This window comes from [Flexibacter] sp. ATCC 35208, assembly GCF_001975825.1.
Lineage (GTDB): Bacteria > Bacteroidota > Bacteroidia > Chitinophagales > Chitinophagaceae > Chitinophaga.
Map to the genome: position 1 here is coordinate 128,783 of NZ_MTKN01000008.1, position 54,746 is coordinate 183,528.

General features: G+C 45.3%; 52 protein-coding genes, 1 tRNA gene and 1 riboswitch (1 of these 54 cut by a window edge). Of the genes, 25 read left to right on the plus strand and 28 right to left on the minus strand.

Going from position 1 to position 54,746, the window contains the following annotated elements; all coding sequences use genetic code 11:
* The 3 genes from infB to rimP form a co-directional block, all read right to left on the minus strand.
* Positions 1-2,733 carry the 5' portion of a translation initiation factor IF-2 gene (gene infB, locus BW716_RS07800; RefSeq protein ID WP_083722022.1) on the minus strand. The gene continues 906 nt to the left of window position 1, outside the view, so 2,733 of the gene's 3,639 nt are visible here — the first part of the coding sequence; it begins with the start codon at positions 2,731-2,733; the stop codon falls past the left edge of the window.
* Positions 2,734-2,856: 123 nt separating this feature from the next.
* Positions 2,857-4,104 carry a transcription termination factor NusA gene (gene nusA, locus BW716_RS07805; RefSeq protein ID WP_083721968.1) on the minus strand — a complete coding sequence of 416 codons (1,248 nt, stop codon included), beginning with the start codon at positions 4,102-4,104 and terminating at the stop codon, positions 2,857-2,859.
* 21 nt (positions 4,105-4,125) lie between these two features.
* Positions 4,126-4,590, minus strand: coding sequence for a ribosome maturation factor RimP (gene rimP, locus BW716_RS07810; RefSeq protein ID WP_235643549.1), 465 nt, complete (start codon positions 4,588-4,590; stop codon positions 4,126-4,128).
* 259 nt (positions 4,591-4,849) lie between these two features.
* Between rimP and BW716_RS38950 the strand changes: the two genes are divergently transcribed.
* The 3 genes from BW716_RS38950 to BW716_RS07825 all read left to right on the plus strand — a co-directional run bounded on the left by BW716_RS38950 (position 4,850) and on the right by BW716_RS07825 (position 5,850).
* Positions 4,850-5,077, plus strand: a complete 228-nt coding sequence (locus BW716_RS38950) for a DUF2752 domain-containing protein (RefSeq protein WP_179091035.1) — start codon at positions 4,850-4,852, stop codon at positions 5,075-5,077.
* Positions 5,074-5,427: a TM2 domain-containing protein gene (locus tag BW716_RS07820; protein WP_179091036.1), complete on the plus strand. Its 354-nt coding sequence runs from the start codon at positions 5,074-5,076 to the stop codon at positions 5,425-5,427. The genes BW716_RS38950 and BW716_RS07820 overlap by 4 nt, the downstream gene beginning before the upstream one ends.
* A gap of 150 nt (positions 5,428-5,577) precedes the next feature.
* Positions 5,578-5,850, plus strand: coding sequence for a DUF4834 family protein (locus BW716_RS07825; RefSeq protein WP_083721970.1), 273 nt, complete (start codon positions 5,578-5,580; stop codon positions 5,848-5,850).
* A gap of 3 nt (positions 5,851-5,853) precedes the next feature.
* Here BW716_RS07825 and BW716_RS07830 read toward each other — a convergent pair whose 3' ends face one another.
* Positions 5,854-6,468 (minus strand): HAD family phosphatase, encoded by a 615-nt coding sequence (locus BW716_RS07830; RefSeq protein ID WP_083721971.1) that lies wholly within the window; start codon positions 6,466-6,468, stop codon positions 5,854-5,856.
* An 87-nt stretch (positions 6,469-6,555) separates the two neighbouring features.
* Here BW716_RS07830 and BW716_RS07835 point away from each other — a divergent pair, with 87 nt between their 5' ends.
* From BW716_RS07835 to BW716_RS07865, 7 genes are all read left to right on the plus strand, one after another.
* Positions 6,556-7,659, plus strand: a complete 1,104-nt coding sequence (locus BW716_RS07835) for an AraC family transcriptional regulator (RefSeq protein WP_083721972.1) — start codon at positions 6,556-6,558, stop codon at positions 7,657-7,659.
* The gene (locus tag BW716_RS07840; RefSeq protein ID WP_143708777.1) at positions 7,656-10,100 is read left to right on the plus strand and encodes a M1 family metallopeptidase; all 2,445 of its coding nucleotides are present in this window, start codon (positions 7,656-7,658) and stop codon (positions 10,098-10,100) included. The genes BW716_RS07835 and BW716_RS07840 overlap by 4 nt, the downstream gene beginning before the upstream one ends.
* Before the next feature lie 108 nt (positions 10,101-10,208).
* Positions 10,209-10,282, plus strand: a tRNA-Ile gene (locus BW716_RS07845).
* A 160-nt stretch (positions 10,283-10,442) separates the two neighbouring features.
* Positions 10,443-10,697 carry a type II toxin-antitoxin system Phd/YefM family antitoxin gene (locus BW716_RS07850; RefSeq protein ID WP_083721974.1) on the plus strand — a complete coding sequence of 85 codons (255 nt, stop codon included), beginning with the start codon at positions 10,443-10,445 and terminating at the stop codon, positions 10,695-10,697.
* A complete protein-coding gene (locus tag BW716_RS07855; RefSeq protein ID WP_083721975.1) occupies positions 10,697-10,951 on the plus strand; it encodes a Txe/YoeB family addiction module toxin in 255 nt (84 codons plus the stop codon). Before BW716_RS07850 ends, BW716_RS07855 begins: the two co-directional genes overlap by 1 nt.
* Before the next feature lie 262 nt (positions 10,952-11,213).
* Positions 11,214-11,531, plus strand: a complete 318-nt coding sequence (locus BW716_RS07860; protein WP_220388724.1) for a hypothetical protein — start codon at positions 11,214-11,216, stop codon at positions 11,529-11,531.
* A gap of 271 nt (positions 11,532-11,802) precedes the next feature.
* Complete coding sequence (locus BW716_RS07865) at positions 11,803-12,237, plus strand: HD domain-containing protein (RefSeq protein ID WP_083721976.1); 435 nt, start codon at positions 11,803-11,805, stop codon at positions 12,235-12,237.
* Positions 12,238-12,367: 130 nt separating this feature from the next.
* Here the strand turns inward: BW716_RS07865 and BW716_RS07870 are convergent, their stop codons facing one another.
* Complete coding sequence (locus BW716_RS07870) at positions 12,368-13,576, minus strand: hypothetical protein (RefSeq protein ID WP_083721977.1); 1,209 nt, start codon at positions 13,574-13,576, stop codon at positions 12,368-12,370.
* Between the two features lie 331 nt (positions 13,577-13,907).
* Here BW716_RS07870 and tmk point away from each other — a divergent pair, with 331 nt between their 5' ends.
* Both tmk and map read left to right on the plus strand, forming a co-directional pair.
* On the plus strand, positions 13,908-14,600 hold the full coding sequence (tmk, locus tag BW716_RS07875) for a dTMP kinase (protein ID WP_083721978.1): 693 nt from the start codon (positions 13,908-13,910) through the stop codon (positions 14,598-14,600).
* 143 nt (positions 14,601-14,743) lie between these two features.
* Complete coding sequence (gene map, locus BW716_RS07880) at positions 14,744-15,502, plus strand: type I methionyl aminopeptidase (protein WP_083721979.1); 759 nt, start codon at positions 14,744-14,746, stop codon at positions 15,500-15,502.
* 134 nt (positions 15,503-15,636) lie between these two features.
* Here the strand turns inward: map and BW716_RS07885 are convergent, their stop codons facing one another.
* The 4 genes from BW716_RS07885 to BW716_RS36070 all read right to left on the minus strand — a co-directional run bounded on the left by BW716_RS07885 (position 15,637) and on the right by BW716_RS36070 (position 18,796).
* Positions 15,637-16,746, minus strand: coding sequence for an esterase-like activity of phytase family protein (locus BW716_RS07885; protein ID WP_143708778.1), 1,110 nt, complete (start codon positions 16,744-16,746; stop codon positions 15,637-15,639).
* Between the two features lie 94 nt (positions 16,747-16,840).
* A complete protein-coding gene (locus tag BW716_RS07890; RefSeq protein WP_083721981.1) occupies positions 16,841-17,653 on the minus strand; it encodes a ferritin-like domain-containing protein in 813 nt (270 codons plus the stop codon).
* A gap of 17 nt (positions 17,654-17,670) precedes the next feature.
* Positions 17,671-18,375 (minus strand): ferritin-like domain-containing protein, encoded by a 705-nt coding sequence (locus BW716_RS07895; protein WP_083721982.1) that lies wholly within the window; start codon positions 18,373-18,375, stop codon positions 17,671-17,673.
* A 268-nt stretch (positions 18,376-18,643) separates the two neighbouring features.
* Positions 18,644-18,796 carry a lmo0937 family membrane protein gene (locus tag BW716_RS36070; protein ID WP_143708779.1) on the minus strand — a complete coding sequence of 51 codons (153 nt, stop codon included), beginning with the start codon at positions 18,794-18,796 and terminating at the stop codon, positions 18,644-18,646.
* Between the two features lie 316 nt (positions 18,797-19,112).
* Between BW716_RS36070 and BW716_RS07900 the strand changes: the two genes are divergently transcribed.
* A complete protein-coding gene (locus BW716_RS07900; RefSeq protein ID WP_083721983.1) occupies positions 19,113-19,574 on the plus strand; it encodes a PA2169 family four-helix-bundle protein in 462 nt (153 codons plus the stop codon).
* Positions 19,575-19,851: 277 nt separating this feature from the next.
* On the opposite strand, the gene thiH is transcribed toward BW716_RS07900, so the two are convergent.
* The 6 genes from thiH to thiS all read right to left on the minus strand — a co-directional run bounded on the left by thiH (position 19,852) and on the right by thiS (position 24,958).
* Positions 19,852-20,961: a 2-iminoacetate synthase ThiH gene (gene thiH / locus BW716_RS07905; protein WP_083721984.1), complete on the minus strand. Its 1,110-nt coding sequence runs from the start codon at positions 20,959-20,961 to the stop codon at positions 19,852-19,854.
* A gap of 2 nt (positions 20,962-20,963) precedes the next feature.
* Positions 20,964-21,731 carry a thiazole synthase gene (locus BW716_RS07910; protein ID WP_083721985.1) on the minus strand — a complete coding sequence of 256 codons (768 nt, stop codon included), beginning with the start codon at positions 21,729-21,731 and terminating at the stop codon, positions 20,964-20,966.
* The gene (locus BW716_RS07915; protein ID WP_083721986.1) at positions 21,709-22,341 is read right to left on the minus strand and encodes a thiamine phosphate synthase; all 633 of its coding nucleotides are present in this window, start codon (positions 22,339-22,341) and stop codon (positions 21,709-21,711) included. The genes BW716_RS07910 and BW716_RS07915 overlap by 23 nt, the downstream gene beginning before the upstream one ends.
* Positions 22,338-22,955, minus strand: coding sequence for a thiamine phosphate synthase (locus BW716_RS07920; protein WP_083721987.1), 618 nt, complete (start codon positions 22,953-22,955; stop codon positions 22,338-22,340). The genes BW716_RS07915 and BW716_RS07920 overlap by 4 nt, the downstream gene beginning before the upstream one ends.
* Before the next feature lie 115 nt (positions 22,956-23,070).
* The gene (gene thiC / locus BW716_RS07925) at positions 23,071-24,672 is read right to left on the minus strand and encodes a phosphomethylpyrimidine synthase ThiC (RefSeq protein ID WP_083721988.1); all 1,602 of its coding nucleotides are present in this window, start codon (positions 24,670-24,672) and stop codon (positions 23,071-23,073) included.
* A gap of 82 nt (positions 24,673-24,754) precedes the next feature.
* Positions 24,755-24,958, minus strand: a complete 204-nt coding sequence (gene thiS, locus BW716_RS07930; RefSeq protein WP_083721989.1) for a sulfur carrier protein ThiS — start codon at positions 24,956-24,958, stop codon at positions 24,755-24,757.
* An 86-nt stretch (positions 24,959-25,044) separates the two neighbouring features.
* A riboswitch (TPP riboswitch) is annotated at positions 25,045-25,152 on the minus strand.
* 36 nt (positions 25,153-25,188) lie between these two features.
* Between thiS and BW716_RS07935 the strand changes: the two genes are divergently transcribed.
* Positions 25,189-25,704, plus strand: a complete 516-nt coding sequence (locus BW716_RS07935) for a lipocalin family protein (RefSeq protein ID WP_083721990.1) — start codon at positions 25,189-25,191, stop codon at positions 25,702-25,704.
* A gap of 26 nt (positions 25,705-25,730) precedes the next feature.
* Here BW716_RS07935 and BW716_RS07940 read toward each other — a convergent pair whose 3' ends face one another.
* The 3 genes from BW716_RS07940 to dnaN form a co-directional block, all read right to left on the minus strand.
* Complete coding sequence (locus BW716_RS07940) at positions 25,731-25,991, minus strand: hypothetical protein (protein ID WP_083721991.1); 261 nt, start codon at positions 25,989-25,991, stop codon at positions 25,731-25,733.
* Positions 25,992-25,995: 4 nt separating this feature from the next.
* Positions 25,996-26,802 carry a sterol desaturase family protein gene (locus BW716_RS07945; RefSeq protein WP_083721992.1) on the minus strand — a complete coding sequence of 269 codons (807 nt, stop codon included), beginning with the start codon at positions 26,800-26,802 and terminating at the stop codon, positions 25,996-25,998.
* A gap of 252 nt (positions 26,803-27,054) precedes the next feature.
* Positions 27,055-28,173, minus strand: a complete 1,119-nt coding sequence (dnaN, locus tag BW716_RS07950) for a DNA polymerase III subunit beta (RefSeq protein WP_083721993.1) — start codon at positions 28,171-28,173, stop codon at positions 27,055-27,057.
* A gap of 390 nt (positions 28,174-28,563) precedes the next feature.
* Between dnaN and BW716_RS07955 the strand changes: the two genes are divergently transcribed.
* Positions 28,564-29,823, plus strand: coding sequence for a pyridoxal phosphate-dependent aminotransferase (locus BW716_RS07955; protein ID WP_083721994.1), 1,260 nt, complete (start codon positions 28,564-28,566; stop codon positions 29,821-29,823).
* A gap of 151 nt (positions 29,824-29,974) precedes the next feature.
* On the opposite strand, the gene BW716_RS07960 is transcribed toward BW716_RS07955, so the two are convergent.
* Positions 29,975-30,487, minus strand: coding sequence for a hypothetical protein (locus tag BW716_RS07960; protein WP_083721995.1), 513 nt, complete (start codon positions 30,485-30,487; stop codon positions 29,975-29,977).
* Between the two features lie 300 nt (positions 30,488-30,787).
* Between BW716_RS07960 and BW716_RS07965 the strand changes: the two genes are divergently transcribed.
* From BW716_RS07965 to BW716_RS07985, 5 genes are read left to right on the plus strand one after another with little or no spacing between them, the layout of a single operon-like run.
* The gene (locus tag BW716_RS07965; protein ID WP_083721996.1) at positions 30,788-31,390 is read left to right on the plus strand and encodes a TetR/AcrR family transcriptional regulator; all 603 of its coding nucleotides are present in this window, start codon (positions 30,788-30,790) and stop codon (positions 31,388-31,390) included.
* A 10-nt stretch (positions 31,391-31,400) separates the two neighbouring features.
* Positions 31,401-32,033, plus strand: coding sequence for a TetR/AcrR family transcriptional regulator (locus BW716_RS07970; protein WP_083721997.1), 633 nt, complete (start codon positions 31,401-31,403; stop codon positions 32,031-32,033).
* A 43-nt stretch (positions 32,034-32,076) separates the two neighbouring features.
* A complete protein-coding gene (locus tag BW716_RS07975; protein WP_083721998.1) occupies positions 32,077-33,432 on the plus strand; it encodes a TolC family protein in 1,356 nt (451 codons plus the stop codon).
* A 37-nt stretch (positions 33,433-33,469) separates the two neighbouring features.
* Positions 33,470-34,543 (plus strand): efflux RND transporter periplasmic adaptor subunit, encoded by a 1,074-nt coding sequence (locus BW716_RS07980; protein WP_083721999.1) that lies wholly within the window; start codon positions 33,470-33,472, stop codon positions 34,541-34,543.
* A gap of 30 nt (positions 34,544-34,573) precedes the next feature.
* Positions 34,574-37,753 (plus strand): efflux RND transporter permease subunit, encoded by a 3,180-nt coding sequence (locus BW716_RS07985; RefSeq protein WP_083722000.1) that lies wholly within the window; start codon positions 34,574-34,576, stop codon positions 37,751-37,753.
* A 169-nt stretch (positions 37,754-37,922) separates the two neighbouring features.
* Here BW716_RS07985 and BW716_RS07990 read toward each other — a convergent pair whose 3' ends face one another.
* The 6 genes from BW716_RS07990 to BW716_RS08015 form a co-directional block, all read right to left on the minus strand.
* Positions 37,923-39,506 (minus strand): transferase, encoded by a 1,584-nt coding sequence (locus BW716_RS07990; protein WP_083722001.1) that lies wholly within the window; start codon positions 39,504-39,506, stop codon positions 37,923-37,925.
* Positions 39,507-39,771: 265 nt separating this feature from the next.
* Entirely contained in the window at positions 39,772-41,187 is a 1,416-nt protein-coding gene (locus BW716_RS07995; RefSeq protein WP_083722002.1) for a nicotinate phosphoribosyltransferase, read from the minus strand.
* 11 nt (positions 41,188-41,198) lie between these two features.
* Positions 41,199-42,110: an NUDIX domain-containing protein gene (locus BW716_RS08000; protein ID WP_083722003.1), complete on the minus strand. Its 912-nt coding sequence runs from the start codon at positions 42,108-42,110 to the stop codon at positions 41,199-41,201.
* A gap of 171 nt (positions 42,111-42,281) precedes the next feature.
* The gene (locus BW716_RS08005) at positions 42,282-42,968 is read right to left on the minus strand and encodes an NUDIX domain-containing protein (protein WP_083722004.1); all 687 of its coding nucleotides are present in this window, start codon (positions 42,966-42,968) and stop codon (positions 42,282-42,284) included.
* Between the two features lie 14 nt (positions 42,969-42,982).
* The gene (locus BW716_RS08010; RefSeq protein ID WP_083722005.1) at positions 42,983-43,384 is read right to left on the minus strand and encodes a hypothetical protein; all 402 of its coding nucleotides are present in this window, start codon (positions 43,382-43,384) and stop codon (positions 42,983-42,985) included.
* Between the two features lie 113 nt (positions 43,385-43,497).
* A complete protein-coding gene (locus tag BW716_RS08015) occupies positions 43,498-45,111 on the minus strand; it encodes a M20/M25/M40 family metallo-hydrolase (RefSeq protein WP_179091038.1) in 1,614 nt (537 codons plus the stop codon).
* A gap of 292 nt (positions 45,112-45,403) precedes the next feature.
* Here BW716_RS08015 and gcvT point away from each other — a divergent pair, with 292 nt between their 5' ends.
* The 4 genes from gcvT (at position 45,404) to BW716_RS08035 (ending at position 51,700) form a co-directional block, all read left to right on the plus strand.
* Complete coding sequence (gcvT, locus tag BW716_RS08020) at positions 45,404-46,492, plus strand: glycine cleavage system aminomethyltransferase GcvT (protein WP_083722007.1); 1,089 nt, start codon at positions 45,404-45,406, stop codon at positions 46,490-46,492.
* Between the two features lie 25 nt (positions 46,493-46,517).
* Positions 46,518-46,991, plus strand: a complete 474-nt coding sequence (locus BW716_RS08025) for an SRPBCC family protein (RefSeq protein WP_083722008.1) — start codon at positions 46,518-46,520, stop codon at positions 46,989-46,991.
* Between the two features lie 2 nt (positions 46,992-46,993).
* Positions 46,994-47,725, plus strand: a complete 732-nt coding sequence (locus BW716_RS08030) for a 2-phosphosulfolactate phosphatase (RefSeq protein ID WP_083722009.1) — start codon at positions 46,994-46,996, stop codon at positions 47,723-47,725.
* Between the two features lie 231 nt (positions 47,726-47,956).
* Positions 47,957-51,700, plus strand: a complete 3,744-nt coding sequence (locus BW716_RS08035; RefSeq protein ID WP_083722010.1) for a DEAD/DEAH box helicase — start codon at positions 47,957-47,959, stop codon at positions 51,698-51,700.
* Here BW716_RS08035 and BW716_RS08040 read toward each other — a convergent pair.
* Together BW716_RS08040 and BW716_RS08045 are read right to left on the minus strand one after the other, a co-directional pair.
* Positions 51,697-52,242 (minus strand): metalloprotease family protein, encoded by a 546-nt coding sequence (locus tag BW716_RS08040; RefSeq protein WP_235643551.1) that lies wholly within the window; start codon positions 52,240-52,242, stop codon positions 51,697-51,699. The genes BW716_RS08035 and BW716_RS08040 overlap by 4 nt on opposite strands.
* 3 nt (positions 52,243-52,245) lie before the next feature.
* Positions 52,246-52,986, minus strand: a complete 741-nt coding sequence (locus BW716_RS08045) for a lipopolysaccharide assembly protein LapB (RefSeq protein WP_083722011.1) — start codon at positions 52,984-52,986, stop codon at positions 52,246-52,248.
* A 163-nt stretch (positions 52,987-53,149) separates the two neighbouring features.
* Between BW716_RS08045 and BW716_RS08050 the strand changes: the two genes are divergently transcribed.
* Positions 53,150-53,851: a porin family protein gene (locus BW716_RS08050; protein ID WP_083722012.1), complete on the plus strand. Its 702-nt coding sequence runs from the start codon at positions 53,150-53,152 to the stop codon at positions 53,849-53,851.
* A gap of 58 nt (positions 53,852-53,909) precedes the next feature.
* Here the strand turns inward: BW716_RS08050 and BW716_RS08055 are convergent, their stop codons facing one another.
* Positions 53,910-54,686, minus strand: coding sequence for an enoyl-CoA hydratase-related protein (locus BW716_RS08055; protein ID WP_083722013.1), 777 nt, complete (start codon positions 54,684-54,686; stop codon positions 53,910-53,912).
* Between the last annotated feature and the right edge of the window lie 60 nt (positions 54,687-54,746).

Genomic DNA, 54,746 nt, shown 5'->3' on the forward strand with positions numbered 1-54,746 from the left:
TTGTACCAGCAGGGTCGCTACATAACCACGACCTTTATCGAGAGAGGCTTCGATCACGCTACCGGAACCTTCCCTGTTCGGGTTAGCTTTCAGTTCCAGCAGTTCTGCTTCGAGCAGGATCTTTTCCAATAATACGTCGATGTTCAGACCGCTCTTCGCTGAGATTTCCTGGCTTTGGTATTTACCACCCCAATCTTCAACCAGGAGGTTCATACCTGCCAGTTGTTCTTTGATTTTTTCCGGGTTGGCGCCATCCTTATCGATCTTGTTGATCGCAAAGATCATTGGCAGACCAGCAGCCTGTGAGTGGGAGATTGCTTCACGTGTTTGAGGCATGATAGCATCGTCCGCAGCGATTACGATGATTGCAATATCCGCCACCTTGGCACCACGGGCACGCATCGCTGTAAACGCTTCGTGACCAGGGGTATCGAGGAAGGTAACGCGCTTGCCAGCAGCTGTAGTCACCTGGTAAGCACCAATGTGCTGGGTGATACCGCCGGCCTCACCGGATACTACGTTTGCATTACGGATATAGTCAAGTAATGAAGTTTTACCGTGGTCAACGTGACCCATGATGGTAACGATTGGTGCTCTAGGTACCAGATCTTCTTCATTATCCTGGATTTCTTCTTCTTCTATGTCGTCGGATTCATCTACACCGATGAATTCTACTTCATAGCCAAACTCGCCAGCTACCAGTTCGATTACTTCTGCATCCAGACGTTGGTTGATGGATACCATGATACCCAGTCCCATACATTTTGAGATCACCTCGGCAAAGCTTACATCCATCAGGTTGGCCAGTTCGCTTACAGAAACGAACTCAGTAACCTGCAGCTTGTGGTCACCGCCGGCCTGATTTGCCATTTGCTCAGCGAGCTCATGACGTTTCTCACGGCGTTGTTTTGCTTTGATGTTTTTGCCTCGGCCTCCACCACCGCCCATTTTGGCCATGGTTTCCTTGATCTTATTCTGGATTTCGTTTTTGTCGATCTCCTTATCTTCTGGCTTGCCGCTACGGTTGTTATAGCTGCTACCACCTGGGCGATTGCCATATTGGCCGCCACCACTACGGTTGTAACCACCACCTTGTCCACCCGGACGGTTGCCACCCTGACCACCACCTGGACCGCGATTGCCTCCCTGATGACCTGGACCACCCGGACCACGGTTACCACCCTGATGACCTGGACCACCACCTGGGCGGTTGTCACGGTTAGGTGCGGTATGAGGTCTGCTAGGACCAGCCGGACGGTTAGTGTTGCTACTATTATTGTTGTTATGGCCGCCACCGTGACTATGATCACGGTTACCACCACCACCACGGTTGTCTCTGTTGAAGTTACGGTTACCACCCTCGCGGTTACCGCCCTGGTGACCCTGGCCACCACGGTTACCACCCTGGTTGTTGCCATGAGTACCTTCGCCACCCTTGTTGGCTTCATCGCCTGGCTGGATAGGCTCAGGTTTCTTTTCGACAATTATACGCTTACGTTTACGGTTGTTTTCGGCATTATTATTATTGCCACCGCGGTTGAAGTTATTATTGCCCTTATTGTCACGATCTCTCCTTTCCTGATGAACGGGGAGGTCGATTTTACCGATGACTTTAGGACCAGTTAATTTTTCTGCCTGAATGTTTTCAATTACGGCAGAACCGGTGTTGTCATCTTGCTCAGATGTGATATCTGCTGCTGCAACTACGTCCATATGGTGTGCGGCCGGCTTAATTTGTTCTTTTGCAGCCGGTTCTTTTGTTTTTTCCTGAGCAGCTGCCGGTTTTTCGGTAGCTGGCGCCTGTTTCTCTTCTACAGCTTTTGGAGCAGTTTTTTCAGCAGCAGGCGCTGTAATTTTTTCTTTTTCTATTGGTTGTTGTTGCACCGGAGTAGGTTTTACTTCTGGCTGGACAGGTTTTTCTGTCGCAACAGGAGTTTGAACCGGAGGAGTAGTTTGCTGTTGTACAGGAGGTACCTGTACAGGCTCTTGCGCCTTAGCTACCGGTTCCGGTTGTTTTGCAACCGGTGGTTTCTCTTCCTGTTCTGGCCTTTTAGCTGCGGCAGGCTGAGGTTTTTTATTATTATGTCTGTTCAGAGCCTCGAGGTCGATAGTGCCCATGATTTTAGGACCATTGATTCTTGGAGTATCTGGTTTCTTTTCAGGTTCCGGTTGTGGCTTTGGTTCCGGCGCTTTTTCAGCGACAGGTGCTACAGGCGGTTGCTGCGGTTTAACTTCTTCCTTCACTATAACAGGAGGAACTTCTGCAACCGGTGCCTTTACAGGCTCTGGTTTAGGCTCAGGCTTCGGCTCCGGTTTGGGTTCGGGCTTCGGCTCGGCTTTAGGCTGTTCTACCTTCGGCTCAGGCTTTGGTTCTGGTTTAGCTTCTGGTTTTGGTACCTCTGCTACCGGGGCTGTGGGCTGCTCTTCCTTGGCAGCTGCTTCTTTCTTCTTAGCGGCTGCTTCTGCTTCTTCTTTTTCCTTCTTCTTCATTGCATCTAACACGCTTCCTTTGGGCAGGGCTATCTGATCGCTTTTACGCTTATTAGCCTTGTCCTGTTGGAATTCAGATTGCAAAGCTGTGTACATCTGAGAGGTCAGGCGTGCATTAGGTGAACCGAATCCATCCATGTCATAGCCTTTATTAGAAAGGAAGTCGATCAACGTTTCCTTTCCAATATTAAACTCTTTCGCTGCTGCCAGCAATCGCGGCGTGTTGTTTGTTACTTCAGGCATATTGTAATCTCGGGCCTCCCCTTTTTTCCCGTTTATCAACGGGACTCCTTTTTAACAATTAACAATAACTTAAAAAAAATCCTGTCAAGTAAGCCCACATCCCGGGGAAGTGGAGGTGCGGTCTTACTCTTTGTCAAATTCTTCCTGCAGGATCCTTCTCACGTCCTTTACAGTTTCTTCTTCCAGATCAGAACGACGTACCAATTCTTCAACAGTCAGGTCTAATACGCTACGGGCGGTATCACAACCAATACGTTTGAGTTCATCCAGTACCCATTCTTCGATCTCATCTGAGAATTCGGAAAGGTCAATATCGTACTCAGCCTGCTCTTGTTCCTCATCACGGAATACATCTATTTCATATCCGGTCAATTCACAGGCCAATTTAATATTTACCCCTTTTTTACCGATAGCCAGAGATACCTGATCTGCCTTTAAAAAAACGGATGCGTATTTATTCTCATTATCTATTTCCATGCGGCTGATACGCGCAGGTGTTAACGCACGCTGGATCAACAGTTGAATATTCGCAGTATAGTTAATGATATCAATATTTTCGTTTCGCAGTTCACGTACTATGCCATGGATACGGCTTCCTTTCATACCCACACAGGCACCAACAGGGTCGATACGGTCGTCATATGATTCAACTGCCACTTTAGCTCTTTCTCCGGGCTCACGAACGATTTTCTTGATTACAATCAGGCCGTCAAAGATCTCCGGAACTTCAATTTCCAGCAATTTAGCGAGGAAGGTAGGATGGGTGCGGGAGAGAATGATGAGCGGAGCGTTGTTCTTCATCTCCACTTTTTTTACTACTGCCCTTACATTTTCACCTTTCTTGAAATAATCGGTAGGAATCTGTTCAGATTTAGGTAAAATTAACTCATTCCTTTCATCATCAAGCAATAAAACTTCTTTTTTCCAAACCTGGTAGACTTCACCTGTTACAATTTCACCTACCCTATCCGCATATTTCTTTACTAAAATGTTCTTTTTCAGGTCACCGATACGTGCAGACAATGTCTGCTTAGCAGCCAGGATGGCTCTGCGGCCAAAATCCATGATCTCAACTTCCTCGTACAAATCCTCACCTACCTGGTAATCCGGTTCTACTAAAATGGCTTCAGAATAAGCGATCTGTGCATTATCATCTTCTACCTCACCATCATTAACAATGGTACGGCGGCGCAATATTTCCAGGTCACCTTTCTCAGTATTTACAATCACGTCAAAATTCTCATCAGAGCCATACTTTTTACGGAGAAGCGTTTTAAACACATCTTCTAACACCTTCATTAACGTAGGACGGTCAATGTTTTCTGCTTCTTTAAACTCCGTGAATGACTCAATCAGATTAATACTAGCCATGTTTTGCTTATATTATATATTTTAAAACACGATGCACACTTTGGTGTGCTTGATTTCGTTAAGGTTTATGTCAGTAGTTTTTTTCTCTTTTTTCTTACCGATCGTCTCCTCTATAGTCAGGGCTTCATCAGTAGCCGCCAGCAGGGTGCCTTCCTTTTCGGAACCATCCAGCAGGGTTATTGCTACCTTTCTACCTATATTCTTTACGAATTGACGGTGCAGTTTCAGTGGTTCGTCCAGTCCAGGGGATGAGACTTCCAGAGAGAAATCGTTGTCAGGAAACAACGCCGCGGCTTCCAGCCTTGCGTATAAATTACGGTTGAATGAGACCAGCTTATCCACAGGTACACCATTATCACCATCCACAAATAGCTTTACATTATTAGTGGGCTTAATCCTGATATCGACCACGAAATATTCCGGATATTCAGCAAGCATTTCTTCTAAATGCTCCCGGATGCTTGTTATCACTTGTTCGTTTGCCATACAAAAAACGAGAAGGGGACTTTCAGTCCCCTTCGTTAGAATCATTTTCCTATGCAAAATTAGGATTTTATTTTGATCAAAGCGCATTTTCTTTAACTTGTATGAAATAATTTCCATTAGGAAATCCGCTATCTGCACAGATTACGTCAAAATCTAATAACTTCGTTTGACCGTTTCTTATATGTTAATTATTCACCACGTACAACGAATTAACAAAGAATTGATCATATGGCCAGTAGCGTTAATCTTGCTATATTGGATGAATCCGGCAGCAGATGGCAACTTTAGCCTCTGCCCGTTTAAGTGGCTCGGATTTACCTGGTGCCCGGGGTGTGGGTTGGGACATGGCATTCATTATTTATTACATGGGGACTGGAAGAATGCGATCCACCATCACATGTTAAGCCCTTTTGCTGTAGCCGTATTGTTGCATAGAACTTTTCAGCTTGGAAGATCACAGTTGAGACTTAAAAACCATCATACATGACCGATTTTTCCTTTGCCATGTTGCCTGGCGTTGACCAGGAAGAGATCCTGTGGTTACAGGAACTCACCAAAGATTATAGTGAGGACAATAAACGGAAGTTTATTGCCCTGTATCAATCCCGCCGCAAAGATCCGCAGACGGTGCTCATTTGCTGCCTGCTGGGTTTGGTATGCGTATCGGGTATACATCGCTTCATACTTAATCAGGTTGGCATGGGTATTTTGTACTTATTCACAGGCGGACTGTGCCTGATTGGGACAATTGTAGATGCTGTTAACCACCGCAAACTGGCCTGGGAATTTAATAAGGGGGCTGCTATGGAAGCCGCAAGCCTATTAAAAATGTACTAAGATTTTACAGCGCCGGTGGTGCTGGCGCTGTTTTTTTAGATTTTTTAGGAGTAGAAGAGAGATTTTCCCCCTATTAATCTAATTTTTGACCATTTCCACCTGTTAAAGGAATCTTAAAATACCCCCCTCTTTCAGCCCCTGAAACGGATTATGGGCTACATTTGTACTATGTTCAAGATTATATTTCTATTATTTATCTGCTATATACTTTACAAGTTCGTATTCAATCTTGTATTACCAATGTACCAGACAGCCAGGCAGGTACGCCGCCAGATGGGAGACATCCAGGACCGTATGCGCCAGCAATATGAACAGGAACAACAGTATCATCAGCAGCAACAGCCGAATAACTTCAGCGGCCAGCAGCAGGCTAAACCTAAAATAGACAAGGGTGATTACCTCGATTTTGAGGACGTCAAGTAAATTCTATTTGAAAATGTCTGTAATGGTTCTGGGTGCAAGCAAGTGAATGGTCTGCACCCCAACCGCTGTAGCCCCTTCTATATTAGGAAGGGTGTCATCTATAAATAAGGTCTCTTCAGGTTTCAACCCGTTCTCATCTAACACCAGCTGGTATGATTCCTTATCTGGTTTGCGGTAGCCAATCAGGTGAGAATAGTATGCTTTGTCAAAAAAAGCAGCCAAAGATGGGATTCCCCTACTCTCTTCCAGGATTTTATTGAATGCTGCCATGTGAATGGCATTGGTATTACTCAACAAATACAAGTTGTAATGTTGTCTCAATTGCTGCAATATCTGTAGTCTGCGCAACGGAAAGTCCAGCAGCATGGCATTCCAGGCATCAATAATCTGTTGTTCGGTTGTGCCAGCCGGGGTATGTTTCTGCATTTCCGTCAAAAACTCTTCATTACTTACCTTACCCGTTTCCAGGTCGTCGAACAATTTATTGCCTTTGAACTGGCTGAACAGGCTGTGAAAATCTGTTACCCCCAGGTCTGTAAAGGCCTTGTTTGTCGCCTGATAATCAATATTTAAGATTACGCCGCCGAGGTCGAATATGATGTTTTTTATGCCTTTCATACTTAGAATGCTATTGCTGTGCAGTTGCAAATTATAATGTCTGCGGCGGAAAAAATTATTTATTTTCAGGTTGTTTAACCTGATTCCATGCACTTTGCGTTCAATACATTGATGTTGCTGGGAACCCTGCAAGGGTTCATTATGTGCGGATTACTCTTCTATTCTTCTAAAAATAAGTACGCCAATCAGTGGCTGGGGGGATTGATCCTGTGTATTACCCTGGCTTGTCTGAATATGTACCTGGGTAATTTATCCTCGTTACCTATCCCGATTGGGTTTATGTTAAATTTTGTACCCCTGATCATCATTATGCCCATCGGACCATTTTTGTATTTCTATGTCAGATCAGTGACCGACCCGGATTTCCGGGTTACGCAGCGGTATCGCCGGCATTTCTGGCCGGTGGTGGTGGATGTGGTTCCCCAGGTAACGGCAGTGATCTATGTAGTAGGGGTAGTTTCCGGGGTAATTGTGAACAATAATCGCCCATGGGCGCTCTTTATTGATACTTATAATGTGTATTCGGATATTCCCCGCTGGTTGTCGATCACTATTTACCTGTTTCTTTCCTATCGTTATCTGGAAAGGTTCAACCTGCATAAGGACCGGTTGCAGTGGATGAAGCAGTTTACAGGGGCGTTCATGGGGTTTCAGGCAGTCTGGCTACTGTATCTGATTCCCTATATCATTCCACAACTGACTGATTATGTGTTGAATGCGGTAGATTGGTACCCTGTGTATATTCCGATGGTGGTATTGGTGTACTTTTTAGGCATAAAAGGATTGCTGATGTCAGTGCGGGAGGTGAAGGCCACCCCTGCCCCATTGCAGTCTCAATTGATCGATACAGCTGTGCCTCTCCTGAAAAAGGCAATGGAAGAGGACCAATTGTTTTTAAATCCTTCCCTGAATCTTGCTTTATTGTCTAAGCATACCGGCCTCCCGGCCAAAACTATTTCGGCGGTTTTAAACCAGCATTTGAATAAAAGCTTCAATGAGTTTGTCAATAATTACCGCATAGAAGCGTTCAAAGAAAAGGTATCAGATCCGTCGTTTGAGCATCTTACTATTATGGGCCTCGCCCTGGATTGTGGGTTTAATTCCCTTCCTACTTTCCAGCGGGCTTTTAAAAATAGGATGGGGATGAGCCCTAAAGAATACATCAAAATGAATGATCAAATCCGGATTTGAGTAGACTGGTGGCGGAGATTCCTGTTGTTTTACAGGAAAAAGAGGCCATGAAGTATTTGTTTCACCGGTTATTGAAAGGGTTATTTCTCCTGTTATTCCCCACTTCACTTTTTGCCCAGGTAGTTCACCTCAGGGAGGTCGCTGTTCACCCCGGTCAGGGGTTGGAGATAGTCAAAAGAATGATCGCTGCTATTCCGAATAACTATGACACCAGCCTGGTGACAATGAGGGCCTTTTATAAGGAAGATATCCGGTTGGCGGGTGATACGCTCAACTATAATGAATCCGAACTGGAAATAAAGGGGGATCAGTGGAAAGTGACGAAGGTGGGCCGGAAAAAGATGTTTTCCAACCCTGACTTTCAGTTTTATAACTGGATAAGTAATATTTCCAATGCCCCAGCCGGTGCCTTGCATGAAGACCTTATTAAATATGCGAATACCAGATACGCTATTTTAAACCCCAATTCCTTCCGATACTATAATTATTATGTAGACACCTTGTGTGGGCGCCAGCTAATAATAGCAGTGGTACCTAAGAATAATAATAAGAACGGGTTGGTGAGTGGGCGGTTATTTATTGATACGGCCAGTCTGGCGCTGGTGAGGTGTGAGTTAGTGGCTAGTCCGGCGGGGATCAGGCATGTAAATAAGCATGGCAGAGGAGGGATCCGGTATACCTTAATGTCAAAAATTATGAGAGCATCCATGGATTTTGAGCAGATTAGGATGATTGTGACTTATCAGCAGGAAAATGGGAAATATTATTTGCAGGATGTAAGGCGGCATTGGGAGACGGTGATTAATAGTAATAAGAGACATTTAAAAGATGTAGCCTGGCGGGCGGATTTTTTTCTGTCGGTAAAAAGTAGGTCTTTGTCTCTAAAGCAAGTTACTGGTCTTTCCGCTCCTCACCAGCATTTTACCCGGGCCGATACACTCAGGGGAATGTTGTCCCCACTCCGCTCCTGCTATGACGTCACTTTCTACCACCTGGATGCGGATATAGACCTGGATCGCCGGCGCATCAGTGGGAACAATAAGATCCGCTTTAAAGTCATATCTCCCTTCGATCAAATGCAGATCGACTTATATGCAAATATGAAAATCAACGAAATCCTGTTCAAAAACCAGTCTTTGACCTTCACCCGCGATGCAAATGCTGTCTTTGTAAAATTTCCAGGCATGCAACCTGTCGGCTCAATAGAAGAAATCACCATCTATTATGAAGGCATCCCTCAGGTCCCGGACAAAAGCATCAGTATGAACGGCGGCGTCTTATGGGACAAAGATGACCTGGGCAATCCGTGGGCACAAGTTGTTTGTCAGGGTTCAGGGGCTAGCTTATGGTGGCCCTGCAAGGATCATTTATCAGATGAACCGGATAGTATGGAGATCTGGATCACCGTCCCTTCCGGTTTTTCCGAAGTCTCCAATGGGCGGTTACAACGCCAAATTCCTCTTTCTGATCACAAAACCAGGTACGAATGGGCTGTTAGTTACCCTATTAATAATTACAATGTAACCTTCAGTATTGGAAGATATACCCATTACAGGGATCAGGGAGTGAACTATTATGTCATGCCTTACCACCTGGAACAGGCAAAAGTATACTTCAAAGAAGTTCCCGCCATGTTATCTTGTTATTCGCAGCATTTCGGCCCCTACCCCTTTCCCAGAGACAGCTTTACTTTAGTAGAAAGCCTTTATCCCATGGAACACCAAAGCGGTGTCTGTGTAGGTCGGATCCCCAACGACCCACATCCCGAATTCGCGGCTGTGGTCTGGCATGAATCGGCCCATGAGTGGTGGGGAAACAACATTAGTTGTAAGGATATGGCAGACATGTGGATCCATGAAGCCTTCGCCACCTATGCAGAAAGCATCTACATCGGTTGCCGCGATGGCGAAGCCGCTGCCCGCCAGTTTCTAAACGACCAGCGGGAACAGGTACAAAACAAACGACCGGTCACCGGCGTATACAATGTGAATAATATCTTCTATGACATTAGCGACATGTACACAAAAGGAAGTCTGCTATTGTTCACCTTACAGAATGTGATCAATGACCCTTCCTGCTGGAATCGCTTACTATTAGCTATCCAACAACATTTTCGCTATCAGACCCTATCTGCTGATGAGTTGGAACAGTTTATCTGCGACTTCACAGGAAACGATTACCACTATTTATTCAATCAATACCTTCATTACACCCGGGTTCCCCGTTTAGAATATTCCCTCTCCGAAAAAGGGACCACCCTCATGGTCCGTTATCGCTGGGTGGCTGATGTTCCCTATTTCCGGATGCCGGTGAAAATTAAAAACCATGAATTTATATACCCTACTACTGAATGGAAAACACTGACCCTTCGTAATCAGGCAGCAGCGGACTTCGAGATAGATGAAGAGAATTTCTATATAGAGGTAGAGGAGGTAGAATAAAAATTTTTACCTGGGGTTTGGGAAAATTGAATAAATTTTAAGTAATTTCGCCGTCCCGCAAAGGGACCCGAGAAAGTTTACATATATAATTTCGTTCTGAAAAGAACAGCTCCTATAGCTCAGTTGGTTAGAGCACCTGACTCATAATCAGGGGGTCACAGGATCATGCCCTGTTGGGAGCACAAACAAAAAGCCTTCGGCAATGCGCCGGAGGCTTTTTGTTTTTTACTTGTTCATCTCAAAGTTATTTCGTACTTTTGTACGGATTTAAGTACGTATTTGCGATACTTTTTTCATTCTGAGCATTTTTTATGCTCAGACATATTTTAAAATAACGTGTTTATGCAAGTTGTAAACTATAGCGAGTTTAGGCAACAACTAAAAGCGCATTTGGATAATGTAACAGAAAACCATGATACGCTTATTGTGCCCAGAGGCGGAGATAAAAGTGTTGTAATTATTTCTTTGGAAGAATATAATTCCATTTTGGAAACATTACACCTTATGAAGTCAGAGAAAAACAGAACTCGTTTAATGGAGGCGATTGAAAGAACAAATAATGGTATTAATGAAGAACATGAATTAATCGACGATTAATGAAATTAAGTTGGGACCAAAACGGGTGGGAGGATTATTTGTATTGGCAAAAGACAGATAAGAAGATCCTCAAGAAAATTAATGAGCTGATAAAAGATACAATGCGTCAGCCATTTGAAGGTTTGGGAAAACCAGAAGCACTCAAGGAAAATTTAACGGGTTGCTGGTCTCGAAGAATAGATCAAGAGCATCGGTTAGTGTATAAAGTATTGGATGATGCTATTCTTATCTTACAATGTAGATATCATTATTAAAGTGACAAATTAAATAGGAGGTCTAATAAATAGGCTTCCTGTTTTTTTACCATAGCACCTGACTCATAGTCAGGGGGCCACAGGATCATGCCCTGTTGGGAGCACAAGATGGTAAAGGCTTTTAGCTGAATTGCTAAAAGCCTTTTTTCATTTGCACAGGATTTGCACAAAGTAATGCTGGTGGGAAAATAGAGGATCACTTTCCCGACGTCAGGAAGGTGATCGAGGCAGGAAAAGGAGCTCAACAGGAAATACAGATATTATGCTTATACGCTATGCCTGCTACTTGAGAGCACAAAATGGAGATTCCAGAAAGCCGGAAGTTGCCTTTGCACAGACTTATTTTGCTGTCCAAACACGAAGAGCAGAAATAATTGAACAAAGATTGCTGGAATTTGAAAGAGTGAAAGCAAGGGAAAAGTTAAGTCAAACAGAGCGACAATTATCAGGAATATTATATGAAAGAGGTGTTGATGATAAAGGCTTTGCGATAATCCGGGCAAAAGGAGATCAAGCGCTTTTCCGGTTATCTACATCACAGTTAAAGAAAAAAACGGGTGTTCCGGAAACGAGGCCATAGCCGATTTTCTGCCTACTATTAGCATTAAAGCAAATATCACTGGCGGGTACAGCTGCTGGTACATACGTTACTTTTCAACAAATATCTATTGCATTAGGCGTATGTATTACAGGCGGGTTGTTTTTACAATTGACAGGCAATGCTCCTGACTGGCAACAATGGTTACATGCTTATAGATAGGCTACTGGAATGAATGTACTTTCCCTGCTGATCGTAAATTATTTATTAAGCAAATTGCACTAACTTGAAGCGATTGAAAAACCGTTTTACAATGACATTGGAAAGAGCTATTGAAATCGCCGTTGCAGCCCATCACGGTCAGAAAGATAAGTACGGAGCCCCTTATATCGGACATGTATTAAGAGTCATGAACATGGGTATTACAGTAGAAGAAAAAATTGTAGGCGCACTCCACGATGTAGTCGAAGATACAGACTGGACTTTTGAAAAGCTCGCTGCTGAAGGGCTGCCGCCAAAACTACTGGAAGCATTAAAAGGGGTTACTAAACTATCAGAAGATGAAGACTATGATCATTTTGTAGATCGTACCTTACAAAATCCATTATCCTGCGCTGTAAAAATGAACGATCTCACGGATAATATGGATATAAAACGCATCCCGGAAGTAACTGAAAAAGACATAGCCAGATTAAACAAATATCTAAAAGCTTACCGCAAAATTGCTGCAAAGAGAATTGGTAATTAAGCATCCAAAAATGGTCATCCAAATTAGTGGCTATTGAGCAAAAATGGTCATCCAAATTAGTGGCTGTTGAGCAAAAAATGAGCCTCCCAAAAATTGCTGTGGGCCAGGGCTCTTCTGTTGAACCAACCCGCTATTCCAGCAACTGACTCAACCCTTCTTTCTCAAAAATAAGTCTGCCGAACTTCAGGTCAGACCAACCCCTATCCAGTCGATAACTATTCACTGGTACCCCATCCTGTATGCCTGCTCGTAACTGATACGGTTCGTATAATTCCGAAGGTAATAAGCCCTGCAACTGGTACAAATGTGTCGAAATAATAAAATGACATTGCCTGAACTGACTCAACCCTTTAATGGTAGTAAACGTCACCTCCATCGCATCATCTATATTCGTACCCCTGAATATCTCATCAAATATGGCAAAGCACCGCTGCCCCGCCTTCGCCTGTATGGCCGTATTTTTAAGGTGCACGATCTCCTGCATAAAATGACTAAATCCATTCTTCAGATCATCCGTCACATTGATCGCCACTAACACCTGGTCATAAAACGGTATCCTACAATTCTCCGCCGGCACTGCCAACCCGATATGTGCCAAAGATACACACAGCCCTATCGCCTTTAAAGTCGTCGATTTTCCCGACATATTCGGCCCTGTCAATACAATCATATTACTCGTCGTTTGCAGGTTGTTTTTGACCGGATTTGTTACCATAGGGTGCCAGAACTCCTCTATCACAAAATTATCTGCAGAAAAGGAAGGAATAGTAAATCCGTACTTAATCGTACCCATGGCCAGTGACCACCATGCCTCATATTCAAACAGCGAATCCCAGAACCTGGCTGTCAGGTTCCTCTCCCTGCATGCCACCAGTTTGCGGGCAAAAGAAAATGTCTGCTGAAAGGTCAGTTCTTTGGGGAGTTTATCAATCTCCAATGTTTCATACAGTTCCTTGGCCGACCCGGCAAAATCTTCCAGCAATGGTATGCCATGCAATGGAAGCAGGTATTTCCCATAAATATTACGAAGCAACCGGATCGTTTGTAAACACCTCCCCTGCAACTGGTACCTGTCCTTCCCAAAATATTGACCAATAGTACTCTCCGGCTGCTCGACATAGGTAGTGAACTGATACACCTCCTGCAAGTCTGCCTTATGATAGGTAAAACCCTGTATCCGCTCCCAGTAAAACAAAAATGCCTGTAATAACTGCTGCCGCTCCAAAGTCGCAGAAAACGACAATCGGGGTACCGAAAAGATCTGATACAACCGCTCACTGGATGAAGGATGTATGGTATAGTCAAATAAGTGGATAATTTCTTTTTCAATGTAGGGCATAAAGTCACTGGATTATAGACATTAAAAATAATGTTTAACTCCCTTAAGGTTATGTTAAAGCCTATATAGCAAATAACACCTTCGTCTATAAGTATCATCCATAGGTCTCTCCCGGAGATAACCCGTCTATAACCCGCCTATAAGCCGCCCATAAGCCGTAGATAACCCGCATCTATATAGAGGCGGGTTATCTACGGCTTATCTATGAGTTACCACCGGGTCACCTATATGTTCATGTGCAGGATATGCTACCTCTGAACCGGATATCCAACTCAACCCGGATTCACAAACCTGAACCGGATGTAATATCTTTACCCCCTAAACCAGATCAATGCAGAAGAGCAGATTTATAGCCATCGAAGGATTAGATGGGGCAGGAAAATCGACCCAGATTGACTTATTGACCAATTATTACCACCAGCAGGGTATAGAAACCCGCTTCGTACACTTCCCAAGAAGTCAGAACGGAGGCGTATTTGGCGACCTGGTAGCTAAATTCCTGCGCGGTGAGTTCGGCGATGTGAAAAATGTACACCCACAATTGGTGGCCCTTATTTTTGCAGAAGACAGAAAAGACTTTGCCAGCACTATCAACGAATGGCTGGCTGATGGCTATACTGTGCTGGTTGACAGGTATGTATTGTCCAATATCGCCTTTCAGTGTGCTAAACTGAATACTGATGCGGAAAAACAGGAATTGCGGGACTGGATCAACATGTTTGAATATGAATACAACCGTATTCCCCAGCCAGACCTCTCCATTTACCTGGATGTGCCTTTCTCCCACACCGAGCAGGCTCTGACCAAAAGAATGAAAAATGAAGACCGCAGCTACCTGAATGGTAAGGAAGATATCCATGAAAAGGACTTCTCCCTCCAGCTCGCGGTGAAAAAAGAATACGAAATCCTGGCAGATACAGACCCTGCCATTACCAAAATAGTATGCTATAATGGGGCAAACGAGATGCGTACCATTGCAGACATCCATGCCAGCATCATAGCCTGCCTTGAAAAACTGATTTAATACATTCCTGAAAGTGGAAATCAGCAGGGGTTTTTCTGAAAAAAAAGCGATTTGCCAGCAGGTATACGCCTCATTTTCAGGAAATAATTTCCTTAAGGGGAAGCCCATTCACCAAATCCATTTTCAGCAAAAAAGGAGAAATTATGTCCATTACATCCACAACAGAACTAACCGGCATGCAGGCCATCAGTGAAGTAGTTGGCAAAGTGTTGCAGCAGATGCGTCAATATGCCGCACCCGGCATGTCTACGAAAGAACTGGATGAGTATGGGGGCGCCTTATTACAACAAATGGGCGCCAGATCAGCACCAAAAATCACTTACGGATTTCCTGGGTTTACCTGCATCAGCGTGAACAATGAAGTTGCCCACGGTATCCCTTCTGCAAAGAGAATTTTACAACCCGGCGACCTGGTAAATGTGGATGTGTCCGCAGAACTGGCGGGATACTATGCTGACAATGGCGGTTCCTTCATTTTAGGCGAAGATATTCACCACCATGCCCGTCTTGTCAATGCCTCTATCGAAATCCTGCACAAAGCTATCAGCAATATCAGCGATGGTGTACGCCTCTCCCACATTGGCCGTATTGTGGAAGATGCCGCCAGAGAAAAAGGATACAGGGTAATCAGGAACCTGGTGGGGCACGGTATAGGCAGAAGTCTGCACGAAGCGCCTAGAGAGATCCCTAACTTCTATGACCGGTTCAACAGAACCCGTTTCCGCAGCAATTCTGTGGTTGCGATCGAGACCTTTATCTCTACCGGGGCTAACTATGCTGAAACATTGGGGGATGGCTGGACACTGGTGACCAAAGATGGCAGTTTTGTGGCCCAGCATGAGCATACTGTGCTTGTAACGAGTGGGGAACCTATTATTCTGACTGCGTCAAATGGAATATAGGGTTTTCACGGATAGCCTAAAAATTGGCATAGATTATACATTCAAGATGTAGAATGATTCTCTAATATAGCTGACAATGATTGGATCTCCAACTATACAACCAGATGATACCACTCATTGATAAAATACTATTGTTATTTGATTTCGAAGATGTAGAATTGAGTTTCTTCTTTGTCTGAGAAATTATTGTCTGCCACACATATAAGGCTTCTGTGGCCATTTGGCAGTAGAGGGCCAAGGGTCATTCCTTCCACATTATCCACATAGGTATTCAGACTTTCAAAATTGAACAAAGGTTTTTTCACTACAGGTGTAAAGTGCGTATCTGTCTGCAAAGATTGAATAGCCGATACATCTGTGGCATGAGAAAGGTCTGCCTTGTAGAGCCGGATGGTACAATTCTTTACCCCGGTAGAAAAAGAGCGCTCCATGATGAGCAACTGGTTTTCTGAAAGCACCAGGATATCAGGAATACCATTGATGGCAAAACCATCGGCAGGTACAGGTGCTGCTGCAATAGGTGCCAGTTTGTAGGCAAACTGAGCAATGGGTTGCCTGGTTTGCAGATTGTATTTGATAATGCGGATCCAGGCAGTGGTGTCTTTTAGCCCTGCACGGGGACCATCTTCATAACGGGGTTCTTCGACACTGACGAACATGTATTTACCATCGGGGGTGAAACCCAATCCTTCGAAAGTACCGTTTTTGCGGGGACCATTGTTGGTAGCCTGCATATGCATTTGTGCAGGGATGGGGAAGGTATCGGGAAAATGCCCGTCGCGGGAGAGTTCGTATATAGCCGGATCTTTTAGTATGGTGTCTTTGGCGTTCACGATGCGCTCTCCTTCACTGCTCCAGATGAGGTGATCAGCGTGTGGGTTGTAGCGCATGGCTTCCGGATCTGGTGCGAGGTTTTTTGTAGCGGGAAAAGGATGGCCGTCGCGCATCGGGAGGGTATTTACAGCGGTGAAGGTCACCTTATCATCGTTTACCGGTACCTGTGCGGTATAGTAACGGGCTGCTTCGTGTTCAGAACGGTCATCGCAGATGAGGTAATATACATTGCGGGCGCTGTCGTAATCGATACCTGAGAGGCCTCCTATTGTCGTACCGTTGAAGGTTGTATTGTAAGGAATAATGTGCTTGTGTAGCAGGTGGAGTTGAGATACATCCAAAGTATTCACAGGTTGACGGGAGGTGCTGCAGGCTGCTAAGAGCAGGCTAAACAAAAGATATTTTCTCATAGCAGCAAAGGTAAAGCCCTTTAAGAAAAAAGCCTTTGCCTTTGGCAAAAGCTTTTTCAAAAAAATTTTTTCGGCCTTCGGCCAGCGAAAAGGATTACTGAACGATAAAGAGATTCGCAATCGCTAATACCTCATCTTTCGTAAGCGGTTCATCAAATGATTCCGTTGCAGCATCCTGTGTTACCAGTGAAGTAATGCCGGTAATAGTGATGTTTGCCTGTACCTCATTTTCTTCACCATTGTATACAGGTTGTGTAGCGGCGATATCGGTATACTTACCCATGATCCATGGTTTTATTTTAGTATTCCCGGTAGATGCACGGCGCATAGAACGGATATGCGCAGCATGCCTTGCTTCGATAGAGTGAATCTGCAATGCTGCTGTGAGCACTGTCGGATTTTCCATCAGTGTAGCTGCCTGTCCTTTGTAGGCTCTTACACCGGTATCTTCAAATGCCTGTGCTACGCCCAGCAGTGTTGCATAGTTAGTAAATACATCGCTGAAAGTACCACCCGCAGTAAAGTCGAAGGTTGGTTTATCAACAGGTGTACCACTTGAACTGGTAATGGCACTTTTCAGAAAAGCAACATGCGCATTTTCATGTGTACCGATAGTCGTAAATGCATTCAGCGATGCGGCGGTGGGGAATAAGGAAGTATGTGTGATTGCCTCGGCATAGAAAGCTGCTTCCAGGTATTCCAGTGTGAGGGCAAAGTTCAGCACTGCCAGTACATCAGATGGCGTACGACCATACGCTTTTTTCAACATGCTGCCGAGTGCAAAAGGTACGGCTGTCAAAGCCATCACACGGCCAAACTGCTTCATCACATTTCTGCGGGAATCCAGCCTGTCATAAATTTCAGGATCTTTTTTCTCTATTTCAGAAAAGATATTTTGCAGGTCCATGAGTGTAGAATTTAAAGTTATTTTGGAAGTGTGTTGGTATTGATCTGGGTTTTGATATATACACTGGCGGCGGCGAATACATCAGTAGGTGTTGTAGCCCCATCCAGACCATTACTATCAGCATTGGAAGAGAAGGTACCATTACTTACCAGATCGCGGATATAAGCCGCATGACGCGCTTCTACAGATACAATTTTTCCGGCCAGTGCCAGGTAAGCAGGCGTAGTAATGTATTTACCGGCGCCATTGTATGCTGCTACACCCAGGTCTTCGAACGTTTGTGCTGCTGCAAGTACTTTATCTCTGCTGGTAAAATCGATGGTGCTGAAATCGACCTGTAAATCCTGGATAGCCCCTGTACTGAGTGCTTTACGGAAGAATTCACGGTGTGCAATTTCGTGATTGCGGATATCGGTCAGCAGTGTCATTTCTGAGTCGCTGATGCCGCTATACGGTGTAAGTATTACCTGTGTATAAAATGCTGCTTCCAGCTGTTCGAGTGCGAATGCATAATTCAATACGGCGACATCCCCACTACCGAGGCTAACACCAGTACCATCATTAGTATCATCATCACTACAACTGCTTAATACAGAGCCTGCAGAGAGTATAGCAGCACTCATACCTGCATATTTGAGAAATGTACGGCGATGTACATTAGGCATGGCAAAGCCATCCTCGTTACCATTACTGGTTACGGAGTGGGTTTTCCGTGTGAACATAATAAAGGAGTTTTAAAAATTAGAGAATGAAACAAACATTACATGACTAGCTACAACTTAACATGGTCGATTTTTGGGTAATTCTTCACAAGTGTAACGATAAGATATACGAGCATGATTTCCATCTGGTTTTATTTTTCTGAAAAACCATTACCGATGCTGTTTTTAGACGAATTGAATATATATAACATGTTACAGCCGACTCAAGAAGGATTACCTTCTTACAGTCGGCTGCAACATGAAATTTCTAATTCTGAGGTAGTCTGTTTTAAACAGCTCTACCGCGTATTATATTTACAAGGATAGCAATAATTGCTAATACCAGCAAAGTGTGAATCAAACTACCTGCGGAGTAAACAAACACGCCCAAAACCCATCCGATGATCAGAATAATCGCGATTAAATAAAGTAAGCCGTTCATATCAAAAAGATTTGGTTATCTTAAGGAATAGAAAATTTATGCCAGTTAAGCAACTCTGCTTTGAGAAGTGCTTCTGATAGCGATGTAAACCGTTTTAGCACCCCGGAATCCCTATACATACTGCGTTTGCGGCCAAAAGGCTTTGTAGAACATATTCCCCGGAGGGAGGTAAAATGTACGCTACTGATAAGTGCTTTCCGTCGGCAGTAAGTATATTCATTGCGGGCCAGGTAATAAACCATGGTATCTGAAAAGGCTGGTCACATTTTTGAAATTAAAGAACACAACAATCTTCATTCATTTTAAAACTACCATCATGCAATTGAACGAGAAATTGATAGAAGCCCTGAATGATCTGATCCGGATCAATAATGACAGAGTAGAGGGATATCATAAAGCCATAGATCAGACGGATGATGCCGATCTGAAAGCACTGTTCCAGAGAATGAAAGAAGAAAGTATTACATATATAGATCAACTGAATAATATATTGCAGGATGGTGGCTCAGAACCTACGCACAATACTACTATTTATGGTAAGCTGTACAGAACCTGGATGGATGTGAAAGCTACTTTTTCAGGGCATGACAGGCATTCAATCCTGTCTGCATGTGAGTATGGGGAAGATGCCACGCAGCGGACTTATGAGGATGTGTTGGGGTCTAGTATCTCCATGCCATACAGCATCCGGGATTTGGTGGCGAATCAGCGCAGAGCGCTGAAGAGTGCACATGATACTGTAAGAACGTATCGGGATCTGGAAAAAGTTGTGCACTGAACATGTTGTTCATTATAAGCCTGGCTGTTCTTTTTGTTCAAAATGACGCATAATGCTATTGTTCATTATGGGCAACTTACATTTGAATTCAAAGATTAAGCGGCTACTTATATTTATAAGTAACAAATTTCAGTAATGGATTTAGGTAAAAATAACAGTCCCGTCAGCTGGCGGGACTGTTGTATTAAAGAGCCTCTGGCGCGAAACTACTTCCGCCTTTGGCAGAAGCAGTTTCGCGCCAGAGGGCAACACCTGCGATGGCCTTAGAATTGCGTTTCTAAAAAGCTTTATCCCAATCTTTCCAAACTGCCTCATAGCCATTTGCCTGCAGCATAGCAGCAATTTCAAAAGGGCTTCGTTCATCCGAAATCTCAAATTGTTCCAATGAATCTGCATCTATCGTATACCCTCCCGGGTTTGTACGCGACCCCGCACTCATCGTAGTAATACCCAATTGAATTACATGATCTCTGAATCGCGGAGACTCGCGTGTGGAAAGACTTAACTCTACCTCTGGTGATAATAAGCGATAAGCGCAGATCAACTGTACCAGTTCCCTGTCATTCATGACCGCCTTTGGCATCAGGCCGCCGGCACAAGGGCGTAGACGTGGAAATGAAAGACTGTACCGGGTTTGCCAATAAGTTTTTTCTAAATATTGCAAATGCAAAGCAGTGAAGAAACTATCTGTACGCCAATCTTCCAAACCAATTAATACCCCCAATCCTATTTTGTGAATACCCGCTTTGCCCAGGCGATCAGGTGTATCAAGCCGATAGTTGAAATTAGATTTCCGTCCTTTGGGATGATGCAATTTATAATCCGCTTCATGGTAAGTTTCCTGGTAGACCAATACACTATGCAAGCCCAGTGGAATCAGCGCTTCATAATCTGACTGATCCATAGGTTGTACTTCCATAGAGATATTGGCAAAGTGAGGCCTGATCAGCTCAAGCATTTCCCTGAAATAGGCAAGCCCTACTGTTTGCTGCGCTTCGCCTGTTACCAGTAATACATGGTCGTATCCCATATCTTTAATTGCCTTTACTTCTGACAGCACCTCTCTCCTGTTCAGCGTTTTGCGGGCAATCTTATTGTCAAGGCTAAACCCGCAATATGTACAGATGTTCTGACACTCATTGCTCAGATAAAGCGGAATATACAATTGCATCGTATTGCCAAACCGCTGCCTGGTGAGCTGCTGACTTAAAGCCGCCATATCTGCGAGATAAGGGGTAGCCGCTGGTGATATCAATGCTTTGAAATCTTCAATAGTACGTCGGCTGCTATGCAAAGCCTGTTCTACATCTACAGCTGTTTTTGCATAGATGCCTGCTTTGACCTGCTCCCAATCATATTGGGAAAAGAGTGATTTAAAATCTGCCATACTTATACTTCATCTAAGAATCCAATAAGAGGGCTGGAAGCTACCGCCTGTTTATACAGGGGGGCCAATCCAGCTTCATATGCCTGTCTGCCCGCCACGACTGCCGTTGCAAATGCCTGCGCCATTGCTACCGGGTTTTTTGCCACTGCAATGGCAGTATTGACCAGTACGGCATCAGCACCCATTTCCATTGCCTTCGCAGCATCGGACGGACTGCCAATACCTGCATCAACTACAACAGGTATATTGCTCTGCTCAATGATGATTTCAAGGAAATCTGCCGTGCGTAAGCCTTTGTTACTACCAATAGGAGCACCTAAAGGCATGACTGCCGCGACCCCTACCTGCTCTAACCGCTTACATAATACTGGATCTGCATGCACATAGGGCAAAACCACAAACCCCAGTTTTACCAGTTCTTCTGCGGCTTTTAATGTCTCAATAGGATCCGGCATCAGGTATCGTGGATCAGGATGTATTTCTAATTTGACCCAGTTTGTTTCCAGTGCTTCGCGGGCCAGTTGTGCAGCATATACTGCTTCATGGGCCGTACGCACACCAGAGGTGTTAGGCATTAACTTAAAAGCCTGCAAATGGCGAAGCATATCATCACCTGCATCATGGATATCCACTCTCTTAAGCGCCACTGTCACCAATTGTGTAGCAGCTGCTAACAGTGCCTGTTCCATTAATTGTAGAGAAGCAAACTTTCCCGTGCCTGTAAACAACCGGGAAGTAAATGTATGATCAGCTATTTTCAATGCCTGCATGTGTGATGGTTTGATAAAGTGTAGATAATAACTGTCGCTTATCGGGCGCGTGTGTAATAAGGCCGCTCACAGCAATACCCTGAATACCTGTACTGAACAGGTCAGGAACATCTTCCAGCTCAATACCGCCAATGGCGATAACTGGTATGCGAACCGACAATTGAGACAGGATACTGCGAATACCTTCCAGTCCTAAAATCGGACTCAGGTTTTGCTTTGTCTTCGTAAAACGATAAGGTCCCACGCCTACATAATCGGCGCCATCTGCTATATGCCGCATGATGTCTTCAAGGGTATTGGCTGTGCCACCCACTATCTTATGTGGGCCAACTATCCGACGTGCGGCGGCGACCGTCATATCTTCTTTCCCCACGTGTGTGCCGTGTGCACCCACTAATGCTGCAATGTCAGGATGATCATTGATAATAAGTGTTGCATTATGTGCATCACACACTTCTTTCGCCAGCGCGGCTGTTGCTGTAATAGTAGGAACGTTCGCATGCTTCATGCGCAATTGTATCCATTTACAGCCTGCTTCGCAAGCCATGCGGATATTGTCAAGATGTGAATAGTTGTCAGTCTGCTGTGAAATGTACTGAATAGAAATCATGATGAGCTGAATGGATTACCTGACCATGCATCCCGGATACTGATAAAGTTCCGTACTGCATGTGCCGGATGTTGCCAGATGGCGCCATGCAGGGCAATGCCATCAAATAGCATATGGCGGGCTTTGTCAGCAGTATGCTGATTAATGCCCCCCAACGCTAGTACATTGCCTGCATAACCATCTTTGTCCAACCGGAAGTTGGTGTCAAACGCGGCTTTATATCCAGTTTTGGAAATACTATCAAACACCGGGCTTAGGAGCACCTGGTTCCAGATATTACTCACTACCGGTAGGGTCATCACACTATGGATACTGGTGCTGAGTATGCAACCCAACTGCTGGAATCTAAGCAGTTTTTCCTGCGAGACAGATCCCCTGATGGCCTCCCCAAAATGTATCCCTAACAGACCATAGCGCTCACATAAATCAGGATGATCAGCTATGATGAGGTGAGGGTAGCAGGATGGATTAGCTTCGAGCAACAACATCTCGTAATCAGCCTCCTGCCAGCCTGGTTTACGTACCAGTATACTATCAGCGCCTGCCTGCAACAATTGTAACCAGCGTGTAGGTTCGTGATTGATCTTGCCAGTATGTGTGATGATCTGTATCAAAGTATTGGAGTTTGATTAAAAATGATCCCAAAACTGTACCGCGATTGTATAACAGTCAGATTATGAATAAATAGTGTTCCGGTGAGGAGCGGGAGTGGCTTGTGGCCAGCTCCTTCTATGAATAAATAGTGCTGCCTTGTTCGCGGAATTCTGTTGATTTCTCTGCCATGCCGGCTTCCCTTATTTCCTGCGATATTTTCATAGAGCAGAAGTGTGGTCCGCACATAGAACAGAAGTGAGCCACCTTGGCCCCTTCTGCAGGCAGGGTTTCGTCATGATAAGAACGGGCTGTGTCAGGGTCAAGCGCAAGATTAAACTGATCTTCCCAGCGGAATTCAAAGCGGGCTTTGCTGAGTGCATTGTCCCTGTGTTGTGCTCCCGGATGACCTTTGGCAAGATCGGCAGCATGTGCGGCGATCTTATAGGTAATTACACCTTGTCGTACATCTTCTTTGTTGGGTAGGCCCAGGTGTTCCTTAGGCGTGACGTAACAGAGCATAGCCGTACCAAACCAACCGATCATGGCCGCGCCGATGGCAGAAGTGATATGATCATAACCGGGAGCGATATCAGTGGTCAATGGGCCAAGTGTATAGAAAGGTGCTTCGTGACAATGTTCCAGCTGCTTATCCATGTTCTCTTTGATCAGGTGCATGGGTACATGGCCGGGGCCTTCGATCATGACCTGTACATCGTGTTTCCAGGCGATTTTAGTGAGTTCGCCCAGGGTTTCCAGTTCAGCGAACTGCGCGGCATCGTTGGCATCTGCAATACTACCGGGACGTAAGCCATCACCTAATGAGAAAGAGACGTCATAGATTTTCATGATTTCGCAGATCTCTTCGAAGTGGGTGTAGAGAAAGTTTTCCTGGTGGTGTGCCAGGCACCATTTGGCCATGATAGAGCCCCCGCGGGAAACGATGCCCGTCATACGATTGGCGGTGAGTGGGATGTAGCGGAGTAGTACGCCGGCATGGATGGTGAAATAGTCTACGCCCTGTTCTGCCTGTTCGATAATGGTATCACGATATATCTCCCAGGTAAGGTCTTCAGCTTTACCATTTACTTTTTCCAATGCCTGGTAAATGGGTACAGTGCCGATAGGTACAGGTGAGTTGCGCAGGATCCATTCACGTGTTTCATGAATGTTTTTGCCGGTGCTGAGATCCATGATGGTATCGGCGCCCCAGCGGCAGGCCCACACTGCTTTTTCCACTTCTTCTTCAATGCTGGAAGTTACGGCGGAGTTGCCGATATTGGCATTGATCTTCACCAAAAAATTACGGCCAATAATCATTGGTTCGCACTCTGTATGATTGATATTGGCAGGGATAATAGCTCTGCCTGCGGCAACTTCCTGTCTGATGAATTCAGGTGTGATATGTTGTTGTGCGGCACCTTGATTTTCGCGGATAGCGATGTATTCCATTTCGGGCGTGATGATCCCTTTGCGGGCATAATGCAGCTGTGTGGCGTTTTTTTGCGGCGCCCATGCGGCGCGCAGTTTTGGCAGACCTTTGCGTACATCAATCTCAATAGCCGGATCGGTGTAAGGGCCACTGGTATCGTATACAATGAGTGGTTCATTAGGAGTGGTTTCTCCTTTACTACCATACAGTCGGGTAGGTGTTAGCGTTATCTCTCTCATAGCAACGCCGTTAATGTAGATTTTCCTGGATGCGGGTAGTGGATTGCGTGAAATGTTTTCGATTTTCATACAACAAATAAGATGGGTGAAGAAATGAGAAGTCCTGCTGCGAGGGGATGCCCTGCAGTGCACAAATAATTAAATGAAAAAATTAACCTCCCTGTGTAGCGCGGATGATGGTAATACTATCTGCGGTTTGCAAGATGTGTTGCGGCCATGCGGGTTTAGGGATCACCTCCCTGTTGATAGCCACGGCCAGTCCTTTGTCGGATGGTAGTTGAATAAACTGTAAGAGTGCAGCGATGGTTATTCCCTGCTGCACCGCATAAAGTTTATTGTTTACAGTCACTTCCATGAATACATGAATTAAGGTGAAACAATAAACTTTAAGGATGGTAGAAGATGTGAGGATTCAGGTTACTTATATCTACAGCAAAAGAAGCTGTATCAAGTACTTTTCCCTACGGCAGTATGAGCTGCGTCAGGTACTGAGGGTCTCATCTCAGCTTTCCGGGTATGGTGGCCTGGAAAACACCCCTAAAGTGAAGCATAAAGGTAGGGGAAAAAGTCCATATCTTTGAGCGTATGAAAAATAGCTTGCTGTTGGTGAGTTTTATCACCATCTTTTCATTTGCCTGTCATCACTCGCGTAAGCCTGAGAAAGAGGAGGCTGTTGTAGATACCCCGGTATATGCGCCTGCAATGGATACAGTGCCTTCGGTTGTAGAAGACTCAACTGTGACCGTATCCGCTGATACCATCGTAATCGACACGGTAAAGCTGATTGGGAAGTGGTTGCAGCCTGTAACGGGAAAGGACAATGAGTGGCAGGGTATGGAATTGAAGAAAAACAGGAAAGCGATTGCGATCAATATGTACTCGCTGGTGTATGAAAAATGGGAGTTACAACATGATACATTGTTACTGTGGAATCATGCAGAAGGAGTGAAATCATCGGATAGTACAAGAACCATAGATACTGTAATTATCAGAGACCTTACGGATACTTCACTGGTATTGTTTCCTGTGAATGCCGCAGAGGGATACCTGGAAAAATACAGGAAAGAAACTGGAGGGGAAAAAGTGAAGTCACGTAAGTAAGTTCACGCCTCTCCCTCCGGAGTGAATCAGCTATACATTTGCCATAAGGTAACAGCGAGGGCAACAACGGCCATGAATATACCGGCGGTAGCGACCTGCATATCATCAATATTCTTACGGGCTTTTATATCTGAGAGTCCACCCATGATGATGGCTGCAATAGCAAAGACAAGACCTGTTTCAGGGTTTCTTGCCACGAATGCATACACAGCGGAAGACACGCCTGCGAACAGGGAAATGTAGCAGGCAACTTTAGTGGACGTGGACGAAGTGGTGTGCTGTTGCATATATTTATTGATTTAAAGGTTTGTCAAATGGTGCTTTGAGTAGTGCCCCTATCTGCTGATACCTTTCGTCCTGGTATTCATCCAGGCCATACTTCAGAGAAGTGGTATCATTTACCTTCTTAAACGTGCCAAAGAGGCGGTCCCAAATTGAAAAAATATTAGCGTAATTAGTGTCCGTTTCCGGTTGGAAATGGCTGTGGTGTACCTTATGCATGTCTGGCGATACGATGATCCAGCTCAGGGCATTATCCAGCCATTTAGGGAGGTGGATATTAGCATGGTTGAACTGGGACATGAATGCAGAGATGGTTTGGTACAGGAATACCATCCAGATGGGGATACCCATGGTGATGACAGCGACGAAGAGAGCGATGACGCGGAAGATGCTTTCTATGGGGTGGTGCCGGAGGGCGGTGGTGGCATCTACAGCGGTGTCGATGTGGTGGATCTTATGAAAGTGCCACATCCAGGCTACTTTGTGCTGGATCAGGTGAACTAGGTAGGCCCCGATCAGGTCCATCATAAGGATGGCGAGCATGGCATGGAGCCAGTTAGGTAGCGGTACAAGGTAAAGAAGGCCAAAATGGTTATTGGCCGTAAATGTGCATGCTTTTACGATGAGGAAGGCGAGGGCGAAGTTTACGACGGCAGTGGTAAGGGTGAAAAAGAGGTTTGTGCCGGCGTGGCGGTAGCGGTTCGATTTGAAATACAATCTGGGGAAGGCGCCTTCGAAGACCCAAAGGAGAACCAGGCCACCAACGAGTATTGCGGTGCGATAGTAAGAAGGAATGTTATTGAAGAACGATTCCATATACGGGAATTTATTTATGGGACAATGGATGTATTAAATTACGGAAAATTTGGGGAATAAAAAGGCTGAAAGTGGCTGTGGGACAATAAATTAGGCAGGCTTATGTGGGTGATTGGGTTATGTATTAAAAGAAAATTATTCATCAAGCAAAAAAGTCACTTCTGCCGAAGGCGGAAGTGACTTTTTTGCGAGTGTCTTTTTGGGTGCGGCGTGCATGCCGCACCCAAAAAGACGAAGAAATGTAATGAAGAATTAGTTATTCAGCATCAGCGGCATTACCAGCATCAGCAGATCCTCATTCTCTTCTTTTTCAGAAGGTTTCAGGATACCTGCTTTGGTTGGTGTAGACAGTTCGATTGTAATTTCATCACCTTCTGCAGCATTCAGCATTTCGATTAGGAATTTTGCATTGAATGCAATCTGCATATCATCGCCGGTGTAGGAGCAGTTCATACGCTCATTACCTTCGAAAGAGAAATCCACGTCCTGTGCAGAGAGTTGCAGTTCGCTACCAGTAATGCTCAGGGCTACCTGGTTGGTGCTCTTGTTTGCAAATACGCTTACACGTTTCAGGGCGTTCTGGAAATCGCTCTTTACCAGGGTAAGGCGATAAGGATTATCCTTTGGAATTACCACCTTGTAATCAGGGAAACGGGCATCGATCAGACGGCAGATCATTTGTGCACCATCGTGTGTTACAAAGAAGTGATTCTGGCTATAAGCAATCTTGATTTCGCTATCATTGTCAGGCAGGGCTGATTTCAGCAGGTTCAACGGCTTCTTAGGCACGATGAAAGTCTCTGTTTTAGGGCATACCAGACCAGTTCTAACATATTTCACCAGGCGGTGCGCATCGGTCGCTACAAAAGTGAGGCTGGTTGGCGTGAGTTCGAAGAACACGCCTGTCATTGCCGGGCGCAGGTCGTCGTTACTTACGGCAAACAGGGTCTTGTTGATCGCTGTTACCAGTGCGGTAGAGGTTACTGTAAAGGAAGTGGTATCATCTGCTGCCGGTTCTTTCGGGAAGTTTTCCGGATTTTCACCCATCACCTTGTACTTACCGTTGTCGGATGTGATTTCAACCGCGTAGGAGTTCAGGTCGATGTTGAAAGTCAGTGGCTGATCAGGCAGATTTTTCAGGGAGTCCATCAGGATTTTGGCCGGAATACAGATGCGGCCGGCTTCCTTGGCTTCTACCTCCAGCTTCACTTTCATAACAGTCTCCAGGTCTGTAGCCACTACTGTTAGTTCGTTCCTGTCAATGATGAAAAGGAAATCCTCCAATATAGGCAATACCGTGTTGGAGTTGATAACCCCGCTGATCTGCTGTAATTGTTTTAACAAAGTAGAGGAAGAAACGATAAACTTCATGTTGATATGTTGTTATTATACTTACTAAGGAATTCCCGCTGTAAAGGCGGTGAGGTTATACAACCTGAGCAAACAAAGATAGAAAGAATTGTCAATCTACGAACAGCGTTAGAATCAGGCATTCTATAGCTTTTTTCCACATGAAACCTGCATGGGTATGTGGAAAAGACCTATGTCAATGTGTACTCTCCTATAAACTAAGCTACATTATAACAAAATGTTATGTTAGATAATATGCCATAAAAAGGCGTATTTATTGAATTAATTTAAAAATAAACGTTCAAATTTGGAATGTTGTAAAAAAATCCGCCATTTGTTTTAAATGAGTTGCATATCCGTTAGCTTTGCGGGCGCAAAAAATCTATTAAACACTAAAAAATCTTTTGGGTTATGAAACTGTCTCATTTAGCCGAAACGTTGATCGGGTCTGAAATTATTAAGCTGGCCGGTGAGATAAAGGAGAAGCAGGCCAAGGGTGAGAAAATCTACAATTTTACGATTGGGGATTTTGACCCCAAAGTATTCCCTATTCCGGCTGAGTTTGAGCAAGAGATCATTGCTGCCTACAAGGAAGGATTAACCAACTACCCACCAGCAGATGGTATCCTGGAACTGAGAAAGGCGGTAAGTGAGTTCATTGCCGAACATGAGCAGCTGACCTACGATCCGACCAAAGAGATCGTGATTTCATGTGGAGGTCGTCCTATCATTTATGCCACTTTCAGAACAATCCTGGACCGGGGTGAGAAGGTAGTTTATGCTACTCCATCCTGGAACAACAACCATTATACCCACTTCCTGGAGGCTGAACACGTAGTGCTGGAAACTAAACCAGAAAACGACTTCATGCCGACTGCAGCTGAGCTGAAACCGCTGCTGAAAGGTGCTACCCTGCTGGCGCTCTGCTCTCCGCAGAACCCAACCGGTACCGCTTTTGGCAAGCAACAGCTGGAAGAGATCTGCGACCTGGTAATTGCTGAAAACAAGAGCCGTGGCGCTGACGAGAAACCATTGTATGTACTGTTCGATCAGATGTACTGGGTGCTCACTTTCGGTCAGACTCACCACCACACCCCTGTTGGTCTGCGTCCTGAACTGAGAGATTACACTATCTTCATCGATGGTATGAGTAAGGCTTTTGCTGCTACCGGTGTTAGAGTTGGTTGGGCACTGGGTCCTGCACATGTAATAGGCAAGATGAAAGCCATCCTGTCTCACGTAGGTGCATGGAGCCCTATGGCAGAACAACATGCTGCTGCCCGCTACCTGCGTCGTAAAGGAGAAGTAAACACTTACCTGAAAAGCTTCAAAGCTGAAGTTGAAGAAAGACTCGAAAAGATCTATGAAGGTTTCGATGCACTGAAAAAAGCAGGTCACTCTGTAGAAGCAATTGCTCCTCAGGCTGCTATCTACCTGACCCTGAAAATCGATCTGAAAGGCAAGAAAACTGCTGATGGTACCGTACTGGAAGACCAGGCAGCTGTAACTTCTTACCTGCTGAACGAGGCGAAACTGGGTCTTGTTCCTTTCTATGCATTCGGTGCAAGCAAGCAATCACCATGGTATCGCCTGAGCGTAGGTACCTGCGTAAAAGAAGAAATCCCAGCTATGCTGGCTACTCTGAAAGCGGCGCTCGAAAAACTGAGCTAAGCTGTCAGAAGATATTTGTATGGCAAGCATTACAATATAGAAGGCCGTCCTGCACTCAGTGGGACGGCCTTTCTTTTTATAAAAAAATAGCTTCCGCCACTGGCGGAAGCTATTTTTTTTGAGGGGGGATAAAAGACCTTCCTTCGAATAATTAGTGACGGTCAGGACCCTGACGATCGTCTCTGTTGTCTCTGTTGTTTCTATTGTTACCTTTCTTACCGTTGTTCTGATGATCCTTCTGCCACTGTGAGTGCTGAGGATGACCCTTGCTTTCGTAATATTTTTCTTCCTTGCTGTCACGGATAGGACTCTGATCATGTTTACCCTTGTATCCACCATATTCCTGACGGTATTTGGTAGCATTCTGATAAGGTCTTTTTTCACCATTGATCACTACCTTGTGCGCATTGTACAAGTCAACGTTACGGTACTTAGCAGGCAGTTGTTTCGCTCTTACCCAGCTATTGCCATTAGGATATACATATACCTTGTTTGTTACGTCATAATAACAATCAATATCTGGCAGATAATAATAATCTACGTGGTCATAACCGGTAGGACCCCATGCTGGCTGTGCGCCAATATTGACAGAAACATTTACCTGGGCTTGAGTGGCTACAGTGAATCCGATCACTGCTACAAAAAGGAAAATAAACTTTTTCATATAGATTGTATTTGCTGATATAAAGGCAAAAGGAATGCCTATAGCGCATAAATTTCATTTTTTGAGATGTATAGTCGAAATGTGTCTGCTAAACCTGAAATTCTACTGGTAAACAGTCGTCCCCGACCAATTATATATAATGATACTTATAACTCATTGAAATACATTTAAATTGATCCTATTCTAACTTTTTGACTTTTTAGTTCAAAAAGTTAATAAATTGTTAAATGACGTCTTTTCTTCTCTATTTGATTAAACTTTTCTACTTTTGACTTCGAAACTAAAAAAGTCAAAAAGTTAATGATCGCAGAAACCAAGGACGAAATGCGGGATAAGATCGTGGATGCAGCGTTAAAGAGATTCTCTAATTACACTGCTTCCAAGACTACCATGAATGAGATTGCGGACGATCTGCATTGTTCAAAGGCTTCCTTATATTATTATTTTTCCGATAAAAAGAGTCTGCACTTTGCCGTGCTCGAAAGGATCGGAGAGTTCTTTATATCAGAGCAGGAAGCAGAAGCAGATAAAGATCTGCCTGCGGCCAGCATACTTACGAACCTCCTCGAAATAAAACGACAGTTTGTACTCAGGTACTGCCGCCTGGAAATGTTCAAGATCCTGAATGATAATAGTGCAGAGACCATCCGTGCCATGACGATCATGAAGGAAAGAGAACTGGCCATGATGACCCGGGTGATGGAAAAAGGTGTGGCAGCAGGTGACTTTAAGATCAAAAATACCAGCGAAATGGCCACCTTATATAGTCAGGCTATAGAAGGATTGCGCTTTTCGGCATTGGATTGCTTCAATCCTAAATTGGAAATAGAACCAGAAGAAGTAGAAAAGGTAATAGATAAACAGCGGTTACTCACCGAGATTTTTGTTAAAGGCATAAAGTAACGAGGTTAACATGGGCGTAAAAGAAAGGATACTGGAAACAGCGCTGAGGATGTTCCGGTTGTACGGCATCAAGAGCGTAACGATGTTTGACATTTCAAAAGAAAGCGGCGTATCCAAAAAGACGGTATACGAGCATTTTGAAGACAAGGAAGACCTGGTGCTGGTAGGCATGAAATTCGTACTTGACAGTCACATCGAGCATTTCAAGGACTTTCGCCAAAACTCCGCCAATGCCATTGAAGAGCTGATCAAAGAGCTGGAATATATGGAGATGATGGGCAAAACAATCAACCCCGTCATGCTGTACGAAATACAGAAATATCATCCGGCTATCTGGAAGCGAATCGAAGAATTTAAGAAGGATTGTGTACTGCATGGTATTAATGAGAATTTACAGCGTGGCATTGAAGAAGGGGTGTACAGAAGCGATCTGAATATGAACATCATCAGCCGTATGAGGCAACTACAGCTCGAAACCGTATTCGATCCTGAACAATACCCGGTCATGCAGTTCGACATGCATGAAGTAATGGAACAACTAACGAAACATTTTATTCTGGGAGTAGCTACCCTTGAAGGAAGAAAACTGGCAGCACAGTACTTACATATACACGAAGAATCTACCACCGGCATCACTCATTAAAACCGAATCCGCCAACTAAAAAGTAATTCAAAGAAACATACGGATGAAAAAGATCATGTTTACACTTGTCCTCCTGGCGGGGATCAGGGCTTCCTATGCACAATCCGCATTGACTTTACAGGACTGCCTGAAATATGCCCTCGCCAACAATCAGGCCCTGGCCCGCACCAGGCTTGAAGAAGATATGGGGAGGTTCAAGACCAGTGAAGTAAGAGGTCAGGCACTGCCGCAAGTCAATGCCAACGGAAGTTATACTAACAATATCAAGAAACAGATATTAGCTATTCCCGGTGAATTTGTCGGGGAACCAGGCAAAACCGTACTGCTTACCGCAGGTGTGACGCACAACCTCACAGCTTCCGGCTCTGTAACACAGGAAGTATACAACCAGTCTGTATTTACTGGTCTCAAAGCCGCAAAAGCAGGTGAAGAATACTACCGTATGCAAACCGCGCAGAGTGAAGAGACTGTGATCTACAACGTAACCAGTCTTTACTATGCAGCACTGGTAAGCCGTGAAAAAACCAATGTACTGGATGCAAATATTGACAAACTGCAAAAACTGGTAAACACTACTGCTACACAGGTTGAAAATGGCCTCGCCCGCAAAATAGACCTGGACAGAATGCGTGTAAACCTTACTAACTATAAAACACAGCGCATCAATGCGCAAAACCAATTCCTGATCCAGGCCAATCAGCTGAAAATGCAGATGGGTATGTCCATGAGTACAGCGCTGGAACTGCCGGCAACCTCTTTCAAAGAGATCGAAAGCAAAACAGCGGATGCCGCCGATTTCGGAGGCGTGGCAATGGACAACAGGATTGAATATAAACTGCTGAGCAAGCAGGAAGAACTGCAAACCTATCAGAAGAAAGCGTACATAGCACAGTTCTACCCTACCCTGCAGCTGGGTGGTAACTACTCTTACAATGGTATCAGCGATAAGTTCGATTTTCTTAAATCCAAATCAGGTGGCTCTACTTCCAGCTGGTACGATATGGCTTCTGTAAGCCTGACACTGAAGGTGCCTATCTTCGACGGTTTTGCACGTCGCTCAAGAGTAAGCCAGGCAAATGTGACACTGAAAGAACTGAGCAAGCAGAAAGAAGAAACAGCACTGGCACTGAACACACAGTTTGAAAATGCCAAACTGCAGGCCCAGAACAACCTGAGCACCATCCATGCACAAAAGGAAAACGTAGAACTGGCCAATGAGGTGTATACCTCCACCCAGAATAACTACAACCTGGGACTGGCCAGCCTGACTGACCTGCTGGATTCAGAAACTTCGCTCACAGAAGCACAGAATAATTACAACGAAGCATTGTTGCAATATAAACTGGCTGAACTGGACATTATCAAATCCAATGGGAATCTTAAATCCCTGTTGAACTAACACAATTACCTTCTTTAAAACTGTATACTGGACCTTTATGAAAAAAATTATTATCTGGAGCTTAGTGACCATCGCCGCTGTGGTATTGATCATGTGGAAACTAGGTGCCAATAAAAAAGCCAACGAAGCCAAAACTGAATTTGTAAAAAAGAGCAACGCCGGTGAGATACCAGTTCTGACTGAAAAGGTGAGTAAAGAAGATTTTTCACAGGGTTTCCTCGCAAACGGAAACTTTGAACCAGTACGTGAACTGGACTACCTGGCGGAGACTTCCGGCCGTATTACCAAACTGCTGGTAGACGAAGGTAGCGTGGTAAAACAAGGTCAGGTGATCGCCTATGTAGATGGTGAGATCCTGGGTACTGATCTGCAATCAGCCAAAGTAAATCTTGAACAACTGCGTGTGGATAAAGAAAGATATGAAGCTGCCTTTAAAACAGGTGGTGTGACAAAGAAACAAGTGGACGATGCCACCCTTCAGTATGAACTGGCACAAACCCGCTACACCGCTGCTACCCGTCGTGTGAGCGATACCTATATCAAAGCGCCGATATCCGGTATTATCAATAAGAAATATGTAGAACAGGGTGCGTACCTCTCTCCTGGCAACAAACTGTTCGACATCGTGGATGTAAGCCGTTTGAAACTCGCTGTATCCGTACCGGAAATACAGGTAGTAACCCTGAAAGAAGGCGATAAAGTAAATGTAACGACCAACGTATTTCCTGAAGTAAGCTATGAAGGTAAAATCACTTTCATCGCTGCCAAAGGTGATAATACCCTGAACTACCCTGTAGAAATGGAAGTAACTAACATCAGCGGCAAGCAACTGCGTGCCGGTATGTTTGGTACCGCTCATTTCGATATCAAAAATGCTGCGCCTATGATCCTGGTTCCACGCACCTCTTTTGTAGGTGGTGTAAACAGCAACCAGGTTTATGTATTTGATAACAATACTGCTAAACTGCGTAAAGTAGTAGCAGGCCGCATTTTCGGTGACAGAGTAGAAATAAGGGAAGGACTGAATGAAGGAGAAACGGTGATCACTGCCGGTCAGATCAACCTGACAGATGGAGCTAAGGTAACTGTGCAACAACAGGCGAAAGGATAATCAGGACATTCCGGGTAAAAAAAGAAAATAATGAAGATTACAGAAATATCCATCAAGCGGCCTACTATCGTAGTCGTGGTATTCACCATCCTTACTTTGCTGGGGGTGATGAGTTATCAGTCACTCAACTACGAGTTGTTGCCTAAGTTTAGTCAACCGGTGGTAACTATTGCTACCGTATATCCCGGTGCTTCGCCTAAAGAGGTGGAAAGCACTATCACCAAGAAGATTGAGGATGCGGTGGCTTCTATGGAGAAGATCAAAAAGATCATTTCCAAATCCAACGAAAGCTTATCTACTGTAAGTGTACAGTTGAGTAATGATGCGAATGTAGATATTGCCCTGCAGGATGCACAGCGTAAAGTAAACGCCGTACTGTCTGATCTGCCTACTGATGCCAAAACACCATCACTTACTAAGTTCTCCCTGGATGACTTACCTATCATGACGTTGTCTGCTACTGCTGATATGGATAGCAAGCAGTTTTATGACCTGGTAGATAAAAAGATCCAGCCATTGCTGTCCCGTTTGGGTGGTGTGGCCCAGGTTTCAGTGATCGGTGGTCAGGAAAGAGAGATACAGATCAATGTAGACCCTCATAAGCTGGAAGCTTATAAAATGTCTATCAATACAGTACGTTCTGTAGTAACGAATGCGAACCTCGACTTCCCTACCGGTAAGGTAAAGACACTCGATCAGCAGATCCTGATCCGTCTGGCTGGTAAATATAAAGATGTAGATCAGTTGCGTAACCTGGTACTCAGCACAAGCGATGATGGTACACAGATCAGACTGAAAGATATTGCTGATGTGCAGGATGCACAGAAAGATGTAGACCGCATAGCCCGTGTAGATGGTACAAGCGCGATTGCATTGATGGTGCAGAAACAATCGGATGCGAATGCTGTAACAGTGAGTGAGGAAATGAAGAAAGCGATTGCAGAGATTGAGCATGATTATGCATCTTTTCACCTGAAGATATTTATTGCGAATGACTCTTCCGACTTTACGCTGGAATCTGCTGACTCAGTGATTCATGACCTGATTATTGCGATCCTGCTGGTGGCTGCGGTGATGCTGTTGTTCCTGCACAGTATTCGTAGTGCGATCTTCGTAATGATCTCTATACCTGCATCATTGGTAGCGACCTTCATTGGAATGAAGCTGATGGGGTTCTCTCTGAACCTGATGTCACTGCTGGGTTTATCGCTGGTGGTAGGTATCCTGGTGGATGATGCGATCGTGGTGTTGGAGAATATTTACCGTCACATGGAGATGGGTAAAAACAGGGTAAGAGCGGCTTTTGACGGGGTGAAAGAAATCGGTTTTACCGTTACTTCCATTACCCTGGTAATCGTGGTAGTATTCCTGCCGATCTCTCTGACGAATGAAATGGTATCGCAGATTGTGCGTCAGTTCTGTGTGGTGGTGATGATCTCTACCATGTTGAGCTTATTGTCTTCTTTCATGATCGTGCCGCTGTTATCTTCCCGCTTTGGTAAGCTGGAACACATCACAGGTAAGAACTGGTTTGAGAAATTCATTCTGTGGTTTGAGCGTCAGCTGACATCCTTTACAGAGTGGATGACTGGTATATTGAAATGGGCGCTGAACCATAAGCGCTGGACGATTCTGGCAGCGATTGTATTGCTGGTAGCTTCTTTCAGCCTGGTAGTGAATGGTTATATCGGAGGTGAATTTATCCCGAAAGGTGACCGCGGACAGTTTATCGTAGTGTTGGAGATGCCAAAAGATGCATCTGTAGAACAGAGTAATCAGGCTACCCGCAAGGCGGAAGCTTTACTCTCCAAACAGAAAGAAGTAACCCGTTTGATTACGACAGTAGGTCAGACGAGTGAGGATGGTTTTGGTACTTCGCAGTCTACCGCTTATAAATCAGAGATCACGGTGATGATGGTAGATGCTAAAGAGCGCGCGGTAAGTGCAGATATCTATGCGGCGCAAATGAAAGTTGAGTTACGTAAGATACTGCCAGGTGTAAAAGTAAAAACCATGGATGTGAGTATCCTGGGTACTGCGGAATCCGCACCGATTGAACTGGTGGTAATGGGTTCCGAACTGGATAGTGCCATGGTGTTTGCAAAAGAGGCGATGGCAGTGTTGAAGAAAATAGATGGTACCAGTGATGTAAAGCTCTCTGTAGAAGAAGGTAACCCGGAAATCAACGTAGCGGTGGATCGTGATAAGATGTCTGCGCTGGGATTGACACTGGAAAATGTGGGGGGGACTATGCAGACCGCTTTTAGTGGTACTGCTGATGATAGTAAGATTAAGTTCAGACAAGGGGATTATGAGTATGATATCAATATCCGCTTTGATGATTTTGATAGAAAGAATCTGACGGATGTATCAAATATTCAGTTTGTAAATAACAAAGGCCAGCTGGTCAAATTATCACAGTTCGCTACCGTTTCTGAAGGTTCTGGTCCAAGTCAGCTGGAAAGAAGGGATAAGAATACATCTGTATCTGTAAAATCTCAGGTGATTGGTGTGCCATCAGGTACGGTGCAGGCAGAATTTGCCAAAAAGATTGAGCCACTGCGCAAACCGGTGGGTGTAAGTTACCTGTGGGCGGGTGATGCAGAGAATCAGGGAGATTCATTTGGTACGATGGGTGCAGCATTGCTGATCTCTATTGTGATGGTATACCTGATCATGGTGGCGCTGTATGACAACTATATTTATCCTTTCGTGGTGTTGTTCTCTATTCCGCTGGCGATTATTGGTGCCTTGCTGGCACTGGCGCTGACGAATAATACGCTGAACATTTTTACCATCCTGGGTATGATTATGTTGATTGGCCTGGTGGCGAAGAACGCGATTATCCTTGTGGACTTTACGAACCAGATGAAAGAGCAGGGTCAGTCTACGAATGAGGCGCTGATTCATGCGAACAATGCGCGTCTGCGTCCGATCCTGATGACGACGATTGCGATGGTGATTGGTATGTTGCCGATTGCGTTGGCAACGGGTGGTGTATCTGCGACGAAGAATGGTTTGGCGTGGGTGATCATTGGTGGGCTGATCAGTTCTATGTTCCTGACATTGATTGTGGTACCTGTGGTGTACAAGATTGTGGATGGTTTTATGGACAGGTTTGGATGGAATAAGCCTTCTGCAAAGCGACTGATCAGACAAAGACTGGTGGCACCTTATGCAGCAGAGATTGAGGAGGCTTCATTGAATTAGAAAAAAGATATTTAAGATACGTTACAAACACAGTGTAACAGTTGTAGGTTTAAGAAGTGGCCGGAGTAATCTTACTCCGGCCTTTTTGTTTGAACGCCAAAAATGCTTTTACCTTCGGCGAAAGCGATTTTTTCGCGGAGGCTTGCTGATGGCCTGCGGCCGGCTTAAATTACTTTCTTGCTAAGAGGAGCATATGTGATACAGGGAACGGTATCTCCTGTAACTGATCTTCTTCCTGCCTGAAGAGTTTTGTTTTCCCTTCCAGCCTGTTTTCTACAATCCATTCATTCCTGTATGGCTTAGACAATCTATCTACCCGGAAGCCGGCAGTTTCCAGCTCTTTTTGCCAGTCAGCAAAACTCCAGAAACAGAAGGTTTCGTGCATTTCACTCAGCCAGTTATCAGTATAATCTTTTGTAAAGAGGAATTCACAGGCATCCTGCATACGCAGGCGGCAATAGGTTTGCCCACCGATGGTGACCCATTCATAAGCCAGTTTATAATCTTCCTGGTGGCGGAAATCCTGGGCAAAGCGAATGAACTTAGCACGGGTAGAGAGTTTCTCCAATGCAGCAGCCAGTTCCTGATTGTCGGTGATACCTTGTGCAGGAAGTTTGTTTTCACCATCTGTATGATCCAGCCAGAGTAACACGACCTCGTCTTTGTTCTCAGGTCCTACCACATCCCTGTTGATCCATACACCACCGGGAGCCAGCTCCTGGTAACGGTTGGCGATGAAATCACGCAGGTCCTGCTCACTGCCATAAGAGGCAATTTCGTGGGTGAGCGAAGAGGTATGAATGGTGTTCATACTACTCGCATCAAAGACAAGACTGGTCACCGCATTCTTCTGGGAGAAGAAGACGGATGGATTTGCGAAATCGCCATTGTGTTTACGCTGGTAGCATATTTCAAAGAGATGACGGGACACTTCGATACCATAGAAATCACATTCATGGAGGCGATCATCCTCGCAGCCCATTTTGATCCATGAGCCGGCTGCACAGCCAATATCACCGATGTTGCCGGGTTGTATATAGGGCGCTGTCTCCTGGTATTTCAGGGCGGCGATATCGTCCATTTGTTTTACATAGGCATTGTAATCGCGGGTAGCGGTGAGGTCGCCATCTGCCCCAATGATGGGGTCTTTGAGAATGTGCTGTACCTTCTCCCCTATCTTGTACTGCTTCCAGATCTTGAACGAAGCGGGATGGATGAGATCCAATACTGTTCTATCCTTTTGCCAGTCCGGAGATTGGGCAATGAGGCGAACAATGTCCCACGGCAATGGATGTTCCAGGTTGCCGGTGGTGATATCCAGTTCCGCAGGCAATACTTTGTAACCAAGGGAAGTGTACATATCCTTTACCGGTGTACTGCAAATGACCACGGTATTTTCAGGCGTGAGCTGGTGCAAACCTTCGCTGCTATGACGGATACTCTTGAGTGTATAGCCTGCGAAGTCATTGATCTCGCCCACATCGTCTATTCCATATACAAACACAGGGATATCCAGATAACTGGAAAACTCCTGGATGATCATGGAGCGGAGATAGAAAGGAACCGGGTTACGCTTTGTACCCAGGTGATTGGCGGAAGTAACGGCAAATATAACCGCTGTGATAGCGGAAGCTGGCATAGCCTGGCCCTGAACATCCTGCTCTCCTTCCAGTTGGTTCTGCAATAATCTGTGCAGGTACTTGAACTGAAAGTCTGACAATAGGTGATGTCTACCCGGAATTAGTAAAAACATGGTGGGAAATTACAAAACAGTGAGTATTTACACAAGACACCCTCCCTCTTACACAGGCAAGAGAGAGGGTGTTAAGAAGGTCAACAGCCGGCTTTTTTTGCAGTAACGCCTCCATGCTGGAGTATAACTATTTGTAAAGCCGGCTTAGGTGCGATGTTGTACCAGCTCTGTATAGAAGCGTTTCTTTTTGCTAAGGACGAGGCCTGCGGCGGGCATTTCAGGAATTGCCGCAGGCCGTATGAAGAGACAAACAATAGATGAAAGGTCAGATCTGTGCTCTGGTCTTGATATCGTTAAATGTATATGAAGTTTTTATTTCTCCATTTTCAAACACGGTAACCAATTCATCTTTAAGGCCGGCAGATTCACTTTCGGGGATGGTGACAAAGGCGCCATCTTTTTTCACTAATACCTGTTTGCCGGATTTGGATTTCTTGAAAGAGACACGGGTGTTACCGTTTGCATCCAGTTCCAATGGGTTTTTCTGTACATTGATGCCTTTCCCATTTACCACTGCGTAAGCGCATTTTAAAGCGTATTCCTGCGTATCTCTGTTCACTCTCTGTAATAGTGCTCCACCCATACCCAATACCAGGTTTTCGGCGCTGATACCGGCATTTTTCAATGCTTCGTAGATGGTGGGGATAGAAGAATAGCTAATACCATCACCCTGGATAACGCGTACCTGCGGAGGCAATACTTTGTAACCTTTTTCATTGATCGTGTAGCCGAATTTTTCCGTGAGTACTTCGAATACTTTCAACAGGGTTGCAACAGCATCGCCGCTATCAGGGCGGATCACCAATGTACCTTCTCTTTGCAGGATCTGTTCTTTCAAGTCAGTACCCCAGTATTCTTCACAAGCTCTGATAATGTTGTAAGAATCAGATACGCAGGCAATGGTGCCGGTTGGGAAACTATCCAGTACATGTTTGAAGATCTCCTTCTCTCCCGGTTCACCTAACAAGGTCATGATAGAGTGTTCTGTAGCAGGAATAGAGAGGCCGGGAGCGGTGGGTGCATTGTAATATCTTTTGGCAAATGTAGAACCGATGATGGTATCGCTACCTGCAAAGTTGATCAGGTGTGCACTACCACCCCATCCTGCGCTTTCTACAGAGCTGGCGCCACGAAAGCCGAAGTCATTCAGCACGAAGTCGATGCCTGCGAAAGATGCGGGGCTGGCGGTTTCATCGTAATATTTCTTTACGACTTTTTTAATTTCACGGCTCATGGTAGCTACGGTACTTGGGTACCACACCTGCATAAGCAGTGTTTCGAGGAAGTTGGTGAGCCAGAAGCAATTTGGATCGGTGTTTTCGATAGTCATCAGTACATTGTGTGTAGCGGTGACGGTACCTTCCGGAACGGCTTTGATTCTTATTGGCAGGCGACCGCCATGTTGCTCGATGATATATTCAAATTTGGTGCGATCGAATATATCGTTGCGACCAAATACTTCATTCAATTCAATTTCTGCTTCGTCAATTTTTTCTTTGGTGATCACTACGCCTTGCAGGTATTCCATGAGCAGATATTGGAGACCGTAGAATACAGTTTCGTTGAACTTGCCGCCCCGGCTTTCAAGGTAGGAGTAGATATATTCAGTACCGGGTATGTACAGTTTGTGGTGAGAGTATTTATAGGCGTCGGCTAAGAGTATGAGGTTTTCCTTTGTCATGATTCTTTGATTTAGGCGTTAGCAGAATATTTATCAGCGAGTTTTTCCAGCAATGGGATGTGTACAGGTTGGATGTCACCGTTAGCGATCATTTCACTGAGCTTGTTAACCGGTACCCAGCGCAGGGCGGCGATATCGTCGGCAGCAATGGGTTCTCCGAATATCAGGTCAGTACTGAATAAGGTCGTAATGATCTTGTCTACTTCGGAGCGGTAGCGCCAGTCGTCCATCTGCATGGAGAGTTCGTATTGCATAGGGCTGGTTTCCAGTTGACCACATTCTTCCTGCAATTCGCGGCGGGCGGCGGCATCAAAGTTTTGATCTTCAGGATCTGTGAAACCACCGGGCAGGCGCCAGGCATGTTCGGCAGGTTTGCGACCCAGTAACAATTCTGTGCGATTGTGTCTGAATACGGCGATATCTACGGTTGGATATACTTTCGGAAACTGATTGTATGTATTGTAGATAATGCCGGCTCTGAATTCTTCAGTATCAAACACTTTGTCAGACACTGCTTCGCGCAGGGCGGTAGCATTGTAGTCCTTTACAGGAGGCAGGTCATTGGTTGGATATCGGCCACCGTAGTAAGGGATGAAACTATCCCGGCTGCCGTACAGCACGAATGATTCGTGGGGGAAGTTAGTCGAGAGCAATTCATCCAGTTTGGAGGACCATACTTTATCATCGGCCTGATCGCTCAGCGGGAGGATGATGATATCGGAGAAGAGTTGTTTGATCATTCTCTCCCTGGTATAATAATCCAGCGGATGCTTGCGGCTACCTTTCACCGGGCTTACGCCGAGTACGATGATAAGGCGGTTATGCTTTTGCTTTACCTGCCGGATCAGTTCCAGGTGACCTTCGTGAAGGCTGGGTGTCTGAAAGCGGGCGATGATTACTCCTGTCGGTTTTAGCGTTGTCATATACCAGTGTTTTGTGTAACTTCTACACAAATATAAAAGGGTTCTTTTATATACGCAAAATATTTTTGGTGAAATGTACACAAATATAGTTTACGTATTGATTATCAATGATAAAAAATCCCCCTCCTTTTTGACAGGTAGGGGGATATAAAGAATGTCAGTTATGATCCATTAGATTTCGAACATAATTCCTTCCTGCTTCAATTGAAAATACCGTTCTTCATTGAAACTGTACAACTTGGCGGGTCTGCCTGCGGAGGGATGTTTTAGTTTTTCATTATGTTCCATTAATATCCCAAAGTGATTCATTTTCTTCTGGAAGTTACGTCTGTCTATAGGGCGGTCCAGAACAGTTTCATACAGTTTTTCCAGGTCAGAAATAGGAAACTTCTTATCCAGCAATTCGAAGCCGATAGGTTCGTACCGGATTTTGTTACGCAATCTTTTGACAGCGGTAGATACGATCTCGCCGTGGTCAAACGCCAATGCGGGTAAGTGTTTTATATCGAACCAGCGGGCGTCTTCAGCATCTGAGCTGGCTGCCAGCTTGAAGTTAGTAGGATTGACGAGTCCGAAGAAGGCGATGGAAATAATCCTGCCACGGGGATCGCGTTCTGGTCTGCCGAAGGTATACAGCTGTTCCAGGTAGTTGATGTGCACACCGGCTTCGGTGAGCAGTTCGCGTGTCACGGCGTCTTCCAGTGTTTCGCCATTCAGTACGAAGCCACCGGGTAGTGCCCAGTCATGAATAAAAGGGTCTATTGTCCGTTTGATCAGCAATACGGAAATGCTTCCTTTGGCAGTGTAACCAAATACAACTGCATCAACACAAAGGCGTATGTCTTGTCTAGGTCCCAAATGATGTAAGAGGGTTATTTAATATAATTGGTCACCTGCGTGCTATCTTTTTTCAGGTTGATGAACAGCGGGCTTTTCTGCGGGTCAAATGCGATGATCGTATTTGACTGCCAGGCATCTTCAGGCGCCGGTAGTTCGAGCATAACTTCCAACCCGTTTGCACGGCGGAAGAGGAGGCTGTCTTTGGTGACGAGGTGTTTTTTGAACCCATGTCTTTCCAGTATGCGGGCCATTTCTTCCTGACGCTGTAAGACGATATTGGTAAGGGAGTCACTACTCACTGGTTGGGCATTGCGTAGCACATAGCTTTTCTCGGTCACGACGTCGTAAGCTGAGGCATCCCGGTTATCGTTACGCGACTGATTACACGAAAAGAAGATGGTGGCTACCGTAAATATCAACAAAACAGGCTTCATATCACGATATTGAAGCTGCAAGATACCGGATTTAGAAAAAATAGCACAAAAAACGCTTTTGCCGTATGGCAGAAGCGTTTTTTGTGCGTGCGTATGCGTCTTCTGTGGTCTGTTTAGAATTGGATATCGAATTTCTTTTCCTGTGCACCTCTTTTTACCCATACAGTTGTCTTGTCGCCTTTTTTGAAGCTGGCGAGGGCCTGCATGTAATCTTCGAGGTTGGCGACAGTATGGTTACCCAGCTTAATAATGATGTCATTCGCAGCTAAACCCGCTTTGTATGCGGTTTTTCCCTCTGTGACCGCATCTACATGTACCCCATTCTTCTGCCAGGTATAATCGGGCATAATACCCAGGGTCACGGAAAAACGGGTACTGGTAGCCATCTGCTTATCCTTCGTTTTGGTAAATGCCAGTTTGGTCATGCCATTCGTTTTTTCCACGATATCATACACCATCTTCAGCACCACCACTTCACCATTATAATTAATCCTGTCCGCATCGTCAGAAGGTTTGTGATAATCAGCATGGGAGCCGGTGAAGAAAAACAGCACCGGTATATTCTTCAGGTAAAAAGAAGTATGATCGGAAGGCCCTGTGCCTGAAGAATCGAAAGTCAGTTTTATGCCTGCCGGCGCCGCTGCTTTTACGACCTCCGGCCATACGGGAGAGGTGCCTACCCCTCCTACCTGCAAACCTTTGGATGTATCCAGGCGGCCTATCATATCCATATTGATCATATAATCCACCGATCCCAGCTCCACAGGGGAATGATCTGCGAAATATTTGGAACCAAAGAGGCCCAGTTCTTCCCCGGAGAAGGCGGTGAACAGGACGTTGTATTTATTGAAATGCGCAGCTTTCAGTAAGCGGGCCAGTTCAATCAGCGCTGCTGTACCGCTGGCATTGTCATCGGCGCCATTGTGAATAGATTTATCATTGGGGGCCAGGGAGTTATGGTCCTCTCCTTTGCCAAGGTGGTCAAAGTGAGCACCTATGATGATAGTAGCAGGTGCTTTATTGTCCAAAAAACCGATTACATTGGTGCCGGTGCGTTTACTGGCGCCAAAGACCACGTTCATACTCACCTGAACTTCTTCAGCATTTTCCATGGTTTTGCTGATGCCGTCTGTCACCCACATTACCGGAATGGTGAGTGGGGTGGTTTCTTTTGACAACCATTTATGTACATCGGCAGCAGTTTCAGGGCCATTGTAGAAAACAACCCCGGTTGCTCCGGCTTTTGCTGCTTCGGCAGCTGCCTGGTGGTAGATCTCCAGCGGATCAGTATGTGGATCAGATTCAATGTCTTTTACATTGAGCAACCAGATATTATCCGGTTCATTTACCGCTGGCATTACATCGCCTTTTGCACGCTTTTGAGCGCTGAAAGGCAATGGAATGTACTGTTCAACGGGTATGAGCGCGTTGTTATTAATTGTCAGGGAGCTGGCAGGATCGATGGTTTTGCCTTCATTGACAGGGAACGTCTGGAGGTAGCCATTGTCTCCTTTGGGAGTCAGGCCGGCTTGTTTCATTTGTGCTGAAATGTAGCTAGCCGCCAATTGTTCACCGGGACTGCCCGTGAGGCGTCCTTCCAATTTGTCGCTGGCCAGGTAGCTAATGTGGGTCTGTAGGTTTCCCAGAGTCTTACGGTCGGCTTTCTTTTGGGCGGTCAGTTGCGCAGAAGGCAGCACGAGCGCCAGCAGCCAAATGGAGTGCTTCACAGTTGTATGCATATTTTAAAGAGATCAAGAGACGATAGTCATTCCAAGCAAGAGATAACCCGGTATCTAAGTTGTTGGTTAGCAAATCATACACCGCGGGATAATAACATTCATATCCTTTACGTTGTTTAGATTCCCGGTTCAAATTTATGACGCTGCAGCATAACTATTGTGACGGAAAAGGCAATTATTGGTCCAATTTCGCCGAATTTGGAAAATCAACCTATTTTTGCGGGGCTTAAACAAAAACTAAACTATAAGCATACCCAAAACAAGCACCGATCATTAGATTATGAAGAACACACCATTTACAAACAAACACATAGCGCTGGGCGCTAAGATGGCAGCCTTTGCAGGTTATAACATGCCTATCTCTTACACTGGTATCAATGATGAGCATCAGGCCGTGCGTACGAATGCCGGGGTATTTGACGTCAGCCATATGGGTGAGTTCATGTTAAAAGGGGAGCATGCGCTGGATCTGATTCAACGGGTAACCAGTAATGATGCCTCCAAACTGACGGCTGGGAAAGCACAATACAGCTGTTTGCCTAATGAAGAAGGTGGTATTGTGGATGACCTCCTGGTGTACTGCATCGAGGAAAATAAGGTATATATGCTGGTGGTAAATGCCAGCAACATCGAAAAAGACTGGAACTGGATCAGCAAATTCAATACGAAGGGTGTGGACATGCAGAATATTTCTGACCGCACCTGTCTGCTGGCTATTCAGGGGCCTAATGCTGCGAGCATGCTGCAATCCCTGACCAGTACAGACCTGGTAAACCTGAAATACTACACTTTCGCGAAAGGTGAATTTGCAGGTGTATCCAATGTGATCATCAGTGCTACAGGTTATACCGGTGCTGGTGGTATTGAGATCTATTTTGAAGATAAAGACGATAATGCAGACAAGATCTGGGATGCCATCTTCGCGGTGGGTGGTCCTAAAGGTCTGAAACCTATTGGTCTGGGAGCAAGAGATACCCTGCGACTGGAAATGGGCTTCTGTCTGTATGGCAATGATATTGACGACAGCACCTCTCCGCTTGAAGCTGGTCTGGGCTGGATCACGAAATTTACAAAAGAATTTACGGCACGTAGTATCTTTGAAGCGCAAAAGGTTGCCGGTTTGAAACAGAAACTGGTAGGTTTTGAAATGGTTGACAAGGGCATTCCCCGTCATGACTATGAAATCAAGGATGCCAATGGTCAGGTCATAGGCCGCGTTACTTCTGGTACACAATCGCCTTCTATGCAGAAAGCGGTAGGTCTGGGCTATGTTCAAACACCTTTTGCCGCACTGGATTCCGAGATCTTTGTAGCTGTAAGGGATAAGCTATTGAAAGCCAAGGTGGTGAAAGTACCGTTCTTAAGCTAATACACCTTTTTAAAACCATATCGCTATGCCTACCATTCATCTAACTACTGTAATTCGTGCTCCAATGGACAGGGTTTTTGACCTGAGCCGGAGTATCACCCTGCACAAGCGCAGTATGTCGCACCTGCAGGAAGACGCGATAAAAGGCTGTGTAAACGGTCTGATTGAAGCTGACGAAACAGTGACCTGGCAAGCTAAACATTTGGGTAAAATCAGACAGCTGACCACCCGCATTACGGAGATGCGCCATAAAGAGTATTTCTGTGACGAGATGGTAAACGGAGACTTTACCTATATGAAGCATGAACATCATTTTAAGCAAATCGAAAATGCTACGATAGCTATTGATGTATTTGAATATGGCACCCCTTACGGGCGTCTGGGCAGATGGTTTGAGAAGTTGTATCTGAACAGGTACATGACGCAGTTGCTGAAGATGCGTAATGATGTCATCAAGGACTATGCGGAGACCGAAAAATGGAGAGTAATATTAGATTGATAATGAGCAAAGAAGAAACACAGTTACCATCTTTAGAAGTATGTTTATCGCCTGCTTTACTGCACCTGCATGAGATAAAAGGTAGTATTGTAGTGATTATCGATGTTTTGAGAGCCACATCCACCATTTGTACAGCACTGTACAATGGCGCTGCCAGGGTAATACCGGTAGCCACCGTGCCGGATTGTATCCGTATAGGTACCGAACTGGGGGCGATCACTGCCGGTGAAAGAGACGGCCGGGTAGCTGAAGGTCTGGAGCATGGTAATTCGCCTTTTGAATACACCCGCGGGTTTATCGGGGGCAAAACACTGGTGCTTACTACTACCAATGGCACCAAGCTGTTGCATATGGCTAAGGATGCGGAACAGATCATTACGGGTTCTTTCCCTAATCTCTCTGCGGTGTGCGATTACCTGATTGCGCAAAAGCGCCCTGTGATACTGGGTTGCGCTGCCTGGAAGGATAAGGTGAACCTGGAAGACACGCTCTTTGCCGGTGCTGTGATCAGTCGCATTAAGGAGCACTTCATTATTAATGATGATGCTGCCCTTGCTGCTGAAATGCTGTATACCTCCAACAAGGATAATATCCAGGAAATGATGACCCAGGCATCGCATTACAAGCGTCTGGCGAAGTTTGGTCTGCAAAAAGACATTCAGTATTGCCTGACTCCCGACGGGGCAAATGTGCTTCCGCTTTATAAAAATGGAGAGTTGGTAATTGTAAAATAAATCTTAAAGTCCCCGGCGATTTTCCTTGCCGGGGGCTATTCATTTTATTGAAACCCCCTTCTGTTCAGGGGTTTGTCTGCAGGGACCTTGTCTGACCCTTCACTGCGTCCCTCCCGCTCATCTTTTTTACGATTTTTCTGTGTACTTTTGTGAATTGCCTTCTAGCCATCTGCTAAATATTTTAGTTTTTAACCCGCAAGTGGTCAGAATAAAATAAGGCAAACTGATACTATGTCGCTACCCCAGTTGCTCAAATATGTGTACAATAACGGAACCGATGAGGTGATCCGCAGGGGGAAACGCATATTTGCTAATGGTGGTGTGGAATTGATTGAGGCAGACCCTATCCTGAAATCGGCCACCTTTCGGGTGAAGAGCGATACCCATGCTAACTACTACCGCGTTTCCATCAACAAATATCACGAGACCAGCAACATGTCTGTGCGCTGTCAATGTCCCTACAACCTGGGAGACATTTGCCGCCATGAGGCTGCTGCCATGTTCCAGTTGCAGGAAATGCTGGACAAGAACCAGTTTGAAAGTTTTGGAATTTCATATAGCCAGCAGCATACACTGGTGAAAATTAAGTCGATTGATATAAAGGCCCTGAAGCTCCTTACCTCCAATGACCTGTTCATGGAAGCGGAGAAACTGGCCAAACAGAGCAAAGCCATCAAAGTTCAGTCAGCAAAAGATGAGAAAGTAGAGGCGATTGTGAAAGACAACGGTACCGAATACCCTGTTATTCTGCAGCGGAACGAGGAGCGTTTTTTTGATACCAGCTGTACCTGTGATGAGTCGGAACATGCGATCTGTAAGCATAAAACCGCCCTGTTCCTGAACCTGCTGAATACCCAGGGGGCTTACTACTTTGATAGTTTGCGTAACTGGGATAAGGAGAAGAACAAACTGCTTGCGCTGTATGGTTACTCTCTTAGCGATGATCTGAATGGTAAATTCACCTTCTCTTATATGGAAGGAAAACCGTTCCTGCGGGTATTGGATCCGAGTATCAAAAGAGTAGATGGACTGAATGCCGGCCGTCTGCCAGCACCGCCCCCTCCTACTGAAACTGCGGCTGTGATCACTCACAGACTGGGTATTGTATTCAATGCCAACGAGTCATTGTACCCTTTCTTCAGGATTGACCTGGTGAGCGGAGAAGTGAATGATGAGGGGGATGCGTTTGTATCGCTGGTGAATAGGCTGGACCTGACCAAGTACGTTGATTTTTACCAATATAAAGAACCTGATCGCGACCTGATCACCCCTATCCGTAAGGTGCAGGGTACGGAAGTGAGCAAGTTCCTGAGCAAGAATTCCCCTTTTGCGGGCATATGGGAAAACATCACCCACGACAATAACGAGTCGGCCCTGCCTACGGAAACCAAGGAGCTGATGCTGGAATACCTGCATCCCAAGCTTGCCAAATTGTTTCCGCAGATAGCAGCTCATGGCTTATTGTTCCTGTTGACCAACCGTCAGCCATTTAAAACCAGGAACCTCCAGGTCGTACAGCTGGCAGGGGAAAGGTTGCAACCCATTTTCAAGACACATGCAGGCAAGGATGCCATTGATATCACCTGCCATGTATCTATACAGGGGGAACTGATGAGTGTATCGGACAATGAATGGGACTGCCCGATCCTGTTTCTGAAAAATGGTGTATTGTACCTGTTCGAAAATCCACAGGATGCACTGCATGTAGAACTGTTCCGCGAACAGGGTCGCCTGCGCATTCCGGCTGGTGAATGGGGTACTTATCTGAAAGATTACCTGTTGCCACTGAGCAAACAGTATAATATACAATTTGATCATACCCTGCTGGCAGAAGTAGACGATGTGGTGCCTGAGGCCAGGGTATTCCTGCGTGAAGTAGGTGAAACGTTCATTATCCAGCCGGGATTCGCCTATCATGGGCAGGAAGTGGAGTGGAATGATGATTCGAAAATCACCGTGCAGGAAGGGAACAAGGTGCTGATCATTCACCGTAATAAAGAGGCGGAACAGCAGTTCGTAGAAAAGCTGTCTGCCCTGCATACCAGCTTCTCCACACCTACCAATAACAACTACTTCTTCCTGAGAGCAAAAGAAGCGCTGAAGAACAACTGGTTCTTCCTCTTCTTCGATGCCCTGAAGGAAATGAATGTACGTGTGTTTGGGTTTGAGAACCTGAAGAACTTTAAATTCAGTGCCTACAAGCCGGTTACCAACTTACAGATCAGCTCCGGCATCGACTGGTTCGATGCCCAGATCGAAGTATTGTATGGTGATCAGAAAGTAAGCATCCGCGATATCAAGCACGCGCTGAACAACAAACAGAACTACGTACAACTGGCAGATGGCTCTTTGGGTCTGCTGCCGGAAGAATGGCTGAAGAAATATTCCCTGCTCTTCAAGATCGGGGAAGAAAAAGATAAGGGTGCGCTGAAACTGAGTAAGTATAACTTCAGCGTGATAGATGAACTCTATGAGTTTATTGATGACGAAGCGATCCTGATGGAGCTGGAATCCAAGCGTAGAAAGCTGTTGCAGTTCGACGAGATCCGCAACATCGACCTGCCTCACAACCTCCATGCGACCCTCCGTCCATACCAGGAAAGCGGGTTCCAGTGGCTGAACTATCTCGACGAAGTGAAGTGGGGCGGTATTCTGGCAGATGACATGGGTCTTGGTAAGACCATTCAGGCGCTGACCTTTATACAGCACTACAAGAACAAAAACGACGACAAGTGCATGGCGCTGGTAGTATGTCCTACTACGCTGATCTACAACTGGGAAAATGAAATCAGGAAGTTTACCCCTTCCATGAAATATCATATACATCATGGTCCTGCCCGGCTGAAGGATGCAGAAACGTTACAAAAATTCGATATCCTGATCACCACATATGGTACCCTGCGCAGTGACATTACATTGCTGATGAAACTGGCGTTGGACTATGTAGTACTGGATGAATCGCAGGCAATCAAGAACCCGCAAAGTAAGGTGACCAAGGCTGCACAACTGCTCAATACCCGCAATAAGCTGGCGCTGAGTGGTACCCCGATGCAGAACAACACCTTTGATATATATGCCCAGATGAACTTCCTGAACCCGGGAATGCTGGGTAGTGTAGACTTCTTCCGCAATGAATTTGCCACACCGATTGACAAGTTCCAGGATGAAGAGCGCAAGGATCACCTGCGTAAACTGATCTATCCTTTCATACTGCGCCGTACTAAGGAGCAGGTAGCAAAGGATCTGCCTGAGAAGATTGAGACCGTGATCTTCTGTGAAATGGATGCGGAGCAAAGGCATATTTATGATGCATACCGCAACTCTTATCGTAGCAAGATCCTGGGGGTGATAGAAGATCAGGGTATGGAGCGTTCACAGCTTACCATTCTGCAAGGTTTGATGAAACTGCGCCAGATCTGTGACTCCCCTGCTATCCTCAATGAGGCAGAACAGTATCCAAATCACTCCGTGAAGCTGCATGAGCTGACCCGCGAAATGTCAGAGAACATCAGTAACCACAAGGTGCTGATCTTCTCCCAGTTCCTCGGCATGCTGGGCCTGATCAGGGAAAAGCTGCAGCACATGAAAGTACAGTTTGAGTATTTTGATGGTAGCACCAGTACCAGCGAGCGTGAAAGGGCGATCCAGAATTTCCAGAACAATGAAGAATGCCGTGTATTCCTCATCTCGCTCAAAGCGGGTGGTGTGGGTCTGAACCTCACAGCGGCAGACTATGTATATATTGTAGACCCATGGTGGAACCCGGCTGTAGAGCAACAGGCGATAGACCGTACGCACCGTATTGGGCAAACGAAAAACATCTTTGCTTACCGCATGATCTGTAAGGATACCGTAGAGGAAAAAATCCTTCAGCTACAGGAGCGTAAGAAATCACTGGTAAAGGAAATCATTGCTGACGATAGCGGCTTTATCAAGAAGCTGACGAAGGAAGATGTATTGTACCTCTTCAGTTAGTAATAATTAGCCAGGAATTTCATAATCAGCACTGGTAAGCCAAACGCGATTCCCATTCCATATAGTAAATTCAGCATGAACATAGATCCTGCTGCACCCAGGTAGATAAGCGCTACGATGGGAACGGTGAGGATTTTGAGCCATAATGGTATATTGTCTCCATGCCAGATGGTGTCCCACAGCACTTTGGCATCTGTGGTGCTGGGAAAGGCATGCATAGCGATAGAGAACCCAAAGTACAGCATGACAAAATCCAGGAAGTTCCCTTCACCAAGAATAAATACGGGTACAGCTGCAGGAAAGGCGATTGTCAGTCCCAGTAAGGTATTGATAATAAATGGTCCGATGCAGATGAACAGCTGGTGAATGGGATTACGTACCGGTTCATGTTTTACATAGCCGGCGGGGTTAGCCATCTGGAAATATTTTACTTCAAATATTGCAACGCCGAAGATCCGGCAGAATAACTGGTGCGCGAATTCATGGACTACTACACCTGGGAAGGTGATGAGCATGATATATATACCGGGTACAAAGATCATAAGTTATTTTACTGTTTTCAGCAGGGTCGCTTTTTCTGCGAGCGCAGCTGGGAGTTGATGATTATAGGATAGCATGCGATCACATATGGATAGCGCTTCTGTGTATTTTTGTTCCTGTCTCAGACATTTAGAGAGCAGCAGAGATGCCGTCCAGTTGGTAGGGTTAGCATGAACGAGTTTTCTTAATATGCTGTCTGCTTCAGGCAGACGGTTTCTTTCGAGGCACTCCCCGGCAGTGGCCAGATCGGGATTTTGAGCGTGGGTTTTATCCCACAGATCTTTAAAAGTGGCTACTTCTTCTGTCAGATCCTCTTTATACCTGAGAGATGGATTTTTTTCTAATTCATTTCTTATCGAATCAGCTGCTTCCAATTTATTATTGTAAAAATAAGCAGTGAGCAGATGAACTTTGGAAGCACCGTTCTGTGGGTACCTCTTAAGTATGGATTGAAATTCATTTTCGGCAGACACAAAATCCCGGTTATCAGCATAAGTGATTCCTTTCTCGTAAGAGATAGCGGCCTTAAAGTGATACTGAAAGCTGTATAGAGAAACGGCGAAGAGGATACCTAACCCGATGGCTCCCAGCAAGATATTTTTCTTTAACGGGTAGCGGCTAAATCGTTTTCGGCATGTTTTACATAACCTGACGGTATAGCCAGGTTCATAATCCGGGCTATTACATTGAAAGCAGGCATCAGGGCATTCCTGCTCCTCCTGTTCGTTGGGGGCATTCTCGATCATAGGTATTAAAACAGATTAAACCGCAAAAGTTATAGATTAAAATTCATTTTACAAAAAGGGAGGTCTGAGCCGGAAGGGGATTTTGGGAATATTTTAACCCTTTGTTTTATTCCTATTCCATTAAATTTGCCTAATATTCTTTTTCAAGACTTTATACTTAAACATGAAGAAAATATTCTTTACGCTTGGTTTACTGGGCGTTTCTTTCGGAATTTTTGCCCAGGATAACACGCCTAGCACTATCGTTTCGACAAAAGCAAAGACGGGCAATAAGCATTCCAAGGACTTCCTGGTGATCGAATTTGGGTATGTTGGCCTGACTGGTACAGGTGCTGGTAACCTCGATACCAAGTTTAACCGGACGTTTAATGTTGCCCTGATGTACGACATACAGCTGCCAGGAAGTAATATGAGCATTGCGCCAGGTTTAGGAATAGGGTCTGACAACTATATTTTTAACGGCATGACGCTGGACATCACGAATACAAGTGTTCCGTCCAAAACTTCTACAGATGCGTATAAGAAATCAAAACTGAGTACTACTTACCTGGAGATCCCTTTGGAACTGCGTTTCCGTGAGGTACCAGACAATGCTAACAAAGGTTTCAAGGGTGCGATTGGTCTGAAAGCGGGTTATCTGCTGAATGCCCATACCCGTACAGTTGGTAGCAGCAGTGGTTTTAAAGTTATTGAAAAAGAAGGCAGTACATACTGGTTTAATACTTTCCGTCTGGTAGGTACAGCAAGAGTAGGTTATGGCAACTTTGCTATATTTGGTACTTATGCGCTGAATGGAATGTTTAAAGATAACAGCTCATATTCAGTAAACGCTTATTCCTTTGGTATCAGCTTGAGCGGCCTCTAGTCGTATAATGATAACATATTTTGTAGCGGTCTGACCTTTGGTCAGACCGCTACTTATTTTAATTACCGGTGAAGACAGGTTTTCTTTTCTCGATGAATGCCTTGATTCCCTCTTTATTGTCGGTAGTTTTACCGGCGATTTCCTGGCAGTATGCTTCGTAATCCAATACGGTATCCAGGTCTTCAGTCATTCCTTTGGTCAGCATTTTCTTTAATAATGCAATGGCTTTGGTAGGTGCATTGGCATAAAACAATGCTTCTGTCTCAACAGCCTGATCCAGCTCCTCTCCTTTTACTACTTTATTGACCAGTCCCAGTTCCATGGCTTCGGTGGCAGAGAGTTTTGTGGCTTTGGTGGCCAGCTCGAACGCTTTGTGGTAGCCAACAGTACGGGGCAGGAAATAAGATGATCCGGAATCCAGCACCAGGGCGATATTGATAAAGATTTCAATCATTGAGGCTGTTTCGCTGGCAATGATCAGGTCGCAGGCCAGTGCCAGCGAGCATCCAGCGCCGGCGGCTACGCCATTCAATTTGCAGATAACGGGCTTGGGCATATTGCGGATGGCCCGGATGATAGGGTTGTACCGTTTGTGCAGAGATTCACTCAGCTTACGATCGCCTGCTTCCATGGCGGCCTTCAGGTCCTGTCCGCTGCAAAAGGCTTTGCCGGCACCGGTGAGGACCACGGCTCTTACCTGTGGATCTTTTTCTGCCTGCTTCAGGGCGTCCTGCAGCTCATAGCTTTGTTCATCATTAAATGCGTTATAAACATCGGGGCGATTGAGCGTGATGGTTGCAATGTTGTCTTGCACGTGGAGATTGATGGTGTTCATTGGGGGTAATGTTTGGGCTTAAAAAAGTATTTGAATAAAAAGAGCGTGTATCTTTTTTTG

Excerpts from the sequence above, each read along its gene's own strand:
- BW716_RS07955 (WP_083721994.1), top strand. The coding sequence starts at position 28,564 with ATGAAACTGTCTCATTTAGCCGAAACGTTGATCGGGTCTGAAATTATT.
- BW716_RS07945 (WP_083721992.1), bottom strand. The coding sequence starts at position 26,802 with ATGGAATCGTTCTTCAATAACATTCCTTCTTACTATCGCACCGCAATA.
- BW716_RS08025 (WP_083722008.1), top strand. The coding sequence starts at position 46,518 with ATGCCTACCATTCATCTAACTACTGTAATTCGTGCTCCAATGGACAGG.
- BW716_RS07910 (WP_083721985.1), bottom strand. The coding sequence starts at position 21,731 with ATGCAGGCATTGAAAATAGCTGATCATACATTTACTTCCCGGTTGTTT.
- dnaN (WP_083721993.1), bottom strand. The coding sequence starts at position 28,173 with ATGAAGTTTATCGTTTCTTCCTCTACTTTGTTAAAACAATTACAGCAG.
- BW716_RS07940 (WP_083721991.1), bottom strand. The coding sequence starts at position 25,991 with ATGCAACAGCACACCACTTCGTCCACGTCCACTAAAGTTGCCTGCTAC.
- BW716_RS08035 (WP_083722010.1), top strand. The coding sequence starts at position 47,957 with ATGTCGCTACCCCAGTTGCTCAAATATGTGTACAATAACGGAACCGAT.
- BW716_RS38950 (WP_179091035.1), top strand. The coding sequence starts at position 4,850 with ATGAATCCGGCAGCAGATGGCAACTTTAGCCTCTGCCCGTTTAAGTGG.
- BW716_RS08045 (WP_083722011.1), bottom strand. The coding sequence starts at position 52,986 with ATGATCGAGAATGCCCCCAACGAACAGGAGGAGCAGGAATGCCCTGAT.
- BW716_RS07960 (WP_083721995.1), bottom strand. The coding sequence starts at position 30,487 with ATGAAAAAGTTTATTTTCCTTTTTGTAGCAGTGATCGGATTCACTGTA.
- BW716_RS07935 (WP_083721990.1), top strand. The coding sequence starts at position 25,189 with ATGAAAAATAGCTTGCTGTTGGTGAGTTTTATCACCATCTTTTCATTT.
- BW716_RS08010 (WP_083722005.1), bottom strand. The coding sequence starts at position 43,384 with ATGAAGCCTGTTTTGTTGATATTTACGGTAGCCACCATCTTCTTTTCG.
- BW716_RS07895 (WP_083721982.1), bottom strand. The coding sequence starts at position 18,375 with ATGTTCACACGGAAAACCCACTCCGTAACCAGTAATGGTAACGAGGAT.
- nusA (WP_083721968.1), bottom strand. The coding sequence starts at position 4,104 with ATGGCTAGTATTAATCTGATTGAGTCATTCACGGAGTTTAAAGAAGCA.
- BW716_RS36070 (WP_143708779.1), bottom strand. The coding sequence starts at position 18,796 with ATGAACGGCTTACTTTATTTAATCGCGATTATTCTGATCATCGGATGG.
- BW716_RS08050 (WP_083722012.1), top strand. The coding sequence starts at position 53,150 with ATGAAGAAAATATTCTTTACGCTTGGTTTACTGGGCGTTTCTTTCGGA.
- BW716_RS07975 (WP_083721998.1), top strand. The coding sequence starts at position 32,077 with ATGAAAAAGATCATGTTTACACTTGTCCTCCTGGCGGGGATCAGGGCT.
- thiS (WP_083721989.1), bottom strand. The coding sequence starts at position 24,958 with ATGGAAGTGACTGTAAACAATAAACTTTATGCGGTGCAGCAGGGAATA.
- BW716_RS07985 (WP_083722000.1), top strand. The coding sequence starts at position 34,574 with ATGAAGATTACAGAAATATCCATCAAGCGGCCTACTATCGTAGTCGTG.
- tmk (WP_083721978.1), top strand. The coding sequence starts at position 13,908 with ATGCAGAAGAGCAGATTTATAGCCATCGAAGGATTAGATGGGGCAGGA.
- BW716_RS07885 (WP_143708778.1), bottom strand. The coding sequence starts at position 16,746 with ATGAGAAAATATCTTTTGTTTAGCCTGCTCTTAGCAGCCTGCAGCACC.
- BW716_RS07825 (WP_083721970.1), top strand. The coding sequence starts at position 5,578 with ATGGGCTACATTTGTACTATGTTCAAGATTATATTTCTATTATTTATC.
- BW716_RS07870 (WP_083721977.1), bottom strand. The coding sequence starts at position 13,576 with ATGCCCTACATTGAAAAAGAAATTATCCACTTATTTGACTATACCATA.
- BW716_RS07865 (WP_083721976.1), top strand. The coding sequence starts at position 11,803 with ATGACATTGGAAAGAGCTATTGAAATCGCCGTTGCAGCCCATCACGGT.
- BW716_RS07860 (WP_220388724.1), top strand. The coding sequence starts at position 11,214 with ATGCTTATACGCTATGCCTGCTACTTGAGAGCACAAAATGGAGATTCC.
- BW716_RS07850 (WP_083721974.1), top strand. The coding sequence starts at position 10,443 with ATGCAAGTTGTAAACTATAGCGAGTTTAGGCAACAACTAAAAGCGCAT.
- BW716_RS07835 (WP_083721972.1), top strand. The coding sequence starts at position 6,556 with ATGCACTTTGCGTTCAATACATTGATGTTGCTGGGAACCCTGCAAGGG.
- BW716_RS07980 (WP_083721999.1), top strand. The coding sequence starts at position 33,470 with ATGAAAAAAATTATTATCTGGAGCTTAGTGACCATCGCCGCTGTGGTA.
- map (WP_083721979.1), top strand. The coding sequence starts at position 14,744 with ATGTCCATTACATCCACAACAGAACTAACCGGCATGCAGGCCATCAGT.
- BW716_RS07890 (WP_083721981.1), bottom strand. The coding sequence starts at position 17,653 with ATGGACCTGCAAAATATCTTTTCTGAAATAGAGAAAAAAGATCCTGAA.
- BW716_RS08000 (WP_083722003.1), bottom strand. The coding sequence starts at position 42,110 with ATGACAACGCTAAAACCGACAGGAGTAATCATCGCCCGCTTTCAGACA.
- BW716_RS07820 (WP_179091036.1), top strand. The coding sequence starts at position 5,074 with ATGACCGATTTTTCCTTTGCCATGTTGCCTGGCGTTGACCAGGAAGAG.
- rimP (WP_235643549.1), bottom strand. The coding sequence starts at position 4,590 with ATGGCAAACGAACAAGTGATAACAAGCATCCGGGAGCATTTAGAAGAA.
- gcvT (WP_083722007.1), top strand. The coding sequence starts at position 45,404 with ATGAAGAACACACCATTTACAAACAAACACATAGCGCTGGGCGCTAAG.
- BW716_RS07990 (WP_083722001.1), bottom strand. The coding sequence starts at position 39,506 with ATGTTTTTACTAATTCCGGGTAGACATCACCTATTGTCAGACTTTCAG.
- BW716_RS07915 (WP_083721986.1), bottom strand. The coding sequence starts at position 22,341 with ATGATTTCTATTCAGTACATTTCACAGCAGACTGACAACTATTCACAT.
- BW716_RS07900 (WP_083721983.1), top strand. The coding sequence starts at position 19,113 with ATGCAATTGAACGAGAAATTGATAGAAGCCCTGAATGATCTGATCCGG.
- thiH (WP_083721984.1), bottom strand. The coding sequence starts at position 20,961 with ATGGCAGATTTTAAATCACTCTTTTCCCAATATGATTGGGAGCAGGTC.
- BW716_RS08055 (WP_083722013.1), bottom strand. The coding sequence starts at position 54,686 with ATGAACACCATCAATCTCCACGTGCAAGACAACATTGCAACCATCACG.
- BW716_RS07995 (WP_083722002.1), bottom strand. The coding sequence starts at position 41,187 with ATGACAAAGGAAAACCTCATACTCTTAGCCGACGCCTATAAATACTCT.
- BW716_RS07970 (WP_083721997.1), top strand. The coding sequence starts at position 31,401 with ATGGGCGTAAAAGAAAGGATACTGGAAACAGCGCTGAGGATGTTCCGG.
- BW716_RS07965 (WP_083721996.1), top strand. The coding sequence starts at position 30,788 with ATGATCGCAGAAACCAAGGACGAAATGCGGGATAAGATCGTGGATGCA.
- thiC (WP_083721988.1), bottom strand. The coding sequence starts at position 24,672 with ATGAAAATCGAAAACATTTCACGCAATCCACTACCCGCATCCAGGAAA.
- BW716_RS08040 (WP_235643551.1), bottom strand. The coding sequence starts at position 52,242 with ATGATCTTTGTACCCGGTATATATATCATGCTCATCACCTTCCCAGGT.
- BW716_RS08030 (WP_083722009.1), top strand. The coding sequence starts at position 46,994 with ATGAGCAAAGAAGAAACACAGTTACCATCTTTAGAAGTATGTTTATCG.
- BW716_RS07830 (WP_083721971.1), bottom strand. The coding sequence starts at position 6,468 with ATGAAAGGCATAAAAAACATCATATTCGACCTCGGCGGCGTAATCTTA.
- BW716_RS07855 (WP_083721975.1), top strand. The coding sequence starts at position 10,697 with ATGAAATTAAGTTGGGACCAAAACGGGTGGGAGGATTATTTGTATTGG.